This window comes from Saccharothrix sp. NRRL B-16348, assembly GCF_001280085.1.
GTDB lineage: Bacteria > Actinomycetota > Actinomycetes > Mycobacteriales > Pseudonocardiaceae > Actinosynnema.
The window spans coordinates 1-57,671 of sequence record NZ_LGED01000195.1 but is presented as its reverse complement, the minus strand read 5'-3'; the positions used below and the strand labels follow the sequence as shown (position 1 = coordinate 57,671).

General features: G+C 72.7%; 47 protein-coding genes (1 of these 47 running past the window's edge). 27 read left to right on the top strand and 20 right to left on the bottom strand.

From position 1 onward, the window contains the following. The 5 genes in view from ADK67_RS18915 to ADK67_RS18895 are tightly spaced (at most 10 nt apart) and all read left to right on the top strand, a layout consistent with a single transcriptional unit that may run on beyond the window. A protein-coding gene (locus ADK67_RS18915; RefSeq protein ID WP_063797643.1) for a class I adenylate-forming enzyme family protein crosses the window boundary here: on the top strand, positions 1–659 show its 3' end. 802 nt of this gene lie to the left of the window's left edge; the window shows 659 of its 1,461 coding nt (coding positions 803–1,461); its start codon lies off the left edge, out of view; the stop codon is at positions 657–659. Positions 660–669: 10 nt separating this feature from the next. Beyond that, positions 670–2,253, top strand: a complete 1,584-nt coding sequence (locus ADK67_RS18910) for an NAD(P)-binding domain-containing protein (RefSeq protein WP_053717759.1) — start codon at positions 670–672, stop codon at positions 2,251–2,253. Beyond that, entirely contained in the window at positions 2,250–3,341 is a 1,092-nt protein-coding gene (locus ADK67_RS18905; protein WP_053717758.1) for an alpha-hydroxy acid oxidase, read from the top strand. Before ADK67_RS18910 ends, ADK67_RS18905 begins: the two co-directional genes overlap by 4 nt. Beyond that, positions 3,323–4,732, top strand: a complete 1,410-nt coding sequence (locus ADK67_RS18900) for a cytochrome P450 (protein WP_082403578.1) — start codon at positions 3,323–3,325, stop codon at positions 4,730–4,732. Before ADK67_RS18905 ends, ADK67_RS18900 begins: the two co-directional genes overlap by 19 nt. Continuing rightward, positions 4,729–6,015: a cation:proton antiporter gene (locus tag ADK67_RS18895; protein WP_053717757.1), complete on the top strand. Its 1,287-nt coding sequence runs from the start codon at positions 4,729–4,731 to the stop codon at positions 6,013–6,015. Before ADK67_RS18900 ends, ADK67_RS18895 begins: the two co-directional genes overlap by 4 nt. A gap of 3 nt (positions 6,016–6,018) precedes the next feature. Here the strand turns inward: ADK67_RS18895 and ADK67_RS18890 are convergent, their stop codons facing one another. Then, on the bottom strand, positions 6,019–6,462 hold the full coding sequence (locus ADK67_RS18890) for a hypothetical protein (protein WP_053717756.1): 444 nt from the start codon (positions 6,460–6,462) through the stop codon (positions 6,019–6,021). Positions 6,463–6,912: 450 nt separating this feature from the next. After that, on the bottom strand, positions 6,913–9,108 hold the full coding sequence (gene helR / locus ADK67_RS18885; protein ID WP_197289513.1) for an RNA polymerase recycling motor ATPase HelR: 2,196 nt from the start codon (positions 9,106–9,108) through the stop codon (positions 6,913–6,915). A gap of 336 nt (positions 9,109–9,444) precedes the next feature. On the opposite strand from helR, the gene ADK67_RS18880 reads away from it, so the two are divergent. After that, positions 9,445–10,896, top strand: a complete 1,452-nt coding sequence (locus ADK67_RS18880) for a glycoside hydrolase family 43 protein (protein ID WP_053717755.1) — start codon at positions 9,445–9,447, stop codon at positions 10,894–10,896. Positions 10,897–10,946: 50 nt separating this feature from the next. On the opposite strand, the gene ADK67_RS18875 is transcribed toward ADK67_RS18880, so the two are convergent. The 6 genes from ADK67_RS18875 to ADK67_RS18850 form a co-directional block, all read right to left on the bottom strand. Beyond that, the gene (locus tag ADK67_RS18875; RefSeq protein WP_053717754.1) at positions 10,947–12,131 is read right to left on the bottom strand and encodes a glycoside hydrolase family 88 protein; all 1,185 of its coding nucleotides are present in this window, start codon (positions 12,129–12,131) and stop codon (positions 10,947–10,949) included. Between the two features lie 40 nt (positions 12,132–12,171). Further along, positions 12,172–12,858 carry a DUF624 domain-containing protein gene (locus ADK67_RS18870; RefSeq protein ID WP_053717753.1) on the bottom strand — a complete coding sequence of 229 codons (687 nt, stop codon included), beginning with the start codon at positions 12,856–12,858 and terminating at the stop codon, positions 12,172–12,174. Between the two features lie 5 nt (positions 12,859–12,863). After that, complete coding sequence (locus ADK67_RS18865; RefSeq protein WP_082403577.1) at positions 12,864–13,772, bottom strand: carbohydrate ABC transporter permease; 909 nt, start codon at positions 13,770–13,772, stop codon at positions 12,864–12,866. After that, positions 13,772–14,698 carry a carbohydrate ABC transporter permease gene (locus ADK67_RS18860; protein ID WP_053717752.1) on the bottom strand — a complete coding sequence of 309 codons (927 nt, stop codon included), beginning with the start codon at positions 14,696–14,698 and terminating at the stop codon, positions 13,772–13,774. The genes ADK67_RS18865 and ADK67_RS18860 overlap by 1 nt, the downstream gene beginning before the upstream one ends. Before the next feature lie 76 nt (positions 14,699–14,774). Further along, a complete protein-coding gene (locus tag ADK67_RS18855) occupies positions 14,775–16,073 on the bottom strand; it encodes an ABC transporter substrate-binding protein (RefSeq protein WP_053717751.1) in 1,299 nt (432 codons plus the stop codon). Between the two features lie 62 nt (positions 16,074–16,135). After that, positions 16,136–18,169: a DUF2264 domain-containing protein gene (locus ADK67_RS18850; protein ID WP_053717750.1), complete on the bottom strand. Its 2,034-nt coding sequence runs from the start codon at positions 18,167–18,169 to the stop codon at positions 16,136–16,138. Between the two features lie 250 nt (positions 18,170–18,419). Between ADK67_RS18850 and ADK67_RS54695 the strand changes: the two genes are divergently transcribed. Continuing rightward, positions 18,420–18,548, top strand: a complete 129-nt coding sequence (locus ADK67_RS54695; RefSeq protein ID WP_269436006.1) for a hypothetical protein — start codon at positions 18,420–18,422, stop codon at positions 18,546–18,548. Continuing rightward, a complete protein-coding gene (locus ADK67_RS18845; RefSeq protein ID WP_053717749.1) occupies positions 18,545–19,651 on the top strand; it encodes a substrate-binding domain-containing protein in 1,107 nt (368 codons plus the stop codon). Before ADK67_RS54695 ends, ADK67_RS18845 begins: the two co-directional genes overlap by 4 nt. A 6-nt stretch (positions 19,652–19,657) precedes the next feature. Here the strand turns inward: ADK67_RS18845 and ADK67_RS18840 are convergent, their stop codons facing one another. Beyond that, the gene (locus ADK67_RS18840) at positions 19,658–20,428 is read right to left on the bottom strand and encodes an SDR family oxidoreductase (protein ID WP_053717748.1); all 771 of its coding nucleotides are present in this window, start codon (positions 20,426–20,428) and stop codon (positions 19,658–19,660) included. Next, positions 20,425–21,255 carry a 5-dehydro-4-deoxy-D-glucuronate isomerase gene (gene kduI / locus ADK67_RS18835; RefSeq protein WP_053717747.1) on the bottom strand — a complete coding sequence of 277 codons (831 nt, stop codon included), beginning with the start codon at positions 21,253–21,255 and terminating at the stop codon, positions 20,425–20,427. Before kduI ends, ADK67_RS18840 begins: the two co-directional genes overlap by 4 nt. 143 nt (positions 21,256–21,398) lie before the next feature. Here kduI and ADK67_RS18830 point away from each other — a divergent pair, with 143 nt between their 5' ends. Beyond that, positions 21,399–22,499 carry a LacI family DNA-binding transcriptional regulator gene (locus tag ADK67_RS18830; protein ID WP_231648257.1) on the top strand — a complete coding sequence of 367 codons (1,101 nt, stop codon included), beginning with the start codon at positions 21,399–21,401 and terminating at the stop codon, positions 22,497–22,499. A 74-nt stretch (positions 22,500–22,573) separates the two neighbouring features. Here the strand turns inward: ADK67_RS18830 and ADK67_RS18825 are convergent, their stop codons facing one another. Beyond that, positions 22,574–23,524, bottom strand: a complete 951-nt coding sequence (locus ADK67_RS18825) for a sugar kinase (protein WP_082403584.1) — start codon at positions 23,522–23,524, stop codon at positions 22,574–22,576. Positions 23,525–23,697: 173 nt separating this feature from the next. Here ADK67_RS18825 and ADK67_RS18820 point away from each other — a divergent pair, with 173 nt between their 5' ends. Beyond that, complete coding sequence (locus tag ADK67_RS18820) at positions 23,698–25,743, top strand: glycoside hydrolase (RefSeq protein WP_082403576.1); 2,046 nt, start codon at positions 23,698–23,700, stop codon at positions 25,741–25,743. A gap of 74 nt (positions 25,744–25,817) precedes the next feature. Beyond that, positions 25,818–27,116 (top strand): BNR repeat-containing protein, encoded by a 1,299-nt coding sequence (locus tag ADK67_RS18815; protein ID WP_231648256.1) that lies wholly within the window; start codon positions 25,818–25,820, stop codon positions 27,114–27,116. Positions 27,117–27,156: 40 nt separating this feature from the next. Here ADK67_RS18815 and ADK67_RS18810 read toward each other — a convergent pair whose 3' ends face one another. Continuing rightward, the gene (locus ADK67_RS18810; protein WP_053717745.1) at positions 27,157–28,575 is read right to left on the bottom strand and encodes a ricin-type beta-trefoil lectin domain protein; all 1,419 of its coding nucleotides are present in this window, start codon (positions 28,573–28,575) and stop codon (positions 27,157–27,159) included. A 244-nt stretch (positions 28,576–28,819) separates the two neighbouring features. Here ADK67_RS18810 and ADK67_RS18805 point away from each other — a divergent pair, with 244 nt between their 5' ends. From ADK67_RS18805 to ADK67_RS18785, 6 genes are all read left to right on the top strand, one after another. Then, positions 28,820–29,758 (top strand): carbohydrate ABC transporter permease, encoded by a 939-nt coding sequence (locus tag ADK67_RS18805; RefSeq protein WP_082403575.1) that lies wholly within the window; start codon positions 28,820–28,822, stop codon positions 29,756–29,758. A 5-nt stretch (positions 29,759–29,763) separates the two neighbouring features. Next, positions 29,764–30,627, top strand: coding sequence for a carbohydrate ABC transporter permease (locus ADK67_RS18800; protein ID WP_053717798.1), 864 nt, complete (start codon positions 29,764–29,766; stop codon positions 30,625–30,627). Between the two features lie 31 nt (positions 30,628–30,658). Continuing rightward, positions 30,659–32,005 carry an ABC transporter substrate-binding protein gene (locus tag ADK67_RS18795; RefSeq protein ID WP_053717744.1) on the top strand — a complete coding sequence of 449 codons (1,347 nt, stop codon included), beginning with the start codon at positions 30,659–30,661 and terminating at the stop codon, positions 32,003–32,005. An 86-nt stretch (positions 32,006–32,091) separates the two neighbouring features. Continuing rightward, positions 32,092–33,084, top strand: a complete 993-nt coding sequence (locus tag ADK67_RS53755) for a beta-galactosidase (RefSeq protein ID WP_231648255.1) — start codon at positions 32,092–32,094, stop codon at positions 33,082–33,084. Further along, positions 33,081–33,809, top strand: coding sequence for a beta galactosidase jelly roll domain-containing protein (locus ADK67_RS53750; RefSeq protein WP_231648254.1), 729 nt, complete (start codon positions 33,081–33,083; stop codon positions 33,807–33,809). The genes ADK67_RS53755 and ADK67_RS53750 overlap by 4 nt, the downstream gene beginning before the upstream one ends. A 92-nt stretch (positions 33,810–33,901) precedes the next feature. Next, the gene (locus tag ADK67_RS18785; protein WP_231648253.1) at positions 33,902–34,960 is read left to right on the top strand and encodes a LacI family DNA-binding transcriptional regulator; all 1,059 of its coding nucleotides are present in this window, start codon (positions 33,902–33,904) and stop codon (positions 34,958–34,960) included. Between the two features lie 9 nt (positions 34,961–34,969). Here the strand turns inward: ADK67_RS18785 and ADK67_RS18780 are convergent, their stop codons facing one another. Genes ADK67_RS18780 through ADK67_RS18770 form a run of 3 tightly spaced genes read right to left on the bottom strand, consistent with a single transcriptional unit; the run spans position 34,970 to position 39,518 of the window. Next, a complete protein-coding gene (locus ADK67_RS18780; RefSeq protein WP_053717742.1) occupies positions 34,970–36,673 on the bottom strand; it encodes an ABC transporter ATP-binding protein in 1,704 nt (567 codons plus the stop codon). Continuing rightward, positions 36,670–38,520: an ABC transporter ATP-binding protein gene (locus tag ADK67_RS18775; RefSeq protein WP_053717741.1), complete on the bottom strand. Its 1,851-nt coding sequence runs from the start codon at positions 38,518–38,520 to the stop codon at positions 36,670–36,672. Before ADK67_RS18775 ends, ADK67_RS18780 begins: the two co-directional genes overlap by 4 nt. After that, positions 38,517–39,518, bottom strand: a complete 1,002-nt coding sequence (locus ADK67_RS18770) for an alpha/beta hydrolase (RefSeq protein ID WP_053717740.1) — start codon at positions 39,516–39,518, stop codon at positions 38,517–38,519. The genes ADK67_RS18775 and ADK67_RS18770 overlap by 4 nt, the downstream gene beginning before the upstream one ends. Before the next feature lie 80 nt (positions 39,519–39,598). Here ADK67_RS18770 and ADK67_RS18765 point away from each other — a divergent pair, with 80 nt between their 5' ends. After that, on the top strand, positions 39,599–40,177 hold the full coding sequence (locus ADK67_RS18765; protein ID WP_053717739.1) for a TetR/AcrR family transcriptional regulator: 579 nt from the start codon (positions 39,599–39,601) through the stop codon (positions 40,175–40,177). Between the two features lie 149 nt (positions 40,178–40,326). Continuing rightward, positions 40,327–43,488, top strand: coding sequence for a S8 family serine peptidase (locus ADK67_RS18760; protein WP_053717738.1), 3,162 nt, complete (start codon positions 40,327–40,329; stop codon positions 43,486–43,488). A gap of 48 nt (positions 43,489–43,536) precedes the next feature. Here the strand turns inward: ADK67_RS18760 and ADK67_RS18755 are convergent, their stop codons facing one another. Further along, positions 43,537–46,284, bottom strand: a complete 2,748-nt coding sequence (locus tag ADK67_RS18755) for an nSTAND1 domain-containing NTPase (protein ID WP_157620578.1) — start codon at positions 46,282–46,284, stop codon at positions 43,537–43,539. A 420-nt stretch (positions 46,285–46,704) separates the two neighbouring features. Here ADK67_RS18755 and ADK67_RS55095 point away from each other — a divergent pair, with 420 nt between their 5' ends. Continuing rightward, on the top strand, positions 46,705–47,820 hold the full coding sequence (locus ADK67_RS55095; RefSeq protein WP_082403574.1) for a lytic polysaccharide monooxygenase auxiliary activity family 9 protein: 1,116 nt from the start codon (positions 46,705–46,707) through the stop codon (positions 47,818–47,820). 71 nt (positions 47,821–47,891) lie between these two features. Here the strand turns inward: ADK67_RS55095 and ADK67_RS18745 are convergent, their stop codons facing one another. Beyond that, a complete protein-coding gene (locus ADK67_RS18745) occupies positions 47,892–48,704 on the bottom strand; it encodes an SDR family NAD(P)-dependent oxidoreductase (RefSeq protein ID WP_053717736.1) in 813 nt (270 codons plus the stop codon). Between the two features lie 115 nt (positions 48,705–48,819). Here ADK67_RS18745 and ADK67_RS18740 point away from each other — a divergent pair, with 115 nt between their 5' ends. Both ADK67_RS18740 and ADK67_RS18735 read left to right on the top strand, forming a co-directional pair. Continuing rightward, on the top strand, positions 48,820–49,416 hold the full coding sequence (locus ADK67_RS18740; protein WP_053717735.1) for a TetR/AcrR family transcriptional regulator: 597 nt from the start codon (positions 48,820–48,822) through the stop codon (positions 49,414–49,416). Between the two features lie 44 nt (positions 49,417–49,460). Further along, a complete protein-coding gene (locus ADK67_RS18735) occupies positions 49,461–50,060 on the top strand; it encodes a hypothetical protein (protein WP_053717734.1) in 600 nt (199 codons plus the stop codon). On the opposite strand, the gene ADK67_RS18730 is transcribed toward ADK67_RS18735, so the two are convergent. Next, positions 50,035–50,448, bottom strand: coding sequence for a DUF2000 domain-containing protein (locus tag ADK67_RS18730; RefSeq protein ID WP_231648252.1), 414 nt, complete (start codon positions 50,446–50,448; stop codon positions 50,035–50,037). The two genes, ADK67_RS18735 and ADK67_RS18730, sit on opposite strands and share 26 nt — an antisense overlap. A gap of 49 nt (positions 50,449–50,497) precedes the next feature. On the opposite strand from ADK67_RS18730, the gene ADK67_RS18725 reads away from it, so the two are divergent. The 3 genes from ADK67_RS18725 (at position 50,498) to ADK67_RS55090 (ending at position 55,240) form a co-directional block, all read left to right on the top strand. Further along, the gene (locus ADK67_RS18725) at positions 50,498–51,307 is read left to right on the top strand and encodes an AraC family transcriptional regulator (RefSeq protein ID WP_053717732.1); all 810 of its coding nucleotides are present in this window, start codon (positions 50,498–50,500) and stop codon (positions 51,305–51,307) included. Between the two features lie 158 nt (positions 51,308–51,465). Further along, positions 51,466–53,226: a glycoside hydrolase family 3 protein gene (locus tag ADK67_RS18720; protein ID WP_053717731.1), complete on the top strand. Its 1,761-nt coding sequence runs from the start codon at positions 51,466–51,468 to the stop codon at positions 53,224–53,226. A 4-nt stretch (positions 53,227–53,230) separates the two neighbouring features. Continuing rightward, a complete protein-coding gene (locus ADK67_RS55090; RefSeq protein WP_053717730.1) occupies positions 53,231–55,240 on the top strand; it encodes a serine hydrolase in 2,010 nt (669 codons plus the stop codon). An 11-nt stretch (positions 55,241–55,251) separates the two neighbouring features. Here ADK67_RS55090 and ADK67_RS18710 read toward each other — a convergent pair whose 3' ends face one another. After that, positions 55,252–55,890 carry a TVP38/TMEM64 family protein gene (locus tag ADK67_RS18710; RefSeq protein ID WP_053717729.1) on the bottom strand — a complete coding sequence of 213 codons (639 nt, stop codon included), beginning with the start codon at positions 55,888–55,890 and terminating at the stop codon, positions 55,252–55,254. A 72-nt stretch (positions 55,891–55,962) separates the two neighbouring features. Here ADK67_RS18710 and ADK67_RS18705 point away from each other — a divergent pair, with 72 nt between their 5' ends. Both ADK67_RS18705 and ADK67_RS18700 read left to right on the top strand, forming a co-directional pair. Then, positions 55,963–56,349, top strand: a complete 387-nt coding sequence (locus tag ADK67_RS18705) for a DUF6153 family protein (RefSeq protein ID WP_157620574.1) — start codon at positions 55,963–55,965, stop codon at positions 56,347–56,349. An 80-nt stretch (positions 56,350–56,429) separates the two neighbouring features. Beyond that, on the top strand, positions 56,430–57,038 hold the full coding sequence (locus ADK67_RS18700) for a DUF305 domain-containing protein (RefSeq protein WP_053717727.1): 609 nt from the start codon (positions 56,430–56,432) through the stop codon (positions 57,036–57,038). A 26-nt stretch (positions 57,039–57,064) separates the two neighbouring features. Here the strand turns inward: ADK67_RS18700 and ADK67_RS18695 are convergent, their stop codons facing one another. Beyond that, positions 57,065–57,418, bottom strand: a complete 354-nt coding sequence (locus ADK67_RS18695) for a hypothetical protein (protein WP_231648251.1) — start codon at positions 57,416–57,418, stop codon at positions 57,065–57,067. Positions 57,419–57,671 lie beyond the last annotated feature (253 nt).

Here is a 57,671-nt window from a genome sequence, read left to right as displayed (position 1 = left end):
GGTCGCCGCTGACGACCGACCGGCACCGCGAGGCGCTGGACGTGCTCGGACCGGTCCTGTTCCAGGGCTACGGCCAGAGCGAGACGGGCATGATCTCGATGGCGACCCCGGCCGACCCGCCCGGCACGGTGGGCGTACCGCCCGCCGCCGTGCGCGTCGAGGTCCGTGACGAGGACGGCGCGCCGACGGCACGGGGCGTCGACGGCGAGCTGTTCGTCCGCACGCCAGGGCAGGCCGACGCGTACTGGGCCGACCCGGCGCGGTCGGCCGAGGTGTTCGCGGACGGGTGGGTGCGCACCCGCGACCTCGGCCACTTCGACGCCGACGGCCACCTGCGCCTGACCGGCCGGACCCGCGACGTGGTGATCGTCAACGCGAACCTGCACTACGCGGGCCCGATCGAACGGGTCATCGCCGAGCACCCGGACGTCGCCGAGGCGTACGTGGTCGCCGTGCCGGACGACGACACCGGCGAGGCGGTGCACGCGTACGTGGTGCCGACCGGTGACCACGGGCCCGACCTCCCGGCGCTGCGCGCGCTGGTGACCGCCCGGCTCGGCGCGGCGTGCGCGCCGGTGGCCGTGACCGTGATCGCAGAACCGCCGCTCGCACCGAGCGGCAAGCCGGACAAGCGCCTGCTGTCCCACATCCAGACGTGAGGAGAAAGACGTGTCCAGCGAGGTTTCGACGGAGTGTCTCGTGATCGGCGCCGGCCCGGCTGGGCTCCAGGCCTCGTACCTGCTGTCCCGCGCCGGGCGGGACCACCTGGTGCTGGAGGCCGGTGACGCGCCCGGCGCGTTCTTCACCCGGTTCCCCCGGCACCGCACGCTGATCTCGATCAACAAGCCGAACACCGGGTGGGACGACCCCGAGCTGAACCTGCGCACCGACTGGAACTCGTTGCTGTCCGACGACCCGTCGCTGCTGTTCACCGGCTACACGCCGCGCTACTTCCCGCACGCCGACGACATGGTCCGCTACCTGGCGGACTTCGCCGCCGAGCACGAGCTGCCGATCCGCTACGGCACGTCGGTGGTGGAGGTGTCCCGGCCGGACGACTTCGTGGTGCGCGACCAGAACGGCGTCACCTACCGGGCACGGCGGCTCATCGTCGCCACCGGGGTGTCCAAGTCCTACGTGGCGCCGATCGAGGGTGCGGAGCTGGCCGAGCGGTACGACGACGTGTCGGTGGACCCCGCCGACTTCACCGGCCAGAAGGTGCTGATCGTCGGGCGCGGCAACTCGGCGTTCGAGACCGCCGACAACCTGATCGAGACCGCGTCGGTCATCCACGTCGTCGGGCCGGGGTCGCTGAAGCTGGCGTGGCAGACGCACTTCGTCGGCCACCTGCGCGCGGTCAACAACAACTTCCTCGACACCTACCAGCTCAAGTCGCAGAACGCGGTGCTGGACGGTCGGGTGCTGGACATCCGCCGCGACGGGGACTCGTACCTGGTGCGGGTCAGCTTCGTGCGGGTGCAGGAGCGGGTGAAGGAGATCCGCTACGACCGGGTGATCATGGCGACCGGGTTCCGGTTCGACGCGTCGATCTTCACGCCCGAGTGCCGGCCGCGGCTGACCATCAACGACCGCTTCCCGGACCAGACCGCCGCCTGGGAGTCGGTGAACGTGCCCGACCTGTTCTTCGCGGGCACCATCACGCAGGCCAGGGACTTCAAGAAGTCGACCAGCGGCTTCATCCACGGCTTCCGGTACGGCGTGCGCGCGCTGCACCACATCATGGAGCACCGCTACCACGGCGTGGCGTGGCCGAGCCGGGACCTCTCGCCCACCCCCGACGCGGTGGCCGACGCGGTCGTCGAGCGGGTGAACCGCACCTCGGCGTTGTGGCAGCTGTTCGCGTTCATGGCGGACGCGGTGCTGGTCGGGCCGGACGGCGCGCTCCGCTACGCCGAGGAGGTGCCGCTGGCCCACCTGCACGAGGCGGTCGCGCGCGGCGACTTCGGCGACGTGGAGTCCTACCTGGCCGTGACGCTGGAGTACGGCGCGGACCACGACAAGGTCAACCCGTTCGACGTCACCGCGGGCCGGGTGTCGCAGGAGGACACGAGCGGGCTCGACGGCCGCTACCTGCACCCGGTGGTCCGGCACTTCCAGGGCGGGGCGCTCCTCGGCGAGCACCACCTCACCGAGAACCTCGAGAACGAGTGGGACAGCGAGGACGTGCACCGGGCGCCGCTGCTGGCGTTCCTGCACGCCCGGCTGGCCCGGGCCGCGGTGGGTTCACCGTGAGCGCCGGGCTCACCGAGTTGCACGAGAAGGCCCGCGCGGTGCTCGACCCCGTGCACTACGACTACTACGCGGGCGGTGTCGGCGACGAGGTCGTGCTCGGGGAGAACGAGGCGGCGTTCCGGCGCCTGGCCCTGCTGCCGAGGGTGTTGCGCGGCCGGGCGACCCGGGACCTCGGCGTCGACCTGCCCGGCGGGCGCCTCGACCTGCCGGTGCTGGTCGCGCCGACCGCGTTCCACCGGCTCGCCCACCCCGACGGCGAGCTGGCGACGGCGCGGGCCGCCGCCGCGGCGGGGACCGTGCTGGTGTCCGGGGTGGCCTCGACGGTGGCGATCGGTGCCGTGGTGGCGGCGGCACGGGCCGTGGACGCGGACGCGTCCGTCTGGTTCCAGCTCTACCCGCAGCCCGACGACGCCGTGGCGGAGAGCCTGGTGCGCCGGGCGGAACGGGCGGGCTGCACGGCGCTGGTGGTGACCGCCGACTCGCCGGTGTTCGGCAGGCACCGCCGCGACGCCGAGCACGGCTTCCACGACCTGCCCGCGGGGCTGGCGGCGGAGAACATGCGCGACCTGCCCGGTGGTCCGCCGGGCGGCGTGCGGGACATCGAGATGTCGCCGTCGGTGTCGTGGGCGCACCTGGACCGGCTGCGGGAGCTGACGTCGCTGCCGTTGTGGCTCAAGGGTGTCCTCCACCCGCGTGACGCGGTGCTCGCGGTCGAGCACGGGGTGGCCGGGATCGTGGTGTCCAACCACGGTGGCCGCCAGTCCGACCTGGCGCCCGCGGCGGTCGAGGCGTTGCCCGCGGTGGTCGACGCGGTGGCGGGCCGGGTGCCGGTGGTGCTGGACGGCGGTGTCCGGAGCGGCGGCGACGTGGCCGTGGCGCTCGCGCTGGGCGCGGCGGCCGTGGGTGTCGGCAGGCCGGTGCTGTGGGGTCTGGCGGCGGACGGCGAGGCCGGGGTGGGGCGCGTGCTCGCCGTGCTGCGCGACGAGTTCGACCACGTCCTCGCGCTGTGCGGCGGCCGTGACCTCGCCGACCTGACCCGGGACCTGGTCGTCACCCGAGGGACGGGGGTGTGCGCGCGGTGTGGGTGACCGGGTTGCTCGCCGCCGCCGTGGTGCTGACCGCGCCGCGCTGGCTGCCGGCGCGGGTGGTCGCCCTGCGCGCCAAGGTGTTCGAGAAGGTCAACGGGGACCAGGCGATCATGTTCCCCAACGCCGACGTCGGGCCGGACCGGTTCCAGGAGGTCTACAGCCACCCGGCGGCGAACGGCCGCAGCCGGGGCGCCGGGCTGTCGGACCTGTTCTGGTACTGGCTCTCCCCCGGCCCCGAGGTGCACCAGGAGCACCTGGAGGCCGGTCCGCGCTACGACGACGTGGCCCGCACGACGCGTGCGCTGCTGGCCGGCCCGGGTGGCGCGCTGACGGCGACGGCGGCCCGCTGCACGGCGAAGGTGCTCGACGAGGTGGTCACCGGGCGGGTCACGCCGGTGCGGCTGCGCGACCTGATGATGCCGGTGTGGGCGGAGTACTTCTACGAGCTGGTGTTCGACGAGCCGTGCCCCCGCGAGGCGCGCGACCTGATCGTGGGGCACGCCGACGACGTGGCGACGGCGTTGAAGTGCACCGGCCTGCGCCACCCCGCCCGGCGGGCGCGGCTGACCCGCTACCTGGCCGGGCGGGTCGCGGCGGGCGACGTGCGGCACCCATTGCCGGCGAGCCTGTCGCCCACCGAGCAGGTGCACTACCTGCAGGGCACGTTCTTCAACACGGCCGTGGTGCAGATGTCCGAGGCGATGGCGCACGTGCTGCTCGCGCTGGCGCAGCACCCGGACGTGGCGGCGAGGCTCGCGGGCGACCCCGCCGACGACCGCTACTTCGCCCACGTGCTCGACGAGACCATGCGGCTCTACCCGCTGTTCGGCATCGCGCACCGCATCACCACCGGTGACATCGCGCTGGACGAGCGCACCACGCTGCCCGCGGGTTCGGTGCTGTGCTTCAGCTACCCCGACTACCACGCCACCGGCTACGCGCGCCCGGACGTGTTCGACCCGGACCGCTGGGCGGAGGTGCCGGTCCGCGCCGCGCACCACATCCCGTTCGGCGTCGCCGCCAACCGGCCGTGTCCGGCGTGGCGGCTGTCACCGCTCGCGCTGCGCGGTGCGACCCGCGAGGTGCTGCGCCGCGTGACGCTGCACTCCACGGTCACGCACACCCGGTCGTTGCCGAGCCGGGGCCCGTGCCTGCTGGTCCGGGTGGGCGAACCGCTGCCACCGCGTCGCCTCGCCGTGCTCGGCGCGTTCCTGCGCGTGCGGGACCGGTGGGAGGACGTGTGGCGCAGCGTCGTCCAGCTCGTGCTCGGCACGGTCATGGTCCTGCACGCCCACCGGCTGCGGTTGGCCGGTCGCTACTTCGACACGCACGACACGCAGGGTCGTCCGGTGCGGCGCGAGCCGCCTTCCACCCAGGAGATCACCCGGTGAACCAGATCCAGTTCGCGTTGAAGGTGTTCGCCGCGCTCGCGGTGGTGCTCGCCGCCACCACGCTGTGCGGGCGCATCGCCATGGCGGTCAAGCAGCCCAGGGTGGTCGGCGAGATGGTCGCCGGCGTCCTGCTCGGGCCCGCGCTGCTCGGCGCCGTGGCGCCGGGGGTGCAGGCCCAGATCTTCCCCTCGGACGTCAAGGACACCCTGTACGTGCTGAGCACGATCGGGTTGACGTTCTACATGTTCCTGGTCGGGTCCTCGCTGGACCACGGGCTCGCCGCCGGGCGGAACATGCGGCGGGCGTCGGCGCTCGCGGTGTCGGGCATCGTGCCGACGTTCGCGCTGGGCGCGGGCGCGGCGGCGCTGTTCTTCGGCTCGCTGAGCCCGGACGGCGCGACCCGGTGGGAGTTCATGCTCTTCGTCGGCGGCGCGCTGTCGATCACCGCGTTCCCGATGCTGGCCCGGATCCTCCAGGAGCGCGGGATCGCGAACACGCCCATCGGCGGCCTCACCCTGGTCGCGGCGGCGATCGACGACGCGGCGGCGTGGGTGATCCTGGCGGTGATCATCGCGGTCGCGGCGGCGGGCAGCGCGTTCGACGCGGTGGGCACGGTGGCGGGCGCGGCGGTGTTCGCGGTGCTGATGCTGACGGTGGGCCGCAACCTGTTCGCCCGGCTGGGCGCGCGGGTGGAGCGCGAGGGCCGGATGAGCCGCGACGTGATGGCGCTCGTGCTGTTCGTCGTGCTGCTGGCCGGGTGGTTCACCGACTTCATCGGCGTGTTCTCGGTGTTCGGCGGGTTCATCACGGGCCTGGCGATGCCGCAGTCGGCGATCGTGCGCCGCGAGTTGGAGACGCGGCTCACCGACCTGAACTCGATCCTGCTGCTGCCGGTGTTCTTCGCGTTCAGCGGCCTGAACACGCAGGTGTCCGGCTTCGGCTCGGGAGGCGGGCTGTGGCTGCCGCTCGCGGTGATCATGGCCGTGGCGTTCGCGGGCAAGTACCTCGGCTGCGCGATCGTCGTGCGGGCCCAGGGCTTCTCGTGGCGCTACGCGTCGGCGGTCGGCGGCCTGATGAACGCGCGGGGGCTGATGATCCTGATCTTCATCAACATCGGTCTCGCGCACGACCTGGTGACACCGGAGCTGTTCGCGATCCTCGTCGCGGTCGCGATCGTCACCACCGCCGCCGCGATGCCGATCTACCGGGCGTCCCTGCCCGAGAGCCTGGAGCGCGACACGACCGACTTCATCCCGCCACCGGTGCCCGCGTCGAACAAGTGAGGTTCAGCCTGCGGCAGGAGCCGTCGCCTCCGGACGGCGGCTCCTCGCCAACCGCCACGTCGGGACCAGCAGCCCGGCGGCGAGGACGACGGGCGTCCAGAGGGACAACCGCTGCCACACCAGGTCGTCGGTGCGGACGACGTGCAGCTCGTGGTAGATGCCGTGCGGCAGGTGGAACAGCAGCACGCCGATCAGCAACGCGGCGACGAACGCCGGTTCCGGCGCCTTCAGGCAGACCAGCGCCAAGGGCCCCAGCTGCAGCAACGCCAGCCCGTAGTCCCGCACGAGGTGCTCGTTGTACGGCGGGAACAGCGCCACCCAGCCACTCGCCCGCGTCGGGTACCCGGAGAAGAACGCCTCCGGCCCCAGCGCCGCCCACAACCCGACCCCCACCTGCAGCAGGACCAGCAGCGCGCACCCGACCCTCAGCACACCCGTCGTGCCCACCCGTGCCCTCCCACGCCCTCCGGTGCAGCCGCCACCGGTTCTAGCGGCCCTGCCCGCGCCCCGCGTGCCGAACCCGGCCGGACCACCCGGTCGGGAACCACCGTGCCGCGATCGTGTGCCTGCCAGCCGGCCCAGCCGGCCCAGCCTGCCCGCCGATCCAGCCTGCACGGGCCGACCCAGCCTGCCCGGCCGACAAAGCCTGCCCACCGACCCAACGTGCGCGGCCAGCCCGGTGTACGCGGCGGACCCGGCATGCCCGCCACCCCAGCGTGCGCGGCCGACCCGGCGTGCCCGCTGCCCCAGCGCGCGCCGCCCCAGCGTGCGCGGCCAACCCGGCGGGCGCGGCTGACCCAGCCTGCGCGGCCGACCCGGCGTGCCCGCTGCCCCAGCATGCCCAGCCGACCCGGCGTGCGCGGCCGGCCCTGGAGCGGGCCGGCCGTGCGCGACGGGCTACGCCAACCGGCCGGCCCCGGCCGGTGTGCCGACCTCCGCGAGACCGGTCAGGGCTCGCGGCAGCGGGCCCTGGTGCAGGACGCCGAGGCGTTGAGTGGCCCGGGTGAGCGCGACGTACAGCTCGGCCGCGCCGCGCGGGCCGTCGGAGATGATCCGCTCCGGCTCCACGACCAGCACGGCGTCGTACTCCAGGCCCTTCGTCTCGGACGCGGGCACCGTGCCCGGCACGCCCACCGGCCCGATCACGACGCTGGTGCCCTCGCGGCCGGCCTCGTCGCGGACGAACTCCTCGATGGCGGCGGGCAGCTCGTCCTCCGCGACCAGCCTCGACCACGGCTGGACGCCGCACGCGCGGACCGACTCCGGCGGCTGGACGGCCGGCGCGAACTCGGCGAGCAGCGCGGCGGCGACCGTCATGATCTCCGCCGGGGTGCGGTAGTTCACCGTCAGCGACCGGTAGACCCAGCGGCCCGGCACGTACGGCTCCAGCATCGCGCCCCACGACGTCGCACCGGCCTCCGACCGGCGTTGCGCGAGATCGCCCACCACCGTGAACGAACGGCCCGGGCAGCGCCGCATCAGCACCCGCCAGTCCATCTCGGACAGCTCCTGCGCCTCGTCCACCACGACGTGCCGGTAGGTCCAGTCCCGGTCCGCGGCCGCGCGCTCGACGAGTTCCCGGGTGTCGTGCTCGACGAAGCGGTCCGCCAGGTCCTCCGCGTCGAGCAGGTCCGTGGCGAACAGGTGGTCCTCGTCGTCCATCATGTCCTGGCGGCCGACGAAGCTGTCCAGCACGGCGGCGGCGTGCTTGGTCTCGACCGCCCGCGCCCGCTCGGCCGCCCGGTCCGCCGCCTGGTCGCGGCCGAGCAGGTCGACCAGCTCGTCGAGCAGCGGCACGTCCGACACCGTCCAGGCGTCACCCTCGGCACGCCACAACGCCTGGTCGCCGCCCGCCGCCCGCAGCCGTTCCGGCGACGAGTACAGCGAGGCCAACAACTCCGCCGGCGTCAGGACCGGCCACAGCTCGTCGAGCGCGGCGACGTACTTGTCGTCGTCCGCCAGCTCCTTGACCAGGTCCGACCGCAGGCGGTCCCACGCCTCCTTGTTGTCCTTGGTGAGCCAACCACGGCCGATCCGGCCGATCGCCCGTTCGGTGAGCACGTACGTGATGATCTCGCTGAACACCGCGCGGGCCTCGTTGTGCGGCAGCCCGCTCGCGCGCGCCTCCTCCCTGGCCCACTCCGCGGTGGCGGCGTCGATCCGCGCCGTGCCGCCACCCAGTTCGAGGGTCAACGGCTCCGCCGGCAACCGCTGCCGGTCGGCGACCGCCGCCGCGAGCACGTCCAGGATCTTCAACGAGCCCTTGAGCCGCGCGGCGTCGGGCGTGTCGTCGGCCGTGACGCGCAGCCCCGGCACCAGGTCGCCCGGCGTCATGAACACCACGTCGGACTCGCCGAGCGACGGCAGCACGCGCCCGATGTGGTTCAGGAACGCCGGGTTGGGCCCGACGACGAGCACGCCGTGCCGCTCCATCCGCTCCCGCTGGGTGTAGAGCAGGTACGCGACGCGGTGCAGCGCCACCACCGTCTTGCCGGTCCCCGGCCCGCCCTCGATCACCAGCACGCCGGGGTGGTCGAGCCGGATGATCTCGTCCTGCTCGGACTGGATCGTCGCCACGATGTCGCGCATGCCCTCGCCGCGCGGCGCGTTGACCGCCGCGAGCAGCGCCGCGTCACCCCGCTCGCCGCCGTCGGGGCGGCCGAGCACCTCGTCGGTGAAGTCGGCCACCTGGCGCCCGCGGGTGTGGAACTGGCGACGCCGGCGCATGTTCTCCGGGTTCGCGGCGGTGGCGACGTAGAACGCGCGCGACGCCGGCGCACGCCAGTCGAGCAGCACCGGCTCGTACTCGTCGTCCTCGTCGAACAGCCCGATCCGCCCGATGTACGAGCGCTCGCCCGTGAGCGTGTCCAACCGGCCGAAGCACAGCCCGTTGTCGGCCACGGCCAGCCGCTTCGCCTCCTTGACCAGCGTGCGCACCTCGACGTCCCGCTCCACGGGCGTGCCACCGTTGCCGCGCAGCGCCGCGTCGTACTCCCCCTTCACCCGCGCGCGCTCGGCGTCCAACCGCTGGTAGAGCCCGGCCACGTAGCCCTGCTCGGACCGCAGTTCGTCTTCGTACCCCTGAGTTGACACATGCCCCTCACAGCGCTAACCTGAATTTAGAATCGGCGCGTTCTCCACTGCATTCCGGAGCACACGCCGACTTTTTATTGTCCGGCCCCTGTCAAGCCCCCCTCGCGGAACGCGCGGAAGCGGGCGTCGCGCCCGGACCGCACCAGGCTCCGACCACTACCGGGCGAACACCGCCGACCCTTGATGTTAACGCGAACATCACACATACTCGCCGCTGAAGCACGAAGCCGTTCATGCACCACAAGCACCGCCGTTCGGCTCTGTTAGCGCTCACCAAGTCCGCCGAAGCAACTCCCCCGGATCGTGCCCCACCCCCGTGATCAAGGGAGATCACCCGTGCCACGCACACTGACGAGGATCGGCGCCCTGGTCGCCGCCGTCGCCCTGCTGTTCACGTCCTGGTCGGTGACCACCGACCGGCGCGCCGAGGCGCTGGAACCGTTCACCGGCTACCTGATGGCGCACTTCACCGGCGAGCACGCGACCGGTGAGCAGATCTACCTCGCGCACAGCCGCGACGGCCTGCACTGGACCGACCTGAACAACGGCACGCCCGTGCTGCTGTCCACCGTGGGCACGCGCGGCGTGCGCGACCCCGCGCTCGTCCGCTCCCCCGCCGGCGACCGGTACTGGATCATCGCCACCGACCTGCGCATCGCCAACGGCACGTCGTGGTCCGACGCCGCCAACCGGGGCAGCAAGTCGCTGGTCGTGTGGGAGTCCACCGACCTGGTCAACTGGTCCGCGCCACGGCTGCTGGACGTCGCCTCCGGCATCTCCGGCGCGGGCAACGCCTGGGCGCCGGAGGCCATCTACGACCCCGCGTCCGGCGAGTACGTCGTCTACTGGGCGACCAACGCCCCGCTCAACGGCGTCACCAAGCACCGCATCTACTACGTCCGCACCAGGGACTTCCGCGCGGTCACCTCGCCGGTGCTCTACATCGACCGGGGCGCGGGCCAGGGCATCATCGACACCCAGATCGTCGAGTCGCCCGGCAGCGTCGGCGGCTACCGCTACTACCGGGCCTCCGCCGACGGCCACATCACCGTCGAGGGCAGCAACTCGATCCTCGGCTCGTGGACCACGATCGGCAACCTCTCGCACATGGGCATCTCCAACGGCACCGGCGGCGGCAACGTGGTCGAGGGCCCGATGTGGATGCAGTTCAACGGTCGCAACGAGTGGGCCCTGTGGCTCGACCAGTACGCCACCAGCCGCGGCTACATGCCGATCGCCTCGACCAACCTCGGCAGCACCCGCAACTTCCGCACGGTGTCGGACTACAACCTTGGCGCCACCCGCAAGCGGCACGGCTCGATCCTCAACCTCACCGCCGCCGAGGAGAGCCGCGTGCTGGCCAAGTGGGGCACGACCGCCCCGGTCAACCGCATCCAGTCCTACAACTTCCAGGACCGGTACGTGCGCCACGCCGACTTCGACGTGCGCATCGACGCGAACGTGAGCCCGGCCCAGGACGCCCAGTTCCGGATCATGCCCGGTCTGGCGGGCTCCGGGACCGTGTCGTTCCAGTCGGTCAACTACCCCGGCTACTACCTGCGGCACAACAACTACGACTTCGTCCTGGCGGCGGACGACGGCAGCGCGACGTTCAAGGCCGACGCCACGTTCCGCCAGGTGGCCGGGCTCGCGTCGGCGTCGTGGTCGTCGTTCCAGGCCTACACCCACCCGGACCGGTACCTGCGGCACTACGGCTACCAGCTCCGGCTCGACCCGATCACCGACGCGACGGGCCGCGCCGACGCCACGTTCCGGCTGACCAGCTGACCCGCTGACGAAACGGGGGTGGGCGCTCGCGGGCGCCCACCCCCGTCACGTCACCAGTAGCTCCGCCAGTCGGGCCGCAGCCGGCGGCTCAGGGCTTCGAGGTAGAAGTAGTCGCCCCACAGGCTCCCCTCGTCCACCCCGACGTTCTTGGGCTTGTCGTAGACGCCGTGCAGGAGCAGCGCGGTGGAGCCCGGGTCGTGCGCGGTCGAGTACGAGGTGGCCAGGCTGTCCAGGATGGCGTCGGCCTCCGCGCGGTAGCGCGACGCGGCGCCCTGGTCGCCCAGGTGGTCCGCGAGCTCGTACAGGCCGCACACCGCGATGGCGGCGGCCGAGGAGTCGCGCTCCTGCCCGCTGCCGTCGGTGAACACCAGGTCCCAGTAGGCGATGCGGTCCTCCGGCAGGCGGGCGAGGAAGTAGTCGGCGCACCGCCTGGCCGCGTCGAGGAACGACTCCTCCCGCGCGTGCCGGTAGCCGAGGGCGAACCCGTAGACGCCCCACGCCTGCCCGCGTGCCCAGCAGGAACCGTCCTGGTGCCCCTGCTCGGTGCCGCCGCGGAGCGGTTCGCCGGTCTCCGGGTCCCAGTAGTAGGTGTGGAACGTGGTGCCGTCCGGGCGGATGATGTGCCGCCGCAACTGCTCGGTGTGGCGGATGGCGGCGTCGAGGAACGACCGCGAGCCGGTGGTCCCGGCCGCCCAGTACAGCAGCGGCACGTTCATCAGGCTGTCGACGATCGTGCGGCCGCGTTGCAGCGGGTTCTCCAGGTCGCCCCAGGCCTGCAGGATGCCCGCCGGTTCCAGGAAGCGGTCCATCAGGTGGTTCGCGGCCTTCAGCGCGGCGTCGCGCGCCCGTTCGTCCCCGAGCAGCCGGTACGGCGTCACGCAGGACAGCGTGTAGAGGAAGCCGAGGTCGTGGGTGTCGAGGTCGATCTCGCGCCGGACGCGGTCGGCGAAGCTGTCGACCTGGCGTTCCGCGGCCTCCCGCACGGCGTCGTCGCCGGTGGCTTCCCAGACCAGCCACAGCATCCCCGGCCAGAAGCCGGTGGTCCAGCCGACGTTGGCCCCTTCGGGTTGGCCGTCGCGGGCCGTGCGCGGCCGGTACGCGCCCGCGGTGGTCGTGTCGTCCGGGTACCAGGCGGTGAAGTCGGCGATGTTGCCCCGGACGGTCGCCACGGCGGCGTTCCAGGCCGCGGCCAGGTGGTCGGTGGTCGGTGCGGCGCGGTCTGCTTCCGCGGACATGGTTCTCCCTCAGAACGGGTGACGGAACGACGGGCGCGGGTCAGCGCGCCGCGACAGAACGCGGGTCGGGCTCGGAGCCCGGGACGACGCGGAGTGGCCGGAGGGTCGCGCGGCTGCCCACCCAGACGACGTACAGCGCCGGACCGGTCAGCAGGGCGAGCGCCGGCACCGGCATGGCCCCGACGGCCGCCGCCAGCACCCACAGCACCACCAGCGAGACCGCGGTGAAGTGCGCGCGGCGCAGCCCCAGGAACAGGCAGGCCCGCACGAGGCGCCGGAGGGGCACGTCGGGGTGTTCGACCACGCCGGTGAGCGCCACCAGCGCGGTCACCGCGGTCAGCACGGCGAGCACGACCAGGACGGGGATGGCGACGGCGCCGACCGGTGTCCCCCAGGCGGCGCGGACGTCCACGGCCAGGACGGCCAGGACGGCGGACGCGGCGCCGGCCACGATCGCCGCCCGACGACCGTGCCGGCGCCAGGCGCGCAGGAAACCCCGCACGACCGGCGCGCCGTCGTCCCGCGCGACCGAGCCGAACACGGCGTGCGCGGCGGCGAAGGCCGGGCCGACGGACGGAGCCGTCAGCACCAGCAGGGGCCAACTCGCCGTGACCGGGGTGAACAGCAGCACGGCCAGGAACGGCGCGCTCGCGCCCACCACGAGCGCACTGGTGGCCAGCAGCGCGTAGGCGGTGGTGAACACCCGCGCGTAGATCTCGTGCGACACGGTCGTCAGCCCTTCAGCCCGCTGGTCGCGACACCCTGGACGAAGTACTTCTGCCCGAGGAGGAACACCACCGCGATGGGCACCACGGACAGCACCGAGCCCGTCATGATCAACGCGTGCTCGGCGCTGTACTCGCTGACGAACGACTTCAGCCCGAGCTGGATGGTCCACAGGTCCGGGTCGCGCAGGTAGATCAGCGGCCCGAGGTAGTCGTTCCACGTCGTGACGAAGGTGAGCAGGGCCAGGCTGGCGAGGGCGGGCACGGACAGCGGCAGCATGATCCGGAAGTAGATGCCGTACTCGCTGAGGCCGTCGACCCTGGCGGCCTCGCACAGCTCGTCCGGGATGGTCATGTAGTACTGCCGCATCAGGAACACGCCGAACGCGCTGAACGCCTGCAACGCGATGACGGCCCACGGCGTGTTCGTCAGGCCGACCTCGGACATCATGATGAACTGCGGGATCATGTACGCCTGCCACGGCACCGCGATCGTGCCGATGTAGACGAGGAAGAGCAGGTTGCGCCCCGGGAAGCGGGCCTTGGCGAACCCGTACGCGGCGAAGCTGCCGGTGAACAGCTGCAGCGCGGTGACGACCACGGACAGGAAGACCGTGTTCTTCAGCCACACCAGCATGTCCGAGATCCGCCAGATCTCGACGTAGTTCGCCCACTGCGGCGAGTCCGGGAACCAGGTCACCGGGATCGAGAAGACGGCGTTGTCGGTCTTCAACGAGGAGGAGACCATCCAGAAGAACGGCAGCAGCAGCCCGGCCGCCGCCACCACGAGGACGGCGTAGCCCAGGATCCTGCCCGGCGCGGCGAACCTCGTGCCGCGCCGGTCCGACGGCTCGGCGGGACCGGCGCCGACCGTCCCCGGTTCGGCGAGAGCCGGCAGTGTGTGCGGCGCGGCCATCAGGCGTTCCTCCTCCGGTTGACGGCGAACTGCACGACCGTGACCAGCATGCAGAGCGCGAACAGCACGACGGAGATCGCGGAGGCGTAGCCGAACCGGTTCTCCACCAGGCCCTTCTGGTAGATGTACTGGGACAGCACGAGGGTCGACTGGCCGGGTCCGCCGTTGGTCATCACGAGGATCAGGTCGAAGACCTTGAAGCTGCCGATGGTGAGCATGACCGTGACGAAGAACGTCGTGGGGCGCAGGCACGGCAGGGTCACGTTGCGGAAGCGCTGCCAGGCGTTCGCGCCGTCGATCCGGGCCGCCTCGTGCAGCTCCGGCGGCACGGTCTGCAGCCCGGCGAGGAAGAGCAGCATGTAGTAGCCCATCTCGCGCCACACGCCGACGATGATCACGGCGGGCATCGCCCAGGTGGACGACGCGGTCCAGCCGGGCGGGTCGTCGACCCCGAACAGGCCCAGGATCTGGTTGATCGGCCCCGCGTCGCGGCTGAACAGGAGGTTCCACGCGATGGCGATGGCGACGATCGAGGTGACGTACGGGAAGAAGGCCGCGGTGCGGAAGAACTGGACGCCGCGCAGCTTCCGGTTGAGCAGCAGGGCCAGGCCCAGGGACAGCGCCAGCGTGAGCGGGATGTGGAACGCCGAGTAGTACAGGGTGTTGAGCAGCGCCCGGTGGAAGCTCGCGTCACCGAGCAGGCGGGTGAAGTTGTCCAGCCCGATCCACTTGGCCTTGCCGAAGACGTTCCAGTTGGTGAACGAGATGTAGAACAGCGCGACGACCGGGCCCAGGGTGAGCAGGCCGAAGCCGAGGAAGTTCGGCAGGACGAACGACACGCCCTGCAGTGACCGGCGCGCCCGGTACCACCGCTTCGTGCGGTCCGCCGCGGTGTTGCGCGGGCCGCCGACCGTCGTGGTGCTCATCGGCTCTCTGTGCTCCTGCGTAGGTGGTGTGCTGGGGGTGGCGCGGGCCCGGTGCCGCCGAGCCCGCGCCGAGGGGTCACTTGGACTCGAGGACCTCGCTGCGAGCCCGTTCGCCCGCCTTGGTCAGCGCCTCGTCCACCGGCGTGCTCCCGGACATGATCGCGGAGTGGGTCTCCAGCAGGATGTTCTGCAACGGGGCCGTCTGCGCCGAGACGGGGTTCTCCGCACGGGTGTCGTGCGTGGTGAACGTGAACCGGGACAGCTCGTCCGCCGGCATGCCCTGCACCCCGAAGTACGCCTGGACCACCGGGTCGGTCAGCGTCGCGGGCGTGATGCCGATGCCCGCCAGCGCGGTGGCCGCGCCCTCGCCCGCGGCGAAGGTCAGGAACTTCTTGGCGGCCGCGACCTTGTTCTCGTCGATGGCGGCGTTGACGCCGACGCCGGTCGGGTCGCCGAACGTGATCGGCTTGTCCTTGGTGCCTGCGTCGGGCTGGGGCGCCGGCGCGAAGCCCCACTGGAACGCCTGCGCCTCGCCCTTCTTCTGCTGCGCGATCAGGGTCGCCACGTACCAGCTGCCCATCAGCATCATCGCGGCCTGCTGGGTGCCGAACTGCGCCTGGTACTGGAGGGTGTTCGTGGTGGCCGTGCCGTAGTCCACCTGCGAGCCCGCCTGCTGCTGCTCCAGCGCGCGCTTGTAGTAGGGCGCCAGGTAGCCGTAGTCGCCGCTGCCGAGGTCCGCGCCCTTCGTCTGGGCCAGCGCCAGGCCCTGCACCGTGGACTGCCAGGTGTGCTGGTAGGCGGCCTTGGCCGGGGAACCCGCGGCCTTCAGGCCCGCCGTGAGGTCCGCCGAGGCCTTCTCGTACTCCGCCCACGTCCAGGTCTCGTCGGGCGGCGTCACGCCCGCCGCGGCGAAGAGGTCCTTGTTGTAGTAGAGGTACCAGGAGTCCTGGCGGTACGGCACGGCGTAGGTGACACCGTCCACTTTGTAGTTGCCGATGCCGTTGACCTTGTCGCCGAGCCCACTGGCGACGTCCGACACGTCCAGCAGCTGCTCGCCGCCCTGGTAGGTGATGAAGTTCTTGAGGTTCTTGAGGATGTAGAGGTCGGGCCCGCTGCCGGCGGCCAGGTCCGCGGTGAGCTGGGTGTCGTAGTTGGTGGCGTCGTACTCCTTGAACTGGATCTTCACGTCCGGGTGCTGCGCCTGGAACGACTCGGCGAGCTTCTGGAACTCGGGCGTGGTCTTCATGCTCCACGCGCTCATCGTCAGGGTGACCGGGCCGCCGGTGTCGGCGGGTTCGCCGGAACCGCAGGCGGTAAGCGTGAGGGCGGTGACGGCGGCCGCGATGGCGGTCCACTGGGGATGGCGGTGTCGCATGGTCCTTCACTTCCTGGTCGAGCCACGGGGAGAACGGGGAGCGCGGGCGGTTGGCCCGCCGGTCAGGACAGCGCGACGCGGGTGCGCGCGCCGTCGGGCCACCGGGTGGTGACCCAGGTCGTCGGCCCGGGGCTGAGCCGGACCTCGGGTTCGACGGACCAGGAGCCGGTGCCGCGCGCCAGTTCGAGCAGGGCGGCGGACCACTCGCCGGGCAGGACGGTCAACTGGGCCCACGGGACCGCGGCGACCGGTCCCAGCGGGCCGGCGTCCTCGTGCACGGACACGCCCGAGTCGGTGGTCCGTCCTCTGAGGACGGTGAGCGTCGACCGCGTGCCGTCGTCACCGCGGACGCACGGCGCTGCGGTGGAGGCGGCGGTCGCGGCGGGTTCGACGGTCGCGGCCGGCCCGGCGGGTTCGGCCGTCGCGGTGGGTTCGGCGGGGCCAGTCGAGAGGATGTCGACGTCCGTGCCCGCGACGGGCCACCCGGACAACCGCAGGGCCGTCGGCGGGCGGTCCGCGGCGACGTCGTCGACCCGGACCAGGCGCACCTCCCACGGGCCGCGGACGAACGAGTGCACCGTGACGGTCCCGGCGTCGTGGTCGCGGCCCGTCCACCCCGAGCCGTGCCCCTGCTGCGCCTCGTCGGGCTCCAGCCAGCGCACGACGCCGGTCGAGGACGCCGTGCCCACGGTGATGCCGTCGACCTCGACCACGTCGGTGGCGCCGACCGCCATGCCGGACCGGTGGGACGTCCGGCCTTCGGCGTCGACCAGCACGACCGCCTGGTCGTGCGGGTCGGTCCAGCTGTCCCGGTCCAGCAACGGCGCGGTCGCGGTGGAGTAGCCGAAGCGCGCGTAGAGCGGGGAGTCGCCCCTGGTGTCACCGGGAACCGCGTGGTCGGTGCCGTGGTTGACGACCCGCACCACACCGTCCGCGACGGTGCCGCTCACCAGCCAGCCCGGTGCCTTGATCGCCCGCACGTAGTCGCCCCGCTCGACCGGCAGCGGCAGTTCCTCGGCCAGCCACACCGGGTGGTCGGCGGGCAGCGCCAGCCCGAGCATGCCCTTCACCGCCCAGTACGGCGAGCCCGGCCCCGAGTACGCCTGCGCGATGCGCGGCCACCGACCGTGCCACCCCAGCGACAGCAAGCCCTGCTCGTCCAAGGCGCCGCGGTCCACGAAGTGGCGCACGACGCTCGTCGCGGCACGGCGCAGCACCCCGGGCGGCGTGGACGGCACCTCGGCGAGCGCGCCCGCCCAGAACGGCGCGGCGGCGGCGAACCGGTAGGTCAGGCTGCGCCCCTGCACGAGCGGCGACCCGTCCGCGCCGACGAGGCGGACGGCGTCGAGCAGGAAGCGGTCGAGCAGCGCGGTGTCCCGTTCGCGGCGGGCCTCGGCGAAGCCGGCCGCGCCGGGCATCCGCGACCACAGCAGCGGGTAGACGTGCAGCGCCCAGCCGACGTAGTGGTCGAACGCGCGCTCGTGGCCGTCCGCCATCCACGCGTCCTCGCGGAGGAAGCCGTCGTGGGTGGCCAGGTCCTCGGCGACGTCCGCCGCCGACCAGGGACCGCCGACCGACCGCAGGAACGCCTGCACGACCAGCCGGAACCAGACCCAGTTGATGCGCGGGTAGGTCGGGTCGCCCACCGCGGGCGCGAGGTAGGCGACGACCCGCTCCTGGACGGCCGGGTCGAGCCGGTCCCACAGCCACGGGCGGGTCAGGTCGAGGGCGAGCGCCAGCGAGGCGGCTTCCACCTTGGCCTGCGGGTGCTCGTCCAGCCGCACCCAGCGGTCCGGTGACGCGGGGTCGGTGCCCGCCGCGATGCCCTCGGCGTACCACTCGGCGAGGTTGTCCGGGTCGGCTCCGCGTTCGCCCGCGATCCGGAACCCCGCGAGCAGGAACGTGCGGGCGAAGCCCTCCAGGCCGTCCACCTCGGTCCCGTAGCCACCGGCCGGACCGGGCAGGGTGATCCGCGCGTGGCCCGGCGACGCGAAGGGGCGCACGGCCCGCAGCATGGCGTCGGCCGTGCCCGCCCACTGGTCGCGGGTCCACCCGGTCGGTGGTGCGGCGGCCCTCAACAGGGGTTCCGGCGGCATGTGACTCGTCCTTCAGCGTCGAAGGCGTTCGATCAAATGGTGCACAGTTGCTTTCGTTTTTGATCGCTTTGCCTGTTAAGCAGTAAATACGTGCAGGAGCGATCGTGTCAAGACTCACATGAACGCTTGTCGCATCGTCCACCCGGCGGCGGCGTGCGGCCGGATGCCCGAGGACCGGCCTGTCGCCGCGAGGCCGCACGGCACGCCGCCCACATAATTGGGTCGACGATCAACGACAGGAGGACGTGCGGTGACGAGAGCGCGCAGGGGGAACGGCCGGCAGCGGGTGACGGCCCGGCCGACGACAGGACCCCGGCCCGACGCCCTGCCGTCCGGCAGGCCGTCACCGCGCGCCCGCACCGCGGCGGAGGCGTCGTGAACTCCGAGTCCCGCACGCTCGCCGCCCGCAGGCGCGCGTCGATCCTCGAAGCGCTGCGCCGCGACGGCATGGTCCGGATCTCCGACCTCAGCGAGAAGATGGGCGTCACCGCCGTGACGCTGCGCCGCGACATCGCCCACCTCGACGGCGAGGGCCTCCTGCACCGGGTGCACGGAGGCGCCACGCTGCCCACGGCCGAACTCCTGCCGTCGGCGGTCCAACCGTTAGACACCCCGCCGGAGCCCGTCCACCTCGGGGCCGCGGGCATGCTGGTCCCGTCGCTCGACTACTACTGGCCGGAAGTGGTCCGCGGCGCGGAGGAGGAAGCGTCCGCGAACGGGTTGCGCATCCTGCTCCGGGGTTCGTCCTACGAGAGCGCCGACGACCGGCCCCAGCTGGAGCGGCTGCTGGACAACGAGGACGTGTGCGGGCTGATCGCCGCGCCGAGCCTGACCGCGCCGTCCGCGGCGGCCACGATCGAGTGGCTGAGCACCATCGACACCCCGGTCGTGCTCGTCGAGCGCGTCGCGACGGTCGGCCCGCGCCAGGCCGTCGTGGAGTCGGTCGTGTCGGATCACGCGCTGGGCGCGGCCATGGCCGTGCACCACCTCGTGTCCCTGGGTCACCGCAAGGTCGGCATCGTGACCAGCGAGAACAGCCCGACGTCGCCGCACGTGCACCGCGGCTGGCTCGACGCGTGCGCCGAGACGGGCCTCGACCCGCGGTCCACCGTGGACACCTCCGTGCCGACGCCCGGCACGCCGGGCTGGGACACCGCGCTGGACGAGGTGCTCGACGGGTTGGCCGCCACCGGCACCACGGCAGTGCTCGTGCACGCCGACACCGAGGCGATGGCCCTGGTCCAGCGCGCCGAGCAGCGCGGCGTGCAGGTGCCCGCCGGGCTGTCGGTCGTGGCCTACGACGACGAGGTGGCGGCCCTGTTCACGCCGGCGCTCACCGCCGTGCGCCCGGCGCGCCGCTCCATCGGCCGGGCGGCCGTGTCGTTGCTGGCCGCCCGGCTGCACGACCCGGACCGCCCGGCGCACCGGGTGGTGATCACCCCGTCCCTGCGCGTGCGCGGCTCGACGGTCCCGCCGCCCTGACCGGGTTCACCGCGCCAGCCAGCCCCCGTCGACCGGGAGCACGACGCCGTGGACGTAGTCGGCCGCGCGGGAGCACAGGAACAGCACCGCGCCCGCGATGTCCTCCGGCTCGGCCCAGCGACCGGCCGGGATGCGTTCGAGGATGGACCGGTTGCGGTCCGGGTTCGCGCGCAGGGCGTCGGTGTTGTCGGTGGCGACGTAGCCGGGCGCGACCGCGTTGACGTTGACGCCGCGGTGGGCCCACTCGTTGGCCAGCGCCTTGGTCAGGCCCGCCACCGCGGACTTCGACGCCGTGTACCCGGGCACGGTGATGCCGCCCTGGAAGCTCAGCATGGACGCGACGTTGACGATCCGGCCCGAGCCGCGGGCCAGCATCGCGCGGCCGACGTCCCGCGACAACGTCCAGGTGGCGCGCAGGTTGACGTCGAGCACGTGGTCGAAGTCGGCGTCGCTGTGCTCGGCGGCCGGCGCGCGGCGGATCGTGCCGGCGTTGTTGACCAGCACGTCCACCTCCCGCCCGGCCAGCAGCGTGCCCAGCTCGGCCACCTGAGCGTGGTCGGACAGATCGGTCCGGATCGGGGTGAACACCCGGCCCTCGGCCTCGACCGCGGCCCGTGCCGGGCTGTCGCCCTCGGGCATGGACGCGCCGATGCCGATCACGTCGGCGCCCGCGGCGGCCAGCAGCCGTGCGACGGCGAGCCCGATGCCGCGGCCCGCACCCGTGACGGCGGCGGTCTTGCCGGTCAGGTCGAGCAGGCCGGCCACCTCCGGCGTCATCGCAGCGCCGCCGCGGGGTGCGGGTCCATGTCGTCGAACGCCTGGTTCTCGCCGGCCATGGCCCACACGAAGCTGTACGCGGCGGTGCCGACGCCGCTGTGCACGGACCACGGCGGGGAGATCACCGCTTGGCGGTCGGCCACGACCAGGTGCCGGGTCTCGCTCGGCTCGCCCATCAGGTGCACCACGCGGGCGTCCTCGGGCAGGCCGAAGTAGAGGTACACCTCCATGCGGCGTTCGTGGGTGTGCGCGGGCATGGTGTTCCACATGCTGCCGGGGTGCAGCGTCGTCACGCCCATCACGACCTGGCAACTGCGGACGCCGTTCTCGTGGATGTACTGGGTGAGCGTCCGCCGGTTCGAGGTCAGCGGGTCGCCCAGCTCGCGCACGGTGCCGTTGCCCGGCTCCACCAGCACGGTCGGGTAGGCCGTGTGCGCGGGCGCGGAGAAGAGGTAGAAGGCGGCGGGCGCGTCGGCGTCGTCGGACGCGAACGACACCTCCTCGACGCCGCGGCCGACGTACAGGCACGCGGTCGGGGCGAGCCGGTGCTCGGTGCCGTCGACGGTCACCGTGCCCGGTCCGCCCACGTTGACGATCCCGGCTTCGCGGCGGTCGAAGAACCGCTCCGACTTCAGCTCCGGGAACGCCGGCAGGCTCAGCGGCCCGCCGCGCGGCAGCGCGCCCACCAGCACCACCCGGTCGTGGTGGGTGTACACCGCGCGCACCTCGTCGTCGGCGAACAGGTCTTCGACCAGGTAGTTCTGCCGCAGGTCGTCCGTGGTCATGGACGGGACCTGCCGCGGCGCGGTCGCGTAGCGCTGCTCCACGTGGCGTCGCCTTCCTTCGGTCGGATCGTTTCAATCATCAGAGGGTCGGAAACAGTCAATCTCAGACACAAAAGAAGAGCAAGACTGTACAGTTTGCTTGTTACGATCAGTTTCGATCAGGACTTCGAGGCGAGCAGGCGGTCATGGACAAACCGGAGGCCAAGGGCGCGATGCTGCCCGCCGCCCGGCGGCAGTGGCTGCTGGAGCACTTGGCGGGCCGGGGCGTCGTGCGCATCACGCACATCGCGCAGGCCATGGGCGTCACCCCGGTCACCGTGCGGCGGGACGTGAACGACCTGGCCGCCGAGGGCCTGGTGGAACGCGTGCACGGCGGCGTCCGGCTGGTCGCCGACGTGTCCGCCGAGTCGTCCGGCGAGGACGCCACGCCCGCGATCGGGATGGTCGTGCCGTCGCTGGACTACTACTGGCCCGAGGTCATCCGCGGCGCGCAGGACACCGCGCACGAGAAGTGCGCCCGACTCGTGCTTCGCGGGGCGTCGTACCAGGTGGACGACGTGCGGCACCAGGTGGAGTGGATGATCGGCAGCGGCGCGGTCGACGCGCTGCTCGTCGCGCCGCCGACCCGGGGCGCGGGCGCCGAGGAGCTGCTCGCGTGGCTGACGGCCCTGCCCGTGCCGGTGGTCCTGGTCGAGCGCTCGGCGGTGTCGGGCCCGTACCGCCAGCACGTCGAGTCGGTGCGCACCGATCACGCGGCGGGCGCGGAACTCGCCGTCCGCCACCTGCACCTCCAAGGGCACCGCCGCATCGGGCTCGCCATCAGCGCGACCAGCCCCACGTCCGGCCAGGTCCGCGACGGCTGGCACCACGCGATGACGGACCTCGGCCTGCCGCCCGCGCCGGAGGTGAGCGTGGCCGCCTACTACGAGCCCGGCTGGGCCGTCGACGTCGACCGGGTGCTCGACCTGTGCGCCGAGCACGACGTCACCGCGCTGGTCGTGCACTCCGACCGGGAAGCGGTGTCGCTGGTGCAGCGCGCCGAGGAGCGCGGCGTCCGGGTGCCGGCGGACCTCTCGGTCGTCGCGTACGACGACGAGGTCGCCCGGTTCGCCCACCCGCCGCTCACCGCGATGCGGCCACCCAAGTACGCCGTCGGCAGCACCGCCGTGCACCTGGCGCTGGAACGCCTGGCCCAGGGCCCCGACCGGCCCGTGCGCCGGGTCGTCCTCAGCTCTGAACTGCGTGAACGAGCCTCGACCGGCGCGCGCACGGAGGCACTGCGCTGATCACCGCGCACCGGCTGCGCCGAGGGCGGTGACCGTCCCCCGCGACGATCACCACACCAGCCCGTGCTCCGGGGCTACCGCACGCCGGCCGCGCTGACCCGTGCCGCGGCCCACGTGGCGGGATCGGCGACCAGCAGCCGCGCCACATCGGCCGACGGCAGCGGCACGGCGACGTCGGACAGGGTGCACAGCGCGCCGGCCGCGGCCAGGTGGCCGGAGCGCAGGCAGCGGGCAGGCGGTTCACCGGCCAGGCGGGCCGCCAGGAACCCCGCGGCGAACGCGTCGCCCGCGCCGACCGGCTCGACGACGTCCACCGCCAACGCGGGCTCGAACACGGGAGCCTCGCCCACCGCCAGCACGGTCGCGCCCTGCGCACCCTGCTTGACGACCACCGTCCCGGGCTCGGGCAGCACCTCGCGGACCGCCAGAGGCTCGGACACACCCCACAGCGCCTCGGCCTCGTCGTCGCCGACCAGGACGACGTCCGCCTTGGCCGCCAGGGAACGCAGCACCTCCGGACCGGACGGACCCCACAGAGCCGGCCGCCAGTTGACGTCGAACGACGTCGTGATCCCGGGGTGGTCCAACAGCGCGTGCACGAGCGCCGAGCAGGACGGCGAAAGCGCGGCCGTGATGCCGGTCAGGTGCACGTGCGACACCGCGCCGAGGTCCAGCCGATCGACCACCTCAGGCCCGAGCGCGGACGCCGCCGAGCCGGCGCGGTAGTAGCGCACCGCGCTGCCGGTCTTGCCTGCTTCCTTGAGGTAGAGCCCGGTGGGGCGCGTCGGGTCGACCAGCACGTGCGAGACGTCCACGCCCGCACCCGCCAGGAACGCGACGATCGCCCGCCCGAACGGGTCGTCGCCCACCGCGCTCACCCACCCGACGGGAACGCCGAGCGCGGCCAGCGCGCAGGCCACGTTGGACTCCGCGCCGCCGATGCCGCGCGTCCAGGCGCGCACTTCCTCGGGAGGCCCCGCTTCGGCGGGGGTGAACACGGCCATGGTCTCGCCAACGCACAGCACCGCGACCACTTCGACTCCTTCGGTCTCAGACTCGAGCAAAACGATCGTAAACGATCAAATAGTGCTTGACTCGACTTAAACGATCGCACATGCTCGTGCCCGCACCGACTTGCTCGTGCTCTCCCGTTCCACCTACCGGGTAGGTCCGAACACCGATGAGGAGATCAACGACGATGAACCCTCGCCGAACACCCCGCCGTTCACGGTCGAGGCTGGCCGCCGTCGGCCTGTCCGCCGCGGTGGTCGCGACCTTGGCGGTCACGTACCCGTCGTCGGCGGGCGCGCAGGACGTGCACGCCGCCGCGTCGGTGACCGTGCGACCCGACCCGTCCTACCAGCAGCCCGCGTTCGAGGGCTGGGGCACGAGCCTCGTCTGGTTCGCCAACGCCACCGGCGGCTACCCCGACGCCATCCGCAACCGCCTCGCCAACCTGCTCTACGGCGACGACGGCCTGCGGCTGAACATCGCCCGCTACAACATCGGCGGCGGCAACGCGCCCGACGTGCGCGACGACTACATGAAGGCCGGCGCGACGATGGAGGGCTTCTGGCGCGCGCCGGAGGGCACCACCCGCGAGGACGTCGACTGGTGGAACCCGGACGACCCCGAGCACTGGGACCTCTCCGCTGACGCCAACCAGCGCTGGTGGATCGACCGGATCAAAAACGAGGTCACCCACTGGGAGGCGTTCAGCAACTCGCCGCCGTGGTTCCAGACCGTCAGCGGGTACGTGTCCGGCGGGTTCGACGCCTCCGCCGACCAGATCCGCGCCGACCGGGTGGACGACTTCGCCACCTACCTGGTCCGGGTCTCCGAGCACGTCGAACGCACCCACGGCATCCGGTTCGACACCATCGACCCCCTCAACGAGCCGAACACCCCGTACTGGGGCACGCAGCTCGGTCCGGACGGCCAACCGACCGGGGGCAGGCAGGAAGGCGCCCACGCCGGCCCGGCCCTCCAGCAGAGCGTGGTCCTCGCCCTCCGCAAGGCGATGGACGCCTCGGCGCTCGACGCCCGGCTGTCCGCGATGGACGAAACGAGCCCCACCATCTTCCGCACCAACTGGAACGCCTACGGCGCCGAGGGCAAGGCCGCCGTCGACCAGCTCAACGTGCACACCTACGGCACCGGCCACCGCACATCCGCGCGCGACATCGCCAAGGGCGCGGACAAGCCGCTCTGGATGAGCGAGGTGGACGGCACGTGGGGCACCGGTCAGAGCTTCACCAGCATGGAGCCGGGGCTGGGCATCGCCGAGCGGATCGTCAACGACATGCGGGAGCTGGAGCCGTCCGCGTGGCTGCTGTGGCAGGCCATCGAGGACTACAACCCGCAGGCCGCGGCGGGCAAGAACTGGGGCGCGATCCAGGTCCCGTTCGACTGCCCGTCCGACGCCACGCCCGTGACGTGCCCGATCCGCACGAACACGAAGTTCAACACGATCCGCAACTTCACCCACTTCGTGCGTCCGGGTGACCACGTCGTCAAGGTGAACGACACGGCCAGCCTCGCCGCGGTGTCCGCCGACGGCACGTCCGCCACGGTCGTCCACGTCAACAACACCACCGAGCCGCGCGACGTCACGCTCGACCTGTCGCGCTTCGGCACGGTCCACGCGAACGCCTCCGTGACGCCGGTCGTCAGCGACGTCAACGGCGGTCTGGTGCGGGGCAAGGCGGTGCGGGTCGCGGACCGCTCGGCGACGCTCACCGTGCCCGCCAAGTCGGTGACCACGTTCGTGGTCGACGGCGTGCGCGGCGCGGCGGCGGACGCGGCTCTGGTGCAGCCGGGCCACACCTACACGTTGAACGGTGTGCAGAGCGGCAAGGCGTTGGTGCCCTCCGCCGACGGGAACTCGGTCGTGCTCGGCACGGCGGACCAGGCCGACGCGAACGCGCGGTGGCGCATCGAGCAGGTGACCGGCGGCAGCGGCAACCGTGAGCGCCACACCGTGCGGCACGACAACGGCAAGCGCCTCGCCGACCGGAACGGCGGCCTGGTGCTCGAAGAGGGCACGCAGACCGACCCGGCCGCCCAGTGGATCATGTCGACCACGGGTGACGGCAGCTACACGTTCGTCAACGCCGCCACCGGTCGCCTCTTCGACGTCGTCGGCCAGGGCACGGGCGTCGGCACGCGAGTGGGCGTGTACGTGGCCAACTCGGGGTCGAACCAGCGGTGGACGGTCGTGGACCGGACGCCGCGCACGGGCTGACCAGCGGCAGACTGACGGAGGGATCGGCGATGGTGTCGGACACCGGGCGAGCGAGCGCACCGAAGGCGACCTTGGTGTCCGACACCGTGCTGGACCCGGCCGCGTTGTTCTTCGTGTCCTACGACGGCGTGGTCAACAACAACTCCTTCCAGCGGGACGCGATCGTCACCCACGCCGGTCACCAGTACGCGACCTGGTACACCGGCAGCCGCAACGCCGTCGTGGCGCGCAGGCGACTCGGTGGCGAGTGGGAGCACGTCGTGCTGCCACACCGGTTGAGCGTGGACGACTCGCACAACGTGATCTCGCTCGGCATCTCCCCGCAGGACGGCACGCTGCACGTCGCGATGGACACGCACGACAACCGCGTCTTCTACGTGAAGTCGATCCCGGGCCTCACCACGCGACCGCACTCGTGGGACTCGGCGGCGTTCGGCGCGGTGCAACGGACCCTCGACGGCGTCGAACTGGGCGACCTCACGTACCCGCAGTTCGTGGTGACCCCGGAGGGTGTCCTCCAGCTGAGCTACCGCACCGGCAGGTCCGGCAACGGCGTCAACGAGTTGGCCGAGTACGACGACGGCGCCTGGCGGCGGTTGGGCGCCTGGAGTTCCGCGACCGGTGACTACACCGGCCCGAACGGCGTCGTGTCGACCGCCCGCAACATGTACCTGCACGGGCTCGACTACGACCGGCGCGGACGCCTGCACGCCGCGTTCACCTGGCGCGAGGACAACGCCGGCGTCCTCGGCAGCCCCGGCGGCCTGACCAACCACGACACCGGTTACGTCTACAGCGACGACCGCGGCCGCACGTGGCGCACCGATGCGGGAGCCGTCGTGGGCACGACCGGCGGGACGCGCGTGGCCGTGTCCTCCCCCGGCACCCTCGTCGACCACCTCGGGCCCGACCACGGGCTCATGAACCAGGAGAGCCAGGCCGTCGACTCGACCGGCACGCCGCACGTGGTGATCAGCTACGTGCCGGAGCGGTTCGTCGAGTGCGTGTCGGACTACGCCGCGCAGCGGGCGCGGCACGCGCGCACCTTCCACCTCACCCGCACGGGCGCCACGTGGACCAAGCGCGAGGTGCCCGTCCCACCGGACAGCACCCAGCGCACGAAACTGGCGTTCGACCGCGCCGACAACGCCTACCTGGTGATGCCGCGCGGCCGGATCGTGGCGGCGAGCGCGGCGAGCGGGTGGACCGACTGGACGACCGTGTTCACGCCCACGTCGCTGCGGGCGTTCGGCGAGGTCAACGTCGACACGTCCCGCGGCGCGACCGACGGCGTCCTGTCCGTGCAGTACCAACAGGTCTCGTCGGGGACCACGCCGTCGCCGATCCGGGTCGCGGACTTCGTGCTCGGCTGACGGGACCGGGCCCCCGCGTCGGCGAGGGCCCGGTCGTCGGTCAGCCGCGTCGCCAGACCTGGTTCGGCTTGCCGTTGCAGTGCCAGAAGCCCACCGCGCTGCCGTTGGCGGTGGCCTCGCCGGTCACGTCGAGGCACAGGCCGGACTGGTCGTTGGTGACCGTGCCGTTCGACTGGAACGTCCACTTCTGGTCGGTGCCACCGTCGCAGTCGCGGATGATCAGCCGGGCCGCGGTGCCGGCGCCGTCGGCGTCGAGGCACTTGGCGCCGTAGACGCGCAGCTCCCGGGCGGCGGTGTGGGCCCACTGCTGGTTGGCGCCGCCGTTGCAGTCCCAGAGGGTGGGTGCGGTGCCGTTGTCCCGGCTCGCCCCCGGCACGTCCAGGCACCGGTTGGACCCGGCGCCGCGCAGCACCCCACCGGTCGGCGTCGGAGCCGTGCCGCCGCCCCACGCCCACCGCAGCCGGTCGGCGCCGCTGGCGTTGGTGACGTTCAGGGTGAGGTCGGTCCCGCTGCCGCCCAGGGTGGTGAGCGAGTAGCTGTCACCGGTGCGCAGACCCGGCCAGTACACCGAGCCCATGCCGAGCGAGCGCAGGGTGTCGGTCGCGGCCTGGATGTAGGCGACCTCGTAGGAGCCGTTGACCGCCCCGTTGTAGTTCAGGCCGGAGGTCATCTCGGCGCCGAACTCGTCCAGGACGGTGCGCGACGCGCAGTTGCCGATGCGCGCGCGCAGGTCGTCGGCCCACTGCTGAGGGCTGGTCCAGTCCTTGTGCCAGAAACCGTACTGGTGCAGCGCGAGGTACGTGCCGTCGAGCCGGCTGTCCGCGCACACCGGCTTGACGTCCTCGCTGTAGCCGGTGCCGCCGATGAACACCCGGTTGCGCGGCACGGACGGGCGGGCGGCCAACCAGTTCGCGGCGACGTCGCGCCACTCCTGGCTGCTGTAGCCGAACGGCTCGTTCATCGGCTCGAAGTACACCGCGCCGCCGGCCGCGTACTTCGCGGTGATCCGGTCCCACATGGCGTTGAACGCGGCGGTGTCGTCGATGCGGCCGTCCTTGGCCGTCGACGCCTCCCAGTAGCCGAGGATGACCTTGAAACCCTTGGCCGCGGCGGCGTCGATCGCGCCGGTGTAGGAGGCCCAGAACGGTCCGTTGACGGTGGCCGGGTTCACCGGCAGCCGCACGGTGTTCGCGCCGAGCTTGGCCTGGAACTGGCCGATGACCGCCGTCGCCTTGGCGCGGGTGGTGGCGTAGCTGTCCGACTTGGACAACCCCGAGGGCACCACCTCGTCGGCGGCGTAGTTGTCCCGCGGGTCGGCCCAGTTCACCCCCTTGAACTGGCTGGTGGACGCGCCGGCCGGCGACGCCGTCGCGGTCAGCAGCCCGGCCACGCCCAGGGCGCAGCCGACCGCCGCCACGACGCGCGTGAGGCGCCGGCGTCGGGTGGGCGAAGAGCTCATCGTTGATCTCCTCAGGAAGGTTTCCGAGTGTCACGGAACGGTGCGGAACACGTCATGTTTGCGCAAACATGACCGGCGGCCGCGCCAGTCTGTGACTCGGGCCGCAGGCTGTCAAGAGGACCGTCCGGCAAAACCGCCCGTCGCGACCGACTCGCGCGGCTCACTGGACAGGCCCGGGTCGAGGAGCTAGCGTCTGCCGCCAATGTTTGCGTAAACATCTTCGCCGTGGTCAACAGGAGAGACGATGACGTCCATCTCGGCGCCGGTCGAGGCGCCACCGGCACGTCCGGCGCGAACGCCGCGCAACGTCGGCCGCCTGCGCGTCGACCGCAAGGGCTGGCTGTTCGTCGGGCCGTTCCTGGCCGTGTTCGCCCTGGTGTTCCTGGCGCCGATCGTCTACGCGGTGTGGTTGAGCCTGTTCCGGGAGCAGGTGTTCTTCGGCGGCACGGAGTTCGTGGGGCTGGACAACTACGCGGCGGTGCTCGGGGACGCCAAGTTCTGGGAGTCGTTCTTCCGGGTGCTGCTGTTCCTCGTCGTCCAGGTGCCGGTGATGCTGGGGTTGGCGCTGGTCGCGGCGTTGGCGATCGACAGCGCCCGGCTGCACGCGGCGGGCTTCTTCCGGATCGTGGTGTTCCTGCCGTACGCGGTGCCGGCGGTGGTGGCGGCCCTGATGTGGGGCTTCATCTACGGCGACACGTTCGGCCTCGCTGCCGACCTCAACGAGTTGCTGGGGCGCAAGGCCGTGGAGCCGTTGTCGGGCGACTGGATCCTGCTGTCCATCGGCAACATCGTGACGTGGGAGTTCGTCGGCTACAACATGCTGATCCTGTACTCGGCGTTGAAGGTCATCCCGAACGACCTGTACGAGGCGGCGGCGATCGACGGTGCGGGCACGTTCCGCACGATTCTGAGCGTGAAGCTGCCCGCGATCCGGGGCGCGGTGATGATCGCGACGATCTTCTCGATCATCGGCAGCTTCCAGCTGTTCAACGAGCCCAACATCCTGAGGTCGTTGGCGCCCAACGCGATCAACACCTTCTACACGCCGAACATGTACGCCTACAACCTGTCGTTCGGCGGCCAGCAGTACAACTACTCGGCCACGGTGGCGATCGTCATGGGCGTCATCACCGCGATCATCGCCTACGTCGTGCAGCTGCGCGGCTCCCGGAAGGGTGCGTGAGCACCGTGGCGACCCGTTCCCCGCTCAAGCCCCGCAAGTCCCGCCTGCTGACCGCCGTCATGGCGGTGTACCTGCTCTACACGCTGGTGCCGCTGGCGTGGCTGCTGATCAGCGCCACCAAGACCCAGCAGGACCTGCTGTCCACCTCGGGCATGGCGTTCGGCGGCACGTTCGCGTTGTTCGACAACATCGCCGAGACGTTCACCCACGACGACGGCATCTTCCTGCGCTGGCTGGGCAACACCCTGCTCTACGTCGTCGTCGGCGCGGGCGGCGCCACCATCCTGGCCACCGCCGCCGGCTACGGCCTGGCCAAGTACAAGTTCCGGGGCCGCCGGGCGGTGTTCGCCGTGCTGCTCGGCGCGATCGCGATCCCCGGCACGGCGCTGGCCGTGCCCACGTTCCTGATGTTCAGCAACCTGGGCCTGACCAACACGCCGTGGGCGATCATCATCCCGTCGCTGGTCAGCCCGTTCGGCCTGTACCTGGTGTGGACCTACGCCACCGAGGCCGTCCCGGACGAGCTGCTGGAGGCCGCCCGCATCGACGGCGCGGGCGAAGTCCGGATCTTCCTCACCGTGACGCTGCGGCTGCTCATGCCCGGCGTGGTCACGGTCGCGCTGTTCGCGGTGGTGTCGACGTGGAACAACTACTTCCTGCCGCTGATCATGCTCAGCAAGCCGGAGTGGTACCCGCTCACGGTCGGCCTGAACCAGTGGAGCGCGCAGGCCTCCGGTGTCGGCGCGCAGCCGATCTACCACCTCGTCATCACCGGCTCGGTGATCACCATCGTCCCGCTCGTCATCGCGTTCCTGCTGCTCCAACGCTTCTGGCAGTCAGGCCTGACCGCGGGCAGCGTCAAGCAGTAGTCCGTCCCACCGCCGTGAAAGGACTCCACCCATGTCACCCACCAGGCGCAGCCGCCAGGTGGCCATAGTCCTGGCCACCGCTCTCGCCACCGCGCTCTCCGCCTGCTCGTCCGGCGGCGACGGCGGCACGGCGCCGGGCGGCGCCACCGGCACGCAGGACGCGGTCGACGCCGCCCTGCGCGAAGGCGGCGAGATCACCTACTGGAGCTGGACCCCGTCCGCCAAGGCGCAGGTCGAGGCGTTCCAGCAGGAATTCCCCAACGTCAAGATCAACTACGTCAACGCCGGCACCGGCAACGACCACTACACCAAGCTCCAGAACGCCATCAAGGCCGGCTCCGGCGCGCCCGACGTCGCCCAGATCGAGTACCAGGCCCTCCCCCAGTTCGCCCTCACCGGCTCGCTGGTCGACCTGGGCCAGTACGGCTTCAACGACTTCCAGGACGACTACACCCCCTCGACCTGGAACTCCGTGAAGGTCGGCGGCGGTCTGTTCGGCCTGCCCCAGGACTCGGGCCCCATGGCCCTGTTCTACAACAAGGAGCTGTTCGACAAGCACGCCATCGCGGTGCCCAAGACCTGGGCCGAGTACGTCGACGCGGCCCGCAAGCTGCACGCCGCCGACCCGACGAAGTACATCACCGCCGACACCGGTGACGCGGGCTTCGCCACCAGCATGATCTGGCAGGCGGGCGGCAAGCCGTTCACCACCGACGGCAAGTCCGTGAAGATCGACCTCCAGGACGAGGGCGCCAAGAAGTGGACCTCCACCTGGGACCAGCTGGTCGAGGAGAAGCTGGTCTCCACGATCCCCGGCTGGTCCGACGCCTGGTACAAGGCGCTGGCTGACGGCACGATCGCCACGCTGGCGCTCGGCGCGTGGACGCCGGGCGTGCTGGAGTCGTCGGTCAAGGGCGGCGCGGGCAAGTGGGCCGTGGCGCCGCTGCCCACCTACGACGGCGGCACCCCGGTGACCGCGGAGAACGGCGGCGGCGGCCAGTCGGTGCTCAAGCAGAGCAGCAAGCCGGCGCTCGCGGCAGGTTTCGTGCGCTGGCTCAACAACGGCAACGGCATCAAGCCGTTCCTGGAGAGCGGCGGGTTCCCCGCGACGAAGGCCGACCTCGACTCGGCCGCGTTCAAGGACAAGGCCTCGCCGTACTTCGGCGGGCAGCAGATCAACCAGGTCCTGACCGCCGCCGCCGGCCAGGTCGTGCCAGGCTGGAGCTACCTGCCCTACCAGCTCTACGCCAACAGCATCTTCGGCGACACCGTCGGCAAGTCCTACGCGGCCGGCACCTCGCTCGACCCCGGCCTGGCCGACTGGCAGAAGGCACTGGTCGACTACGGCAACCAACAGGGCTTCACCGTCAACGGCTGACCCTGCGGCGGGACGGCCCTTCGACGGGCCGTCCCGCCCACCGAGCACACTTCGCGCGCCACACCCGGAAGGAACAACCGAACCCAGTGCCCCAGTTCAGCATCGGCGAGCACGACTTCCTGCTCGACGGCAAGCCGTTCCGCGTCCTGTCCGGGGCACTGCACTACTTCCGCGTGCACCCCGACCACTGGGCCGACCGCATCGACAAGGCCCGGCGCATGGGCCTGAACACCATCGAGACCTACGTCGCCTGGAACGCCCACGCGCCCGCACCCGACGCGTTCGACCTCACCGGCGGGCTCGACCTCGGCCGGTTCCTGCGGCTGGTCGCCGACGCCGGCATGAAGGCCATCGTCCGGCCCGGCCCGTACATCTGCGCCGAGTGGGACAACGGCGGCCTGCCCGCCTGGCTGTTCCGCGACCCGCGGGTGGGGGTGCGGCGCGCCGAACCCCGCTACCTCGCCGCCGTCAAGGACTACCTCGACCGCGTCTACGAGGTCGTCGCGCCGCTCCAGGTCCAGCACGGCGGCCCGGTCATCCTCGTGCAGATCGAGAACGAGTACGGCGCGTTCGGCGACGACAAGACCTACCTCAAGACCCTCGCGGAGCACACCCGCGACGCCGGCATCACCGTGCCGCTGACCACGATCGACCAGCCCACCGACGAGATGCTGGCCGCGGGCAGCCTGGAGGGCCTGCACCTGACCGCGTCCTTCGGCTCGCGCAGCGCCGACCGGCTGGCCACGCTGCGCCGCCACCAGCCGACCGGGCCGTTGATGTGCGCGGAGTTCTGGAACGGCTGGTTCGACCACTGGGGCAGCCACCACCACACCACCTCGGCCGAGGAGAGCGCCGCCGAGCTCGACGCCCTGCTCGCCGCCGGCGCGTCGGTCAACTTCTACATGTTCCACGGCGGCACCAACTTCGGCTTCACCAGCGGCGCCAACGACAAGGGCGTCTACCAGCCGACCCCACCGCCAAGTACCACGCCTTCCGCGAGGTCATCGCCCGCTACCACGACGTGCCCGACGAACCACCGCCCGCCGCGAGACCGACGCCGTCGTTCACCGTGCCGTTGACCGATCCGGTCCCGTTGCTCGACCTGGCGAAGCGGTCGACGGACTGGCGGCGCCACGACGCCGTGCCGACGCTCGACGACCTGGACGGCGCGCCGCGGCTGGCGCTGGCGACCACGCGGATCGACGCCGCCGACCCCGGCGTGCTGTGCTTCGGCGAGGTGCGCGACCACGCCTCGGTGTTCGTGGCCGGCCGGCCGGTCGGCGTCCTGCTGCGCGAGCACCACCAGCGCGCCCTCGGCCTGCACGGCGCGGTCGGCGAGCTGGCGGTCCTGGTCGAGGACCACGGTCGGGTCAACTACGGGCCGCGCATCGGCGAGCCCAAGGGCCTCATCGGCGGCGCGACCCTGGACGGCCGTCCGCTGACGGGGTGGGACGTGCTGCCGCTGTTCCTCGACGCGCCGCCACCCGCGTGGACCGACCGGGACGACGACGCCACCGCCGTGACCGGAGCGGTGTCCGGGCCGGTGTTGCTGCGCGCCAGGTTCGACCTCGACCAGCCCGCCGACCTCCACCTGGACACCGGCGGCTGGGGCCGGGGCGTGGTGTGGGTCAACGGCTTCTGCCTCGGCCGCTACTGGTCGCGCGGCCCGCAGCGGACCCTGTACGTGCCCGGTCCGGTGCTGCGCGCCGAAGGCAACGAGCTGGTCGTCCTGGAACTCGCCGCGCTGACCGAGCCCACCGCCCGGTTCGTGCCGGAACCGCTCCTCGGGCACACGGAGGCCTGATCGATGTTTACGCAAACAACCAGCGCGGGGCACGGGCTATAGTGGCGACGCGCCACACGTCGTCAAGGCCGCCGGGGGAAGGAGCCCAAGACGTGACAGCAGAGTCCACGTCCGGGACGTCCCGGCAGCCCGCCGTGCGGCGCGCGCCCGCCCGCCGGGTGTCCATGGCCGACGTCGCCCGGCTGGCCGGCGTGTCGGCGCAGACGGTGTCGCGGGTGTCGAACGGGCACCCGAGCGTCGTGGGCTCCACGCGCGAGCAGGTGCTGGACGCCATGCGGCGCCTCGGTTACCGGCCCAACAGCGCGGCCCGCGCGCTCAAGTACGGCGAGTTCCGCACCATCGGCGTCATCCTGTTCACCCTCTCCTCGGTCGGCAACAGCCGCACCCTGGAGGCCATCGTGGACCACGCCGCGCACGAGGGTTACGCCATCACGCTGATCCCCGTGGCCGTGCCCACCCAGGACGGCGTGCTCGGCGCGTTCACCCGGCTGGGCGAGCTGGCCGTCGACGCGGTCATCGTGATCATGGAGGTCCACCTCCTCGACGCGGCCACGATGACGCTCCCGCTCGGCATCCCGGCCGTGATCGTCGACTCCAACGGCGGCGACCGCTACACCGTGGTGGACACCGACCAGGCCGACGGCACCCGGCAGGCCGTCCGCCACCTGCTCGACCTGGGCCACCGCACCGTCTGGCACGTCGCCGGCCCCGAGGACTCCTACGCCGCCGAACGCCGCGCCGAGACGTGGCGGGCCACGCTGACCGAAGCCGGCCTGCCCGTGCCCGCGATGGCGCGCGGCGACTGGTCGGCCGACTCCGGCTACCGGGCGGGGCTGGCGCTCGCCGACGAGCCCGGCTGCACGGCGGTGTTCGCGGCCAACGACCAGATGGCGCTCGGCCTGCTGCGCGCGTTCCACGAGAAGGGGAAGGTGGTGCCCCGCGACGTCAGCGTGGTCGGGTTCGACGACATCACCGACGCCACCTCCTTCATCCCGCCCCTGACGACCGTGCACCAGGACTTCACCGAGGTCGGCCGGCACTGCGTCGAGCGCGTCCTGCGCCAGGTCCACCACCGCCGCACCAAGCCCGGCACCACCCTGGTCCCGACGCGCCTGGTGGTCCGCTCCAGCACCGCGCCGCCCCCGGCCTGACCGGGCGTCTCACGAGACCGGCGACAGGTGCCAGAACTCGGCGTAGCGGCCACCGCGGCGCAGCAGTTCGTCGTGCGTGCCCTCCTCCACGATCCGGCCGCCGTCCAGGAAGGCGACGCGGTCGGCACGTCGGACGGTCCGCATCCGGTGCGCCACCATCACCACCGTCCGCCCCGCCATCAGGCGCTCGACGCCGTCGTGGACGGCCGCCTCGTTCACCGGGTCCAGCGCCGACGTCACCTCGTCCAGCAGCACGATCGGCGCGTCCTTCAGCAGCGCCCGCGCGATCGAGACCCGTTGGCGCTCGCCGCCGGAGAGCAGCGCGCCGCCCTCGCCGACGTTCGTCGCCCACCCGCCGGGCAGTCGCTCGACCACCTCGTCCAGCCGTGCCGCCGCGGCGGCCTCCCGCACCTCGGCGGCGCTCGCGTCGGGACGGCCGAGGCGCACGTTCTCCTCGATCGTGCCGTCGAAGAGGTAGACGTCCTGGAACACGAAGGCGATCCGCGCCATCAGCACCTCGGTGTCGACGGCGCGCACGTCCACACCTCCCACGCGCACCGCGCCCGCGTCCACGTCGTAGAACCGCGCGAGCAGTTGGAGCAGCGTGCTCTTGCCCGCGCCGGACGGTCCGACCACGGCGAGCCGCTGCCCCTCCGGCACGGTCAGCGACACGTGGTCGACCACCGTGCGGTCGCCGTGCCGGAACGTGACGGAGTCCAGTTCCAGGTCGTGGCTTGCCGGCTGGACGGGCTCGCGGGGTTCCGGCAGCGGCTCGGTGCGCAACACCGCGTCGAGCCGCGCCAGCTCGAACCGCGCGCCGCGCAGCTTGCCGCCGATGTCCGACAACGACAGCAGCGGATCGGCGCACCGGGCCGCCAGCACCAGGATCGTCACGACCTCCGCCGCGCCGATGTGCCCGCCGAGGGCGAGGTAGGCGCCCAGGACCAGCAGCACGGTGAACACCGCCTGCACCACGAGCGTCAGCCCCACCGCGCCGGGCAACGCCGACAGCACCGTGCGGCGTGACGCGCGCTGGACGTCCCGCAGCGCGTCGTCCAGCAGCCGGAAGCGTTCGGCGGTCCGGCCGCCGGCCCGCAGCACCGGCTGGGCCTGGAGGTACTCGACCACCCGCCCGGCGGCCTCGTGGTCGCGTTCGGCGCGCTCGGCGTCGGTGGCGGCCATCGAGCGTCCCGTCCAGGCCTGGACCGCCGCCACGACCGGTGCGGCGGCCAACGCGGCCAGCCCCAGCCGCCAGTCGAACGCGAGCATCACGCCCACGATCGTCAACGGGGTCACGCAAGCCGAGATGAACGGCGCCAGCAGGTGCGCGATCACGCCCATCGCCTGGAGCACGCCATTACTGGCCAGGACCGACAGCTCCCCGACCCGGCCGCCGCCGTACCAGCCGATGGGCAGGCGGGCGAGGTGGTCGCCGAACCGGTGGTACATGCCGTGCAGCAACGTGGTCCCGGCGCGGAACCCGGACAGGTCGCTGAGGTAGCGCAGCACCGCGTAGACCGCGACGGCGGCCCCGAACGCGATCAGCGAGGGCCAGGCGTCGCCGGGCGCGCCCCCGAGCAACGCCCGCAGCACGGGGACCAGCAGTGCGTAGGACAGGCCTTCGGCTATCGCGGTGACCGTCATCAGTGCCACGGTGCGACGCACCGGCCGTGCGTGCTCGTCGCCCAGCACGCGCAGCAGCATCCGGATCATCGGGGTTCGTCTCCTTGCCGTGCGGGGGTTTCGTCGGACGCCGCCCGGTGCGATCGCCAGAAGGCGGCGAACTTCCCGTTGCGCGCCAGGAGTTCGGCGGGTGTGCCGCGCTCCACGATCGCCCCGTCCTCCAGCACCACGACGGTGTCGGCGTCGGCGATCGTCTCCAGGCGGTGGGCGATCACGAGGGTCGTCCGATCGCCCGCCGCCGTCGCCAGGGCCCGGCGCACCGCCTGCTCGGTCCGCGGATCGGCGAACGCGGTCGCCTCGTCCAGCACCAGCACGGGTGCGTCGGCCAGCAGCGCGCGGGCGAGCGAGATCCGCTGCGCCTCGCCGCCCGACAGCCCGGCGTCCTCGCCGATCACCGACTCGTACCCGCGCGGCAGTTCGAGGATCCGCTCGTGGACGTTCGCCAGGCGGGCGGCGCGGACCACGTCGTCACGGTCGGCGTGCGGCACCGCCAGCGCGATGTTGTCCGCGACCGACGCGCGCAGCAGCGAGGTGTCCTGGAAGACGAACGAGGCCGTCCGGTGCAGCTCACGGCCGCCGAGGTCGCGCAGGTCGACACCGCCGAGCAGGACCGAGCCACGAGTCGGGTCGAAGAACCGCGGCAGCAGTTGGACGAGCGTGGACTTCCCGCTGCCCGAAGGGCCGACGAGCGCGGTCACCGTGCCCGGTTCGAGCACCAGGTCGATGCCGCGCAGCACCTCGTGACCGGACTCGTAGCCGAACCGCACGCCACGCAGTTCCACCCGGTGACCGCGCGGCGCGACCGGGTGCGCGGGCTCGGGCAGCGACCGCACCGCCAGCACGTCCCGGATCCGGCCGACCGCGCGCCGGGCGGCCTGCACGTCGTCGAAGCCGTGGCCCAGGGCCGCCACCGGAGCGGTCAGGCCGAGCCCGAGCAGCACGAACGGGAGCAGGTCGGCCGGCGCCAGGCCGCCGGACGTGATCAGGGCCGTGCCGCCGGCCAGCACCACCAGCAGCACGAACGGCGGCGACAGCGCCAGCTGCATCCCGGCGGCGATGCCGGCCATGCCGTGCACCCACCGGTTGAAGGCGCCGACGAAGTCGTCCACCGCCGTGCGGAACCGCCGGTGGGCGCGCTCGCCACCGCCGAACGCCTTCACCACCGAGATGCCCCGCACGAACTCGACCACCGAGCTCGCGATCCGACCCATGGCGCCGTCGAACTCCTCCTGCTCGCGCAGCCGGGTCGGGGTCATCATCAGCGGGACCAGCGCCACCGCCAAGACCACCGGGATCACCGTGATCAGCGTGAGCCGCCAGTCGACCGCGACCAGGTAGACCAACGACACGAGCGGCACCACGAACGCGGACACCAGCTCGCCGGGTGCGTGGGCGATGACCGGGTGGACGGCGCTCACGTCCTCACCCACGACCTTCGCCAGCTCGCCGGTCCGCCGGCGGGAGAACCAGCCGATCGGCGCACGGCCCAGCCGTGCGGCCAGCGCCCGCCGGAACGACAGCTGCACCCGGCCGTCCAGCACGTGCCCGACCCCGGCCGACGCGGACGTGAACAGCAGTCGGACGAACAAGCCGACCGCACCCGCGATCACGACGAACCACACGTGGCCGTGATCGACCGGTCCGGGCGACAGCAGGGCACGCCCCAGCTCGACCACCGCCAGCAACGGGGCCAGACCCGCGACCGCGCCGACCACCTGGAGCACGACCACGGCGGCGAACGTCCACCGGTGAGGGCGCAGCAGCTCCGACAGGCCCGGCCCGGCGTCGACGTCCCGCCCCGCACCGGCGGTCGGCCCGGCGTCGGCATCCGGTGCCGTGGACAGCCCGCCGTCCTGGGCGAGGTCGGTGGTGGTCATCGCTCCCCCGCCTCGGTCAGCGTCGCCGCGAGGTGCTCGCGGAGGAACCCGGCGATCTCGACCCGCGCGGCCTTCGCCTGCCGCACCAGGCCCGGCATGCTGAGGAACCCGTGGGTCGCTCCGGGGTGTTCGGTGAGCCGCGCGGGCGTCCCGGACTCCAGCAGCCGTTCCGCGTAACGGCGGCCGTGATCGGCCAGCGGGTCGATGGTCGGCACCACCACGAGCGCCGGGGCCAGCCCGCCCAGGTCGTCGGCGCACAGCGGCGACAGCGGGTGGGCATCCGTTCCCGGCGGAACGGCCAACCGCTGGTACAGCCGCAGGTGCGGCATGGTCAGGGTCGGGCTGTGCGCGTGCCGGGCCATCGACGGGTGGTCGAACCCGGCCTCGGTCAGGTCGAGAGCGGGGTTGACCAGCACCTGTGCCCGGAGCGGCAGTCCGGCCTCCCTGGCCCGGATCGCGGCCAGCGCGGCGATCAACCCGCCGTTGCTCTCCCCGAAGACCGCGGCCCGGGCCGGGTCGACCCCCCACTCCGCGGCGTGCCGCACCACGTGCCGCAGCACGTCCCAACCGTCGTCGACGGCCGCCGGCAGCGTGGTCCCCGGAGCGAGGAGCCGGTGCTCGACCGAGACGACGACCGCGGGCAGCCGCGCGGCGAGGTGGCTGTTCACCCAGTCGCTCTGCGCCGCCGTGCCCACGAACCCGCCGCCGTGCACGTGGACCACGAGCGGCAGGCCGTCGCCGCGGTCGGGCGACGGCCGGTACACCCGGACCCGGATCCCGCGGTCGTGCACGGTCACCTCCTCCCACCGGATACCGGCGCCGCGATCCGGGAGCCCGGTGACCACCCGACCCAGGCGGGACGCCCGCGTGCGGTTCTCCGCGTCGCGGAAGGCGATCAGCTCCTCCGTCGTCATCGCCGCCCAGTCCCGCTCCTTCCGCAGGGCGTGCAGCAGCCGGATCCCCGCCGATGGGCGTTCGACCTCGGTCACGTTGTCCATGTCCCCCTCCTCGACCACACCACAATTTCGCTACCGCTGGTATCGATACTGATCGTAGCGTAACTCGGTATCGTGCGGTCATGACCCGAGCGACACCGCCCGCCAAGCCGCCCGGCCGCCCGCGCGCCGGCATCGACGCCGTGGTCTTCGCCGCGACGCTCCGGACCGTCCACGAGCTGGGCTACACGGGTGCGACGATGGACCGCATCGCGGCGGCGGCAGGCGTCGCGAAGACGACGATCTACCGCCGGTGGGAGTCCAAGGGCGCGCTGATCGTGGACTGCATCCTCGACGCGTTCGGCCCGCTGCGGCCGGAGAGCACGGACCGGGTCGAGATCCTGACCTCGGCCATCCGGCTGGCCGCGGCGAAGATCGGCGAGCCGGGACTCGCCGCGGCGTTCGCGGGCGTGTTCGTGGACGCCATCAGCGATCCGGCCCTGCGCGAAGTCCTGTCGACCCGGTTGCAGGCCCCCTACCTCGCGGCGCTCCAGGACGCGCTGGGCGAGCCGGAGCACCGGGTCCTGCTCTTCATCGACGTCGTCGTCGGGACCCTGCTGCACCGGATGGGCATGACCGGCGCGCCGATGGTCGACGCCGACGTCGACGCGCTGACCGAGATGGTCCTGCGCCAGTTCACCGCCTCCGACGACCCGGCCTAGACCCACCGCCGGTGTTCACAACTCGTTGTTCAGCCTGCTCCGGGCGAACATGAACATCCGCCGCACCGCTTGACTCGGGACCTCCAAAGGAGCCCGTGCCGCGTCCACCGTCGGCAGCACGGGCTCTCCCCCACCGACAGGGAGGTCCCGTGGCGCGAAGAGCAGTGGCGTTGGCGCTGGCCGCCGCACTGGCGGGAACGGCGACGTCCGCCCACGCCGCACCGGACAGCACACCACCGGACCGGACCGCGCCCGGCAGCGCGCGGGACGAGGCGCCGGCGAACGACCGCAAGACCGTCACGCTCGTCACCGGCGACCGGGTCGTCCTCGACGGCGACCGGCTCGTCTCGGTCACCCCCGGCGCGCACCGGGAGCGCGTCTCGTTCCAGGTCACCCGGCACGGGGGCCGCCTGCGCGTGGTGCCCGCCGACGTGGCCAGACCGCTGGCCGAGGGCCGGGTGGACCAGCGGCTGTTCGACGTCACCGGGCTGGTGGAGGCCGGGTACGACGACGCGCGGCGCGACACCGTGCCGGTGATCGTCTCCGGAGGCCGCCCGCCGTCGGGCGCACGGGTGGCCGACGCGCTGCCCGCCGTCGACGCGGTGGCCGCCGAGGTGCCGAAGGCCACCGGGTGGCTGGAACCGCCCACCGGCCCCGGCAAGGTGTGGCTGGACGGGATGGCCCGCCCGCTGCTGGACCGCAGCACCGCCCAGGTCGGCGCGCCGGTGGCGTGGGCGGCGGGGCTGACCGGCGCGGGCGTGACCGTCGCGGTGGTCGACACGGGCGTGGAGGGCGACCACCCGGACCTGGTCGGGCGCGAGGTCGCCGGGCGCGACTTCAGCCGTGACCAGGACGGCCTCGACCGCTACGGCCACGGCACGCACGTCGCGTCCACGATCGTGGGCCACCGCGCGCCTTACCGCGGCGTCGCGCCGGACGCGCGGCTGCTCGACGCGAAGGTGTGCGACAGCAAGGGCTTCTGCCCCGAGTCGGCGATCATCGAGGGGATGCGCTGGGCCGCGGAGCAGGGCGCGGACGTGGTGAACATCAGCCTCGGCCTGCCGGCCAGTGACGACGTCGACCCGGTCGAGGCGGCGGTGGACGCGCTGTCGGCGAGCCACGGCACGCTGTTCGTCGTCTCGGCGGGCAACTCCGGTGACGCCGCGGGCACCGTGCTCTCCCCCGGCACCGCCGACGCCGCGCTGACCGTCGGCGCGGTGGAGCGCGACGACTCGCTGGCCGGGTTCTCCAGCCGTGGCCCGCGGGTGGCCGACGGCGCGGTCAAGCCCGACATCACCGCGCCGGGCGTGGACATCGTCGCGGCGAAGGCGAGCACCGGCGGTTCGCTCGGCACACCCGTCGGCGACGGGCACATGGCCCTGTCCGGCACGTCGATGGCCTCGCCGCACGTCGCCGGCGCCGCGGCGCTGCTGGCGCAGCGGCACCCGGACTGGAACGGCGCGCGGCTCAAGGCGGTGCTCACCGCGTCGGCTCGGCCGAACGCGGCGCTGGGCGTCCACGAGCAGGGCTCGGGCCGGCTGGACATCGCCGCGGCACTGTCCACGACGGTCACCAGCGAGCCGACGTCGGTCGTCCTCGGCAGGCACGAGTGGCCGCACGACGACGACGTGCCCGCCACGAAACCCCTGGTGTACCGCAACGACGGCGCGCAGCCCGTCACGCTGGACCTGGCGGTGCGGGCGAACGGCCCGGACGCCGTGTTCTCGGTGTCCCCGACGCGGGTGACCGTCCCGGCCGGCGGCACGGCCGAGGTCTCCGTGACAGGTGACGCGCGGCAGGGATCGGTGGACGGCGCGCACTCGGCGACGGTGGTGGCGACCGCCGGCGGCGCGGAGGTGCTGCGGACGCCGGTCGGGCTGAACCGCGAGGTGGAGAGCTACCCGGTCACCTTCGACTACCCCGGCGCGCCCGAGGGCCGGGCGTTGACGCTCCTGGTGCACGTGGCCACCGGCACGCACACCTACGTGCGGGACGGCGCCGTGCGGCTGCCTAAGGGCGACTACCTGGTGCAGGCGCTGCTGGGCCCGGAGACCGGCCCGCACACCATCGTCACGCGGCCGGACCTCAAGGTGGAGGGACCGGCGCACGTGGTCCTCGACGCCGGGAAGGCGGGACCGCTGGAGGTCGTGGCGCCCGATCCGGCGGCGGTGCCCGTGCTGCACAGCCTGGTGGTCGAGCGCCGGCTCGGCGAGCACACCGTGCGGCTGGAGTCGCACCACCCGGGCGGGTTCCCGGCGGGTACCAGGGTGGGGCACGCGGGGCCGTCGCTGCCCGCCGGCGAACTGGCCGTGTTCGTCGCCGCGCAGCACACGAGCCCGTCGGCGGACTACTGGCTGGGCTGGGTCGAGCAGGGCCGGGTGCCCGACGGGTTCACGCGCCGGCCGCGCGAGTCGGACCTGGCGAAGGTGCGCACCACGATCGCCGCGAAGAACCTCGGCGGCTACCGGGACCTGGGTGGCTACGTCGTGGCGCCGTCCGGTGTGGCCGGTCCGAGCTTCTTCACCGACATGAGGGCCACGTCCACGTCCACGAGGTACGCGACACCGGACGTCGACTGGCAGACGCTGTTCTTCGACGAAGGAACTCTGATGAGCGGGAACCAGGAGCGGTACGGCGCGGGCCGGACCTACGACCGGTCGTTCGGCGCGCCCGTCATCGGCCCGGTGATGTACACGAGCGGCTACCCGAACCTGGCGCGGTCCGGGAACGAGGTGTCGATCTCGCTGTCGCTGTTCGGCGACCGCGAGGGCAACGAGGGCTACTCCCGGACCACGTCCGCGCGGACCGCGCTGTACCGCGACGGTGGACTGGTCGGCGAGAACGACAGCGGCGGGCACGGGGTGTTCGAGGTGCCGCCGGGGCCCGCGGTGCTCCAGGCGCGGACCGAGGTGACGCGCGCGCCCGAGGTCTCGGACTTCAGCACGCGCATCGCGGTGGACTGGACGTTCCGCTCGGACACGACCACCCGTGAACGGCGGCTGCCCATGTCGGTGGTGCGGTTCACGCCGGAGCTGGACCACACGGGCAGCGCGCCCGCGTACCGCCCGCTGACCGTGCCGCTGGTGGTCGACCAGCAGCGCGGCGTGGACAACCCGCCGCTGCGCCACTTCCGCGTGGAGGTGTCCTACGACGACGGCGCGAGCTGGGTGAGCCTCCCGGTGCTCGGCCGCGCGGCGCTGGTGGGCAACCGCGCCAAGCCGGGGACGTTCGCCTCGCTGCGCGTGCACGCCACCGACGGCCGGGGCGGCGAGCTGAGCCAGACCGTGATCCGGGCCTACCGGCTCGGCTGACGGTCCGTGGAGGCGCCGGGACGGGCTCCCTGCTCCCGCCCGGCGCCGTCACGGGCACAGCGGACGTTCCGACAGCCCCGGGAAGTGCGCCGCCCAGTCGACGTCGGCCGGGTCGGCGCACACGTCGCGCACCACCCGGTCGACGTCCACCGCGAGTCGCCACAGCTCGCCGCCACGGGTGGTGAGCAACTGCACCTCGCGAGTGGCGGGGTCGTAGCGCGCGCCGCTGAACTCCTTGCCCGGCGCCCGCACCGACAGCGGTTCACGACCGCCGGTCACGTCGTCCCACACCCACACCGCGTCGCGGTGCACGGCGGTGACGGCCCGGCCGTCGTGGGAGAACTCGACGACGGCCTGCCCCGGGATCTCGTCCGCCTCCAGGAGGACCCTCGGTCCGTCCGCGAGGTCGACCACGGTGAAGTGCGTGCCGTCGAGGTCGGAGACGGCGAGCTTGCCCGCCGGACCGGTCACCAGGCCGAGCCGGGCGGAGCGGCTGAGCACCGGGGTCACCCGCCCGTCCAGGGAGCGCACCTCCACGTCGCGGCGGTCGCCGTCACGGCGCACCACCACCACACCGGTGCCGTCCTGCAACGGCACGGCGTACTCGACGCCGTCGCCGGGCAGTCGGGTGCGAGTGGTGTCACCGGGACGCCAGTAGACCGCGGCGCCGTCCTCGACGGCGGCCAGCAGGGTGCCGGCCGCGTCGATGCCCATGGGGAACGGCCAGTCGGTCAGCGTGGCCGTGCGGCGCGGCGCGTGGAGGTCGCGGAGGTCCCAGAGCTCGAACTCGTCGGGCTCGGACTCGGCGGGCCCGGGCTCGTCAGACCCGACCACCGTGAGCGCGGTGCGCTCGTCGGCGCTGACCAGGTAGAGGAAACCACCGGACGCCACGGGGATCCCCCCGGCTCGCCGCCGGTCCGGGCCGTCACCCACCCAGAGGTGGTAGGTGACGCCCGGGCGCCCGGTTCCGAGGCCGTAGTCGGCGGTCACGGCGAAGGTTCCGAACAGGCGCACGTAGCCGTCGGCCAGGGTGGACGCGGTGGCCGCGGCACGGGCGATCAGCAGGGCGTCCTGGGCCTGGGTCGTGGGTGCGACGCGGTAGGCGGCCAGGGCGAGCGTGCCCGCGTCGCGTGGACGGGCCAGCAGCCCCAGGGCGGTGTCGGCGGCGCGCAGCGACAACGCCTCGTTGCGCTCGCGGGTGGCGGCGCGTTGGGCGGTGACCGCGTAGACGGCGGTGGCGGTGAGCAGCAGGACGAGCGCGGCGAGGCAGGCGACGAGCCGCCGCAGCCTGCGCACGCCCCGTCTCCGCAGCGCTTCACGGTCGCGTTCGGCGGCCAGGCCCGCGTCGACGAACTCGCGTTCGGCCGCGTTGAGGCGGGGCGCCAGGCGACGCGCCTGGTCGAGGTGGACGCCGCGGTAGAGCGCGTCCGGGTCGCGGTCGTGCGCGCGCCAGTCGTCGGCGGCGCCGGTGAGCCTGCGGTGGGCGCGCAGCGCCTCGCGGTCCTCGTCCAGCCAGCCGACGAGCCGCGGCCACGCGTGCAGCAGCGCTTCGTGGGTCAGCTCGACGGTGTCGCGGTCGAGGGTGATCAGCCGGGCCGCGGCGAGCCGGTCGAGGAGCGCGTCGCCCGCGTCCAGCTCGGTCCGGGCGACACGGCGGCGGGTGTCCTCGGTGCCGTCGCCGGGTGCGACCAGGCGTTGGAACACCTGCCGTGCCGCCTCCCGCGCCGGCCCGGGTAACGCCTCGTAGACCTGTTCGGCGGTGCGGGCCAGGGCGTGTTCGACGCCGCCCGCGTCCTCGTAGCCCGCCAACGTGAGCACCGCGCCGCGGCGGCGTCGCCACGTCTCGACCAGCACGTGCGAGACGAGCGGCAGCACGCCCTGCTGGCCGGCGACGTCGGCGATCAGGCGTGCCACCAGGGCGTTCTCCAGCGAGGCTCCCCGGCGGGCGGCGGGTTCGATGATCGCGCGGCGGAGCTGCTCGGCGCTCATCGGGCCGACGAGCGACTGCGAGCGGTGCAGCGCGTCGAGCAGCTCGGGGTGGCGCGCGCAGTGGCCGTAGAAGTCGGCGCGCACGCCGATGACGACGTGCGCGGCGCCCGCGGCGTGGGTGAGCGCCCGCACCAGCCAGCGGCGGTCGTCGTCCTGGCAGAGCGTGAAGACCTCCTCGAACTGGTCGACCACGAGCAGCAGGTCGTCGGCGGCCCGGCGCAGCAGCACGCGCAGGTGCTCGGGATCGGCGGCGAGTTCCGCGCGCACCTCGACCGCGGACCGGTCGTCGGCGAGCGCCGCGGCCAGCTCGGTGATCGGGTCCGACCCGGGCGTGATGACCAGGTGCGCACCCCACTGCGCGGCCAGGCCCGCGCGGAGCAGGGACGACTTGCCCGCGCCGGACGCGCCGAACACGCCGACGAACGGCCGTTCGCGCACCAGCGCCAGCAGTCGGCCCACCTCGGCCTCGCGGCCGAAGAACCGGTCGCTGTCGGCGACCTGGTAGGCGGCCAGCCCCACGTAGGGCGCGTCGCCGTCGTCGGGCTCCTCGGCGGCCAACTCGCGCCAGCGGGCCGTCCACTGCTCGACGTCTCCCCCGCACGCGCGGACGAACGCCCTGGTCACCGCCAGGCTGGGCAGCTTCCGGCCCGCCACCGCCTCGGACAGCGCGGCGGGCGAGTAGTTCGCCAGGCGGCCGAGTTCGCGGTAGGACGGCAACCCGGCGACGCGGCGCAGCCGCCGCAGGTCCCCCGCGAACTTCAGCACCGGCGTGTCCTCTTCGACCAGCGGACGTTCCGTACGCGGCACCGTGATCCCCCTTCGACGCCTCGAATTGTCCCGCGACAGATCGCCGGACGACGGCCGACGTCGTGCTCGGGCCGCCGCGGGGCTGGTCGCCGCCGTCCCGTTCCGCCGCCGTGAGCGCCGGTTCCATGGCACCTCTCGCAACATTGCGCAAGACGCCGAAGGGGCCCAACCGGGGCGTCCGATCCGTCCCGCGCCCGCGGTCCGCTTGGCCGCTTTGCGAGCCCGTAACCCGAATGGCGGATGCCGAGCGGGTGGCACGGCCTGACACTAACACCGTTCTGGGAGCGCTCCCAGAGGCAAGCGGTGGCACCCGCGCACGCGGACCGGCTCGCCCGCGGCAGTGGCACCGTCCGAGGGCGGCCACCCACCCGCCGCCGGCCGCGGAAGTCCACGTCGATCAACGAAGATTTGGCGGTACACATGCTTCGCTCCTCCGCAGACGTCCCCGACCGGCGTCGCCGGACGCCGGGGACATCGCCGGCTCCGGCCCGCGGCAAGTCCGCCGTCTGGCGGGCGTCCGCGATCCTCGGCGCCTGCCTGACCCTGCTGACGACCGTGCTGGTCACCTTCGGCGCGGGCAACGCCGCCGCCCACGGCGCGGTCAGCGACCCGCCGTCACGGCACTACGGCTGCTACCACCGCTGGCCGAACGGCCCCACGCAGCAGATGGCCACCGAAGACCCCATGTGCTACCAGGCGTGGCAGGCCGACCCGGCCGCGATGTACAACTGGAACGGCCTGTTCCGCGAAGGCGTCGCCGGCAACCACCAGGGAGCCATCCCCGACGGGCAGCTGTGCAGCGGCGGTCTGACCTTCAACGGCCGCTACGCCGCGATGGACAAGGTCGGTGCGTGGGTCGCCCCGAGCAAGCCCAGCCGGTTCACCCTCAACCTGAACGACACGTCCTCGCACGGCGCCGACTACATCCGCGTCTACGCCACCAAGCAGGGCTTCGACCCGAAGACCCAGGCCGTGAAGTGGAGCGACCTGGAACTGGTCGGCCAGACCGGCAGGATCCCCACGGGCAACCGGACGCCGGTCGAGGTCAACGCGCCCGGACGGACCGGCCACCACGTCCTGTACACGGTGTGGCAGGCCAGCCACCTCGACCAGAGCTACTACGCGTGCAGCGACGTCAACTTCACCGACGGTGGCACGACGACCACCACGACGCCGACCAGCACCACGACCAGCACCACGACGACGTCCGCGACCACGACCACGACCACCGGCAACCCGTCGGCGTCCTGCTCCGCCAGGTTCCTGGTCACCTCCCAGTGGTCCGGCGGCTTCCAGGTCGAGGCGCGCGTGGCGGCCGGCGCGACGGCGATCTCCGGTTGGACGGTGAGCTGGACGTTCGCCAACGGTGAGCGGATCAACTCCTCGTGGAGCGCCGCGGTGACCACCAACGGGTCCACCGTCACCGCCCGCAACGCCGCCTACAACGGCTCCGTCGGCGCGGGCTCCAGCACCACGTTCGGGTTCGTCGCGTCCGGCACCGCGGGCACGCCGAGCCTCACCTGCACCGCGTCCTGATCCCGTCGGTCCGCCCGCTGCCACCACGGCGGCGGGCGGACCGGCGCGGGAGGCGGCACGGCGTCACCGGGTCACCCGGCCTGCCGGCTGAGGTGCTCCCACTTGGCGAGTTCGGCCGCACGCGCCCGTGCCATCTCCTCGACCATGCCGTAGGCCGCGCCGCCCAGGACCACCCGCTTCGGCGGTTCGGGCAGGTCCACCACCCGCAGCAGGACCGACGCGGCCAGTGCCGGGTCGAAGTCCTCCGACTCGCTCCACAGGTCGTTCAGCCAGGCGCGCAGCGGCGCGTAGGCGGCGTTCTCCTCGGTCATGGCCAGGCCGCGGGTGAACAGCTCGGTCCGGTAGCCGCCGGGCTGCACGATCGTCACCTTGATCCCGAACCGCTCGACCTCCATCGCCAGCGCTTCGCTCATGGCGTCGAGCGCCGCCTTGCCCGCGCTGTACAGGCCGGTCGCCGCGAAGCCGCCGGCCGAGCCCATCGACGAGACCTGGACGACGTGGCCCGAGCCCTGCGCGCGCAGGAGCGGCACCACCGCCTGGTTCACCCAGAGCGCGCCGAAGAAGTTGGTGTCCAGGTGTGCGCGGGCCTGCTCCTCGGTGACCTCCTCGACCATGCCGAGCAGCACGCCGCCGGCGTTGTTGACCACGACGTCCAGCCCGCCGAACTCCGCGTGGGCCCGTTCGACCCCCGCGACGACCGCCTGCCGGTCGGCGACGTCCAGCGGGAAGGCGACCAGCCTGCCCTCGGACCCGGCGACCAGGTCGGCCAGCGGCGTGATGTCGCGGGCGACGCCGACGACCCGGTCGCCCGCCGCGAGCGCGGCCTCGGTGAACGCACGCCCCAGGCCACGCGAGGCGCCCGTGATGAACCAGGTACGCGTCATGGCGTCTCCCCCAGTAGATGTGAGACGATACGTCCCGTCTCGGTAGACGCACACTCTAGCCAGAGCTCCGGACGTGAGTCAAGACGGACCGTCTCGTTCCGAGTAGAGTGCCGCCATGGCAACCGGCACGCCGAACAGCACCCGTCGCAGCGAACGGTCCCGCCTCGCGATCCTCACCGCGACGCGCGAGCTCATCGGCGATCTCGGGTACGCCAAGCTGACGATCGAGGCCATCGCCGCACGGGCGGGCGTGGGCAAGCAGACGATCTACCGCTGGTGGCCGTCGAAGGGCGCCGTCGTCTTCGACTCCCTGCTGGCGCTGAGCGAACGCCCCGACGGCGGCGGCATCGAACTGCCGGACACGGGCGACCTGGAAACCGACCTCAAATCCGTCCTCCGCGCCACCGCCACCGAGTTCTCCGACCCCGCTTTCGAAGCCCCGATCCGCGCGCTGAACACGGAGATCATCAACGACCCCGACCTGGCCGCCGTCTACCGGGAGAAGATGGAAGCCCCGATGCGCGAGGCAAAACGCCGCCGCCTGCGCAGCGCCCAAGCCGCCGGCCAACTACCCACCGACACCGACCTCGACCTCTTCATCGACGTGCTCTACGCCCCCTTGACCCAACGCTGGCTGCTGCGCTCCGGCCCCCTGGACCACACCTTCGCCGACGCCCTGGTCACCACCACCCTCCGCGCCTTCCGCCCCTGAACCCCGCCTACCGCCGAAGGCAAACGCCCCTTGGAACGCACAACATGACCCACCGTCCCGCTCCGGAGCCGGTGGCGAGCACCGCACCACCGATCACCCGCGACGACCTCGCCGTGTTCGCCCGCTGGCTGCTGGGAGACCTGCGCGACAACACCGACCGCGCCAAGTTCGCCGAGTGGCTGGTCGCCCGAGCGGTCGGCGCGGACACCACACGACCCCGCGACCCGTGGGCCGGCTGGGACGTCCTCACGCCCGACGGCACCACCGTCGAGGTCAAGTGCACCGGCCTGCTCCAGAGCTGGACCTCCACCAGCCCATCGCCACCCGGTTACCAGCGGTTGATCACCCGCGCGCCCGACACACCGAACAGCACGGCACCCGCCGTGCGGGCGGCGGTCTACGTGTTCGGGGTCCATACCTGCCGTGAAGCCACCGCGTACAACGTGCTCGACGTCGACCAGTGGCTGTTCCGAGTGGTGCCCGGTCACGTCGTGGCGGCCTGGGGGCAGCGGACGATCCGGCTGTCCGTGCTGGAGCAACGCGGTTTTCCGCCGGTCACCTACGCCGAACTGGCCGGAGCCGTCGCGGCGGCAGCCCGGTCGACCGAGGACCCCGGTGCTACGGGTGCATCCGCGCGCCCTTGAGGGCTTTGTCCACCGCGTTGCGCGGGCCGTGCACGCCGATGCCCACGAGGTCCAGGGCGTTGCGTGGCACGGCGCGGACGGCGGCGCGGTTGTCCACGTCGTTGCCCGTGGCGAACAGGTCGGAGGTGAACACCGCCAGCGCCAGTCCCCGGGTGACGACCTTGGCGTGCGCGGTGGTCAGCAGTTCCTTGCCGCCGGTCAGGACGAGCACCGGTTGGCCCAGCATCGGCAGGTACTTGGTGCCGTCCGCGTCCTCGTACGGTTCGCCGACGGCCTCGGGGACGGCCGCGGTCAGGGCGCCGGCCAGGAAGGCGGTCACGTTCAACGCCTGCCACGGCACCAGGTCGTCGCGGAGCAGGACGGCGAACTTCGTCTCGAATCGTTCCACCCGCACACCGTCGCCCGAACCGACCGGCACGGTCTTGTACGTTCTTGACGTGGGCCCCGAGATCGCCGCGTGGCGGCCCGCCGTGCCGGGCATCGTCGAGGTGCTGCACGCGCGCTTCACCGACCACGCCTACCCAGCGCACACGCACGACGCGTGGACGCTGCTGCTGGTCGACACCGGCACGGTGACCTACGGTCTGGACCACCGCGAGCACGGAGCCCTGCCCGCGTCGGTCACCCTGCTGCCGCCGCACGTGCCGCACGACGGCCGCAACGCCACCCCCGAGGGCTTCCGCAAGCGGGTCCTCTACCTCGACACGTCGGTCCTCGGCACGGACCTGGTCGGCGCGGCCGTCGACCACCCCGCGTTCGCCGACCCGGCGCTGCGCCTGCGGGTGCACCAGCTGCACGGCGTGCTGCACGGCGGCGACGAGTGGGAGGCCGAGTCCAGGCTGGCCCTGGTCCGCGACCGGTTGCACACCCACCTGACCCGCCGCCCGCCGTCGACACCGGAGGCGGAGCCGGGCCTGGCCCGCACGTTGCGGGACCTGCTGGACGCGCACGTGACGGACGGCCTCACCCTGACCGACGCCGCCACCCGGCTGGCCGCCGGCCCGGAACGCCTGGTCCGCGCGTTCACCCGCGAGTTCGGCCTGCCCCCGCACCGCTACCTGACGGGCCGCCGCGTCGACCTGGCCCGCCGCCTGCTGCTGGACGGACTGCCACCGGCCGAGGTCGCCCCGGCCGTGGGCTTCTACGACCAGTCCCACCTGACCCGGCACTTCCGCCGGATGCTGGGCACCGCACCGGGCGCCTACGCGCGGTCGGGCGCCTCGCGGGCGTTCCGCGACGCCACCTGACCGCCGCCTCGCGGAGCGGGCATCAGTCGCGGGCCGCTGTACCGACGGCATCCTGGCGAAGCGCATGGTCCGCCAATGCCCCGAACGGCCGATGCCGCCGCGGCGGCGGCTGCGTACATTCGACCGGCATCAGTGATTTCCTCACTGTAGGAGTGCGCATGAGGAAAATCCTCAACAGGCGGCACGTGCTCGTCGGGTTGTCGGCCCTGCTGGTCAGCGCGGCGCCGGCGGTGGCGGCGGCCGGTCCGGGCGACGTGGTGGCGGACGCGTTGCGCGGGATGAGCCTGGAGGAGAAGGTCGGTCAGCTGTTCGTCACGTACGCCTACGGTGCGACGGTCGACGCGTCCGACCCGGCCTCGGTGGCCGCCAACCGACGGCAGCACGGCGTCGACAACGCCGAGCAGCTGATCCGGAAGTACCACCTCGGCGGCATCATCTACTTCGCGTGGTCCGGCAACACGGCCAACCCGGCGCAGGTCGCGGAGCTGTCCAACGGCATCCAGCGGGTGTCGTCGATCCCCGCCCTGGTGAGCACCGACCAGGAGTACGGCGTGGTGTCGCGGATCGGGGAGCCGGTCACGCCGTTCCCCGGCAACATGGCGCTCGGCGCGGCCCGCGACCCCGAGGCGGCGGGCGAGGCAGCGCTCATCGCCGGCCGGGAACTGCGCGCGATGGGCGTCAACCAGGACTTCGCGCCGGTCGCCGACGTCAACGTCAACGCGCTCAACCCGGTGATCGGCGTCCGTTCGTTCGCCGAGGACCCGGAGCTGACGGCCCGGTTGGTCGAGGCGCAGGTCCGGGGTTACGAGCGGGGTGGCGTGTCTGCCACCGCCAAGCACTTCCCCGGGCACGGCGACACCGCCGTGGACAGCCACACCGGCCTGCCGGTGATCGGGCACAGCCGCGAGGACTGGGAACGGCTGGACGCGCCGCCGTTCCGCCGCGCGATCGCGGCCGGCATCGACTCGATCATGACCGCGCACATCGTGGTGCCCGCGCTGGACCCGGCAGGCGATCCGGCCACGCTCTCCCGGCCGATCATCACGGGCGTCCTGCGCGACCGGCTGGGCTACGACGGCGTGGTGGTCACCGACTCGCTCGGGATGGCCGGCGTCCGGCAGAAGTACGGCGACGACCGCGTGCCCGTGCTGGCCCTGAAGGCGGGCGTCGACCAGTTGCTGATGCCGCCGGACATCGACCTCGCGTACCAAGCGGTGCTGGCGGCGGTGCGCGGCGGCGAGCTCACCGAACGCCGCATCGACCAGTCGGTCCGCCGGATCCTGCGGATGAAGGCGAAGCGCGGTCTGTTCGGCGGCCGGTTCGTCGACCCGGCCAAGCTGCCGGACGTCGTCGGGACCGCGCCGAACAAGCAGGCCGCGCAGCGGATCACGGACCGGACCACGACGCTCGTGCGCAACGAGATCCTGCCCCTGCGCACGCCACCGGCCGCCGTCTTCACCACCGGCTGGGGCACGACCGCCGACCCGGTGCCGCACCGGTTCGCCGCCGCCGTCGGCCGACGTTCGGCGACGGCGAACGCCCTGGTCACCGGCGCGAACCCGAACCAGTCGACGATCGACCGGGCGGTCGCCGGCGCGGGCGCGGCCGACCTGACGATCGTCGCGACGAACAAGGCGTGGACCGACGTCGGGCAGCAGAACCTGGTGAAGGCGTTGCTGGCCACCGGGAAACCGGTCGTCGTCATCGCGGTGCGGGACCCGTACGACATCGCGTACTTCCCGGAGGCGCGGACGTACCTCGCGACCTACTCGTACACCGACATCTCGGTGGAGTCGGCGGTGCGGGTGCTGTACGGGGAGCACGCACCGGTCGGGAAGCTGCCCGTCACGATCCCGGTCGCGGGCGATCCCCCGACCGCGCTGCACCCGTTCGGCCACGGCCTGACCTGGGAGAGCTGACCCGATGCGTCGACTGCTGACCGCCGTCCTGTGCGTGCTGCTGGTCGTGACCCCGGCCGCGACGGCCGAGCCGGACGGCGCCGCGAACCCGCCGTTGACCGTGATGACCTACAACGTGCACACCGGCATCGGCGTGGACGGGCGGCTCGACCTGGCGCGGGTGGCCGCGGACATCACGGCGTCCGGCGCCGACGTGGTGGGGCTGCAGGAGGTCGACGTCCACTGGATGGCCCGCAGCGAGTGGCGTGACCAGGCGTCGGACCTGGCGGCCGCGGTCGGCATGGACGTCTACTTCGCGCCCATCTACGACCTGGACCCGGCGGAGCCGGGCAAGCCGCGCCGGCAGTACGGCGTGGCGGTGCTCAGCAGGCACCCGATCGTCGCGGCGCACAACCACTCGATCACCCGGCTGTCCACCCAGGTGCCGAACCCGACGCCCGCGCCGGCGCCGGGGTTCCCGGAGGTCGAGCTGGACGTGCGCGGTGAACGCGTGCACGTCTACGACACCCACCTGGACTACCGCGCCGATCCGGCGGTGCGCCGGGCGCAGGTCGCCGACATGCTGCGCGTGCTGGCCGAGGACCGCGGTGACGCGCGAGTGCTGCTCGGCGACCTCAACGCGGCGCCGGACGCCCCCGAACTCGCTCCACTGTGGACGGAACTGGTCGACGCGTGGGCATTGGCGAACCCGTCGTCACCCGGCATGACCTACCCGGCGGCGGCGCCGACCAAGCGCATCGACTACGTCGCCGCCGGCTACCCGGCCCGGGTGCGCGAGGCGCGGGTGATCACCACCGTCGCGTCCGACCACCTGCCGGTGGTGGCCGAGTTGACCATCACCCGACGGCACGGCTCCCCCTGGGACAGGCCGCTTCCCGACCAGCGCCTGCGCTACGGCACGGCGCGGCAGGCCGGGCTGGCCGCCGAGCACGTGGACCGGCTGGTGCCCCACGTCGAGGCCGGTGTGCGGGCCACGCCCCAGGCGTTCCCCGGCGGCGTGGTGCTGGCCGCGCGCAACGGCGTGATCGCGCGCCACGGGGCGGTGGGAGACGCGTTGCGCTACGGGCCCGACGGCGTCGAGCTGCCGCCCGACCAGCGGATCCCGATGCGCGAGGACACCATCTTCGACGTGGCGTCGATCTCGAAGCTCTTCACCACCGTCGTCGCGCTGCGGCTGGTCGAGCGCGGTCTGATCGACCTGGACGCGCCCGCCGCGCGGTACCTGCCCGAGTTCGCCCAGACCGGCAAGCAGGACGTCACGCTCAGGCAGCTGCTGACGCACACGTCCGGGCTGCCCGCCGGGCTGGCGCTCGGCTCGTACCCGACGGTCGAGCAGCGGCTGGCCGCGGTCTACGCGGTGGCGCTCCGGTCGGCGCCGGGCACGCGGTACGTCTACTCGGACCTCAGCCTCATCGTGGTCGGCAAGGTGCTGGAACGGGTCACCGGCCGGTCGCTGCCGGACCTCGTGGCGACGGAGGTCAGCGAGCCGCTGGGGCTGCGCGACACCATGTTCACCCCACCGGAGAGCCTGCGACCACGCATCGCCCCGACGCAGTACGCCGGTGGCGCACGCGGGCTGATCTGGGGCCAGGTGCACGACTCCACGTCCTGGTACCTCGGTGGCACGGCAGGGCACGCCGGCGTCTTCTCCACCGCGCGCGACCTCGCCGTCTTCGCTCAGATGCTGCTCAACGGCGGGCGGCACGGCGACCGGCGCGTCCTGCGGGCGGACAGCGTCCGGGCGATGACCACGAACTGGAACGCGGCGATCCCCGGCGCCGACCGCGGGCTCGGCCTGGATGTCGACAAGCCCGCGTTCATGGGCATGCTCGCCACGCCGTACACGGTGGGTCACACCGGCTACACCGGGACGTCGCTGGTCATCGAGCCGGCGAGCCGGTCCTTCGTGCTGCTGCTGACCAACCGGGTGCACCCGACGGCGGCCGGTCCGGCGACCAACCCCTACCGGCACGTCGTGGCCGACGACCTGGCACGCGCCGTGCTCGACCGGTGACCTGGCCGGCACTAGCCCTTCGACCGGCGGAGCAGGTGCCTGCCCCACACGACACCGACCACGGCCAGCACCAGCCACGCCGCCCCGGCCGCGATCGCACGGGGTGAGCCGAGGTCGAGCGCGGCGTCACCGAGGGTCGCGGCCAGGGCGGTGGTCGGCAGCAAGCCGAGCGCGGTGCCCGCGGCGAAGGACTTCGGTGTGACGGCGGTGACGCCCGCGCCGTAGTTGGACACCGCGAACGGGACCACGGGGAGCAGGCGGAGCACCACCGTGGCGGCCAGGCCGTTGCGCGCGAACACCGTGTCGAGCACCTTCAGCCTGCCCGAGCCCAGCCACCGCGCCACGGACCGCCGTCCCAGCAGGCGTGCGACGACGAAGGCGATCAACGCGCCCACCGTGAAGCCCGCCACCGCGACCACGAGTCCGGGCAGGACGCCGAACAGCAGGCCGGACGCCGTGGCCAGCACCGGTTTCGGGAAGAACGCCGCCGTACCCACCGCGCACACCAGGAAGAACACCAGCGGCGCCCACGCGCCGTTGCCGTCGATCCAGTTCCGGAGCTGGTCGGGGTCCGGCAGGTCGAGGACCGCGGCCGCGACGGCGAGCGCCACGACCACGACGGCCAGGCCGACCACGCGCACGTGCCGCACCGTTCTCCCCCCGGACTCCCGTGTACTTCGTGGTCGACGATCCGTCATCGTAGGTGCTTGTAGCATGGGGCCGTGCTGCGCCGCGTCCGCCTCCGAGCCTCGCAATGGGCTTTGGTGTGGGCGGTCGCGTTCGCCGTCGTGGGGATGCACCACCTCGGCGCGCACGAGCCGGGCACGCACGAGCAGGCCACGGTTGCCACAGTGGCCGACTGCTGTGCGCACGGCGCGTCCGAGGAGCCCGGTCCCGGCCCGATGCAGCAGCACGATTTGCTGCACCTGTGCCTGGCGATCCTCGCCGCCGGTGTCGGTCTGGCGCTCGCGCTGCTCGCGTTCTTCCGCGGCGGCTTCGTCGTGCGGCTCACGTCGGTCGCCAAGCGGTCGGCACGGCCGCGGTCACCTCCCCCGAGACCGGGCGGCGCTCCGGCGCGGCTCGCCACCCTCTGCGTCCTGCGGCTGTGACAGGCGGCGCGTGACGTCCTTCGAGGACGTTGACGCGACGCCGTGCGACCGACTCGACTTCCAGACCGCAGAGGACATCCATGACCAGGAAGAACCTGGTCGGGACGGCGCTTGCCGTCCTGACCGCCGGACTCGTGCTCGCCGGGTGCGGCAGCGACTCCACCGGCCACGACATGGGCAGCACGACCGGCACGACGAGCGCCGCCGCCGGCGCGCCGTCCGGTGGGCACAACGACGCGGACGTCGCGTTCGCGCAGGGCATGATCCCCCACCACCAGGGCGCCCTCGAGATGGCGAAGCTCGTCCAGGGCCGGACCACCAACCCGCGGTTGCTCGACCTCGCGTCACGCATCGAGAAGGCGCAGGACCCGGAGATCAAGACCTTGACCGGCTGGCTGACCGGCTGGGGCGCCCAAGTGCACACCACCGGTATGCCGGGCATGGACCACGGCGCCGACATGCCCGGCATGAGCGCCGCCGAGCTGGACCAGCTGAAGCAGGCCAAGGACGCCGACTTCGACCGGATGTTCCTGGGCATGATGATCAGGCACCACCAGGGCGCGATCGACATGGCGAACACGGAGCTCCGGCAGGGCTCCAACGCCGAGGCCAAGCAGCTCGCGCAGCAGATCATCGACGCACAGCAGGCCGAGATCACCGAGATGCAGGGCCTGTTGCCGACAGGCTGACGTCCGGCGGACGGCGACCGCGGGCGTCAGCTCGCGGCGCTGTCGTCGGCCGGCCGGTCGATCAGGTGGTCGACCAGGCCGGGCGGCATCTCGGCCCGGCCCGGACCGCCCGCGGCGACCCAGTCGAGGACGTGGTCCACCGCCTCGTCGGTGAGCACCCCGCCCAGCCACACCGGCCGGGCGCCCGCGCCCCGGGCGGGCCGGACCACGACGACGTTGGAGAACTCGCAGGAGCTGAGGCAGTTGGCCACGGTGACCGCGTCGGGTCCCACGGCTTCCCGGAACTTCCGCAGGTGTGTTGTGTGGTCGACGTCCGGGTGCTTCTCGACCGTGCCACAGCAGCAGCCTCGGCAGACGGTCAACTTGCTCGTTTCGGGCACCTGATCTCCATGCAGCGGTGAACCAGCGGTCACGGTCAATACCCCGGCTGGGTATGCACGGGAAGGTAGCATACCCAGCCGGGGTACTGATCACCGCAGCCCTCAAGCGTCGACCGCCACCGGCTCGGCGACCCGGCCGCGGAGGGTGGAGGCAGCCAGCAGGGCGGCGGCCAGGGCGACCAGCGCGGCGCCGGTGAAGGCGGCCGAGTAGCCGTCGGTGAGCGCGACCGCGTCCCCGAGGCGGTCGGCGCCC

Excerpts from the sequence above, each read along its gene's own strand:
- ADK67_RS18700 (WP_053717727.1), top strand. The coding sequence starts at position 56,430 with ATGACCAGGAAGAACCTGGTCGGGACGGCGCTTGCCGTCCTGACCGCC.
- ADK67_RS18850 (WP_053717750.1), bottom strand. The coding sequence starts at position 18,169 with ATGCCGCCGGAACCCCTGTTGAGGGCCGCCGCACCACCGACCGGGTGG.
- ADK67_RS18770 (WP_053717740.1), bottom strand. The coding sequence starts at position 39,518 with ATGGACAACGTGACCGAGGTCGAACGCCCATCGGCGGGGATCCGGCTG.
- ADK67_RS18865 (WP_082403577.1), bottom strand. The coding sequence starts at position 13,772 with ATGGCCGCGCCGCACACACTGCCGGCTCTCGCCGAACCGGGGACGGTC.
- ADK67_RS18795 (WP_053717744.1), top strand. The coding sequence starts at position 30,659 with ATGTCACCCACCAGGCGCAGCCGCCAGGTGGCCATAGTCCTGGCCACC.
- ADK67_RS18805 (WP_082403575.1), top strand. The coding sequence starts at position 28,820 with ATGACGTCCATCTCGGCGCCGGTCGAGGCGCCACCGGCACGTCCGGCG.
- ADK67_RS18720 (WP_053717731.1), top strand. The coding sequence starts at position 51,466 with ATGAGGAAAATCCTCAACAGGCGGCACGTGCTCGTCGGGTTGTCGGCC.
- ADK67_RS18775 (WP_053717741.1), bottom strand. The coding sequence starts at position 38,520 with ATGACCACCACCGACCTCGCCCAGGACGGCGGGCTGTCCACGGCACCG.
- ADK67_RS18765 (WP_053717739.1), top strand. The coding sequence starts at position 39,599 with ATGACCCGAGCGACACCGCCCGCCAAGCCGCCCGGCCGCCCGCGCGCC.
- ADK67_RS18810 (WP_053717745.1), bottom strand. The coding sequence starts at position 28,575 with ATGAGCTCTTCGCCCACCCGACGCCGGCGCCTCACGCGCGTCGTGGCG.
- ADK67_RS18735 (WP_053717734.1), top strand. The coding sequence starts at position 49,461 with ATGACCCACCGTCCCGCTCCGGAGCCGGTGGCGAGCACCGCACCACCG.
- ADK67_RS18740 (WP_053717735.1), top strand. The coding sequence starts at position 48,820 with ATGGCAACCGGCACGCCGAACAGCACCCGTCGCAGCGAACGGTCCCGC.
- ADK67_RS18745 (WP_053717736.1), bottom strand. The coding sequence starts at position 48,704 with ATGACGCGTACCTGGTTCATCACGGGCGCCTCGCGTGGCCTGGGGCGT.
- ADK67_RS18875 (WP_053717754.1), bottom strand. The coding sequence starts at position 12,131 with ATGTCCGCGGAAGCAGACCGCGCCGCACCGACCACCGACCACCTGGCC.
- ADK67_RS55090 (WP_053717730.1), top strand. The coding sequence starts at position 53,231 with ATGCGTCGACTGCTGACCGCCGTCCTGTGCGTGCTGCTGGTCGTGACC.
- ADK67_RS18830 (WP_231648257.1), top strand. The coding sequence starts at position 21,399 with ATGGACAAACCGGAGGCCAAGGGCGCGATGCTGCCCGCCGCCCGGCGG.
- ADK67_RS55095 (WP_082403574.1), top strand. The coding sequence starts at position 46,705 with ATGCTTCGCTCCTCCGCAGACGTCCCCGACCGGCGTCGCCGGACGCCG.
- ADK67_RS18820 (WP_082403576.1), top strand. The coding sequence starts at position 23,698 with ATGAACCCTCGCCGAACACCCCGCCGTTCACGGTCGAGGCTGGCCGCC.
- ADK67_RS18780 (WP_053717742.1), bottom strand. The coding sequence starts at position 36,673 with ATGATCCGGATGCTGCTGCGCGTGCTGGGCGACGAGCACGCACGGCCG.
- ADK67_RS18855 (WP_053717751.1), bottom strand. The coding sequence starts at position 16,073 with ATGCGACACCGCCATCCCCAGTGGACCGCCATCGCGGCCGCCGTCACC.
- ADK67_RS18860 (WP_053717752.1), bottom strand. The coding sequence starts at position 14,698 with ATGAGCACCACGACGGTCGGCGGCCCGCGCAACACCGCGGCGGACCGC.
- ADK67_RS18840 (WP_053717748.1), bottom strand. The coding sequence starts at position 20,428 with ATGACGCCGGAGGTGGCCGGCCTGCTCGACCTGACCGGCAAGACCGCC.